The organism is Paraburkholderia sp. GAS32, from assembly GCF_050434225.1.
GTDB lineage: Bacteria > Pseudomonadota > Gammaproteobacteria > Burkholderiales > Burkholderiaceae > Paraburkholderia > Paraburkholderia madseniana.
Window position 1 is genome coordinate 57,227 of record NZ_JBNPVS010000036.1, and the last position, 51,587, is coordinate 108,813.

Here is a 51,587-nt window from a genome sequence, read left to right on the forward strand (position 1 = left end):
CGCGCAGTGCGGATGCTGCGGCAAATGTAAAACGGCCGCCCGTGGGCAGCCGTTTGCCTGATACTTCGTAATCAGCGGTTACAAGCGGACCATGACGAGCGCGCCGTTACAAGTACACGACGACACGCTCAGGTCAGTTCAATCTCCACTTCCCCAAGGCCGTCGATGTGGCCGCGCACGATGCCCGGTTTGTCCACATTGTGCGCACCGACGTATGAACCGGTGGTGAGCGTCCATTCCGGCTCGATTGTGATGCCCATGGCGGCGCAATGGTTGACGAACCACACCAGCAGTTCACGCGGGTCGCCGGCCGGATTACCCGTGGCTTCGGGCACCAGCGAGTTGCCGTCGAAACTCAGCTCGAGCTCGGGCGATACGAAATCGAAGCTGCGTGCAAGGCCCGCATAGGCAACCGGATGACCGGTGATCAACGCGCCGTTGTTCTGTGCGTCGGCCAGTTGCGCGAGCGGCGCGACATTGGGCCACTCGGCAAAGCGGCTATCGACGATCTCGATGGTCGGCAGCACGACGCCGACCTTCGACAGCACCTCGTCGCGCGCATAAGCCCGGCCGCGCGGCTCGATCGCCTCGGCGAAACGAAAGGCGACCTCCAGCTCCACCAACACCCGGAAAAAGCCGGTATGGGCCACCCGTCCGGGCGACGGCAGCACCAGCGAAGCCGGGATCGGTGCGCCCGCGGCGGCCCCGCCCGGCGCTCTGGCGCCGATCTTCCACGCGCCCGTCGAGTCGCCGAGGCCCACGATGACGGCCTGCTGGATCGCGTACGCGGTTGCCGCGTCAGGCGGCAGGCTGTCGGGTGGGGGCGCATCGATCGGGCGATGCTGCCGGCGGGCTTCGACGAGGCGGTGCGCGAGGTCGTATGGCGTCATGTCGGTCCTTTATGGCTGGCGCGTTGAGCGTTGGGTTGCCGCGCTGAGTTGCAGCAGTTGGGAAAAGCGGGCTCACGGTCTGCGCGCTGACTGCCTGTCGCGGCAAGGTTGCCGGTACAAGCGGTAGTCGCGCCCGTCAATGTACCGGATCACGACGCTTGCCAGGGTGTAGACAACGCTTGTGAACGTTACTTAGTCCGCAGACCATGAAAAAAGACCGCGGTTGCAGGCGCAATCGCGGTCTTTGTCGTCATGCGGCCGATCCGCACAAGCGTCGTTCCGTCTGATGCATCATCGGGAACGAATGTTGCAACGCTCAGAAGGTTTCCCAATCCTGATCGCTTCCGGTGCTCGCCGTTGCCCGGGCCGGTGTCTTCGTCGGCGCGGCGGCAGCCGGTGCCGGTGTCGCTGCGGGCGCAGCAGGTGTCCTGGCTACCGGGGTGGCTTGTGAGGCGGAATGTGACACCTTCCGTGCCGCCGTCGGGCGAACCGGCGCAGTCACGCGCTTCGGCGCCGCGCTCACCGGCGCCTTGAAACCGCTTTCTTCGAGCTGGAACACCGCGACCGCGGTACGCAGCTTGCCGGCCTGATCTTCGAGCGAAGACGCTGCTGCAGCGGCTTCCTCGACCAGCGCGGCGTTCTGCTGTGTCACCTCGTCCATCTGCGTGACGGCGCGCGCCACCTGATCGATGCCGCTGCTTTGCTCTTCCGAGGCCGCCGCGATCTCACCCATGATGTCGGTCACGCGCTGCACCGCACCGATGATCTCGGTCATGGTGCGGCCGGCTTCGTCGACCAGCGCCGAGCCGGACTGCACACGTTCCACCGAGGTGTCGATCAGTTCCTTGATTTCCTTGGCCGCCGCCGACGAGCGCTGCGCGAGGCTGCGCACTTCGCCTGCCACCACGGCGAATCCGCGCCCTTCTTCGCCGGCCCGCGCCGCTTCCACTGCCGCATTCAGGGCCAGGATGTTGGTCTGGAACGCAATCCCTTCGATGATCGCGATGATGTCGGCGATCTTCGCCGAACTCTGATTGATGTCGCCCATCGTGCCGACCACCTGGCCGACCACCGCGCTGCCCTTGTTGGCAATCTCGGACGCATTGGCCGCCAGCGAGCTCGCCTGGCGAGCGTTGTCGGCGTTCTGCTTGACCGTGCCGGTCAGCTCTTCCATGCTCGACGCGGTTTCCTGCAGCGCCGAAGCCTGCTCTTCCGTTCGCGAGGACAGGTCGATATTGCCGGCCGCGATCTGGCGCGTGGCCGTCGCAATCGATTCACTGCCGCTGCGCACCGTACGCACCGTTTCGGTGAGGCTGCGCTGCATTTTGGCGATACCTTCGAGCAACTGCCCCATTTCGTCGCGCGAGGTGACCACGACCGGGCGGCGCAGATCGCCAGCGGAGATCGCGTCGAAATGGCCGAGGGCTGCGTCGAGCGGGCGGCCAATCGCGCGGCTGAGCGTCAGGTAGGACAGCACGGCGGCAAGCACGCCGACCAGCAGCGCACCGGCGCTCACCATACGGAACACCTCGAAACTGCTTTGCGCGGAGTCGAAACCTTGCCTGGCCGAGACGAACTGGAACTTGCGCAGCGCGTCATCCGCGGTGGAGAGGTCGTTGTATGCCGCCTGCAAGCGCTTGGCGCCGTCGACGATCTTGCTCTGGTCGTTCGCCGTGACGATTGCCGCAAACGAGTCCAATTGCTGATGCAGCGCGTCGCGTTTGGAGACGACGTCCTGCGCAAGACGGTCTTCCTCGGTGTCGCGCGGCAGATCCATATACTTTTTCCACCACATGTCGGACTCCACGCGCATCGCACGCGCGCGCTCCATCGTCGCCGCCACCTCCGGCGTGCCGAGCATGAACGCGGCCCGGTCGAGCGCCAGCCGTTCGCGCGCCGCATAGAGTTCAGCGTTGCCGATATCGACCGCGCCCGGCATTGCGTTGGTGAACGTGTCCTTGTAAGCGTCATTCGAACGGCTCATGCCGAACAAACCGAAAACGCCGATGGCGACTAGCAGCGCGGCGAGAAAAGCCATCGTGAGGCCAATCCGCGCCTTGATCGTGATGCCTTTGTTCAACATGCTCGTTCCTGTACTTAACAAATGAGAAGCTGCGTGCGCAGCACGGGGTAGCGTGTGGCTCTGCGTACATGGGGCCGATTTGAGGCCGCGCTCTAATAGTCGTGTTTACGGCATCTAATCTGCATACTTGAAGGATTTATATGGCATGAAGAAAGATGTTGTAAGCAATTGGAAGAAATTACAAAGCGCTGACAGGCCGCGCTCATGCGGATGTCACGCAGCGCTTCTGACATTCAGGGAATTGAATTCAGGCGGCTCGGGAGACCGAACGCGGATAGGCGAGACGGATTCAGGCGGGGTTCAAACGGGGTTCAAAACGGAACCCTCCGCCAAGGGGAGCAACGGTGCGCTTGAAGGCGGGCACGAAGCACTCGCGCACGATCCATGCATGGCGTAAAAGCGGCATCAAAACCGAACGCGAGGCTTTTCGGCTCGCGCCCGGCAACGCAATCATCGATATCAGGCCGCCAGATCGCGCCTCGCCACGCCGGCCCATGTCGAGGTCGATTCGCGCACGATCAGGCGCGGCGACACGACGCGCCGGCGCCCCAGCGCGCGCGGACTGCCCGACGACGTCCCGGCAATGCGTTCGATCAGCGTCTGCGCGGCCATATCACCAAGCGCGCGGACCGACTGGCCAACCGTCGAGAGCGCCGGATAGGTGAATCGTCCCAGTTCGATATCGTCGAAACCGATGATCGAGCAATCGCGCGGCACGCTGATATTGCGCTCCGCCGCGGCGCGCAGCGCGCCGATGCCCATCATGTCGTTGCCGGCAAAAATCGCCGACGGCTTCACCGTGTCGAACAGTTGTCCCGCCGCGCGATGGCCGCCCATCCCCGAAAAATCGCTTTCGACAATCGCACCGGCCGGAATCTCGATACCGCGCTCGGTCATGGCGCGGATGAAGCCGTGTACCCGCATGGCGCTCACCGCCGTCTTCACCGGACCGGTGATGCAGCCGATCCGCACGTGCCCCAGCTCCAGCAGATGACGCGTCGCAAGATAGCCGCCCTTCTCGTGGTCGATCTGCACCAGATCCGCGTTCACACCCTCGATATTGCGGTCCACGACGACCAGCGGCTCGCGGGCGTCGGCAAGCGTCTGCGCCAGCACCGCGTCGTCGCCCGCGGAGGCGACGATCAGTCCGTCGATACGCTTTTCCTGCAGTACGCGCAGATAGTTACGCTGCTTGGCCGGATCGTCGTCGGAATTGCAGAAGAACAGGCAGTAGCCGTTGCGCGAGCAACCATCCTCGATACCACGCGCCATCTCCGCGAAATACGGGTTCGTACTGTTCGGCACCACCAGACCGATCGTCGCCGTCGCCCGCGCCTTGAGCGAGCGGGCCACCGCCGACGGTACATAGTGAAGCTGACGGATCGCGTGTTCGACCTTCGCGCGCACGTCGGCCGACACCGGCCGTGAGTTGTTCACCACGTGCGATACCGTCGTGAACGACACGCCTGCCACGGCCGCTACATCCTTGATCGTCGCCATAACCTGTTGCTCTCCTGCCTGTTGTTCCCGCCGGCCACGCCATCTGGCAACCCACCGGACGTCTTCCTCGAAGACAGACCACACCCATGAATACTTGCCTTACCGCACTGATTGGCGATCGCGCCGAACGTCTCGTACGTCAGAAAGGCGATCCGGCAGCGAGAACAGCACGATCATCGCCAGCAGTCCGCCGGCGAGGCTCAGGTAATTCGAAAAGCCGAGCCGCGTGCCGGTCGCCTTGTCGCTTACCTCTGGATTTAACGGCGGCTCAGCAGGTTTCTTGAGCGGTTATTGAATTGACGCGGATTCGCCTGTCTTGTGCCATGCATTCAGCAGGCAGCGGCGTGAGCGCGAGCCCGCGTGCCTCGGCGTGTTGCGGTGCTTCTTGCGAAGCGTATTTCGGTACTGACTGCCCGACGCTTACTTTGTCACGAGGTCGCACGGCGTTTCCACCACGCCGGACAACTGCGACTGCTTCTTGCGCTCGCTGATCGCCTTCAGTGCGGTGTCGATACCGAACACGGCCTGCTTGGCGGCGTACTGGTCCGCGGTGGCGAGCACGCGACCGTCCTTGAGCATCGGCTTGATCGCGTTGATGTTGTCGTAGCCGACCACCAGCACCTTGCCCTGCTTGCCGGCCGCGCGTACGGCCGAGACCGCGCCGATCGCCATGTTGTCGTTGCCGGCGAGGAGCGCCTTCAGGTTGGGATACTCATTGAGCATGGCCGACGCCACCGCGTTGCCCTTGTCGATTTCCCATTCGCCCGATTGCACCGACACGACCTTCGCGCCGACGGTCTGCATGGCGTCCTTGAAACCCGCGGTGCGTTGCTGCGCGTTGGTGGTGGTCGACACGCCTTCGATAATGCCGACTTCATCGCCCGCCTTCAGCTTTTTGGCCAGATAGTCGCCGACCTTCTGCGCGCCCTTGCGGTTATCCGGGCCGACGAACGGCACGTTCAGGTCTTTCGACTTGAGCACGTCCGGGTCGAGCCGGTTGTCGATATTCACGACGATGATGCCCGCGTCGATGGCCTTCTTGACGACCGGCACCAGCGCCTTCGAATCAGCCGGGGCCAGCACGATCGCATCGACCTTCGAGACGATCATCTGTTCGACGATGCGGATCTGGTTCGCCGTATCCGTCTCGTCCTTGATACCGTTGGTGATCAGGTCGAACTGCGAGGCATTGTGTTTCTGGTAGTCCTTCGCGCCGGTTTCCATGGTCAGGAAGAACTCGTTGGCGAGCGACTTCATCACCAGCGCGACCTTCGGCTTATGGGCCGGCGTGGTTTGCGCGTAAGCGGAGGAAAACGGCAAAGCGGCGGTGGCGGTGACGAGAACAGCGGCCGCCAGCATGCGGCGGCGAATGCGATGGCTCATGCTTATCTCCAGGGTTTGTCGGGCTCGCGGGCGAGCCGTATTTTTAGTGACGCGCAAACGTTTGCGAGGCCTATTCTCAGCGTGCCCTTCTCGGAATGTCAACGATTCGCAGTGTTGCGGGGCACCGGCCCGCAGAAAGTGCGTCGATGCGATGCGCTCGATGGCTTCGGCGTGGTGTCGCGAATAGGCGCACCGGCAGGCTGTGTTCTGGCAACGGTTCCTCGCTCAGTCTGTGCGTGGCAGATTTACCGCCGGCTGCAAGCTTAGCGGCCGGCGGGCCGCCTATGCTGGACTTTTATTGCGCACGGTGCAAGCGGGAATTAAGCGCAGCGATGGGCTAACGGTGTGTCAAAGCCAGCCGGACTTGCGAAAGCGCCAGTACAGGATCAGATCCACGGTCGCCATCACGGCAAGACAGACTGGATAGCCGAACTTGTAGTGCAACTCGGGGATCGTCTGGAAGTTCATCCCGTAGATACCGGCGATCATGGTCGGCACCGCGAACAATGCGGCAAACGAGCCGAGCCGCTTGGTCACCTCGTTTTCGACAAGCGAGATCATCCCCAGATTGACCTGCACCGCGGTCACAACCAGTTCGCGCCGGCCATCGATGATTCTGACGATCCGCTCGAGATGGTCGTAGACGTCGCGGAAATAGGCTTGCATGCCTTCGCAGACGCTCGGAATCCGGCCGCCCGTCAATTTGCCGATCGCTTCCTGAAGCGGCGCGATGTGGTGCTGCAGGATCACGAGACGACGTTTCAGCGAATACAGATCCTCGATGATTGCCCGCGACGCCACCGAATTGTTGCGCTCGAAGATGCGGTCTTCGAGCGCCTCGATCTCGGTGTTCATCGCCTCGACGATCGGAAAATAACGATCGACGATGTCGTCCGCCAGCGCGTACAGCACGAACGCCGAGCCCTCCTTGAGCAATTGCGGCTCGCGCTCGCAACGGGCGCGAACGTTCTGGAACCCGGCGCGCGTACCGCGGCGCACCGACAACACATAGTTGTGCCCCACGAACACGTCGACCTCGCCGATCAGCAGCTCGCCCTCTTCGTCCATTTCCACGGTATGCATGACGGCGAATAGCGACTCGCCGTACTCCTCGATTTTCGGACGCTGATGGCCGTTTTGCGCATCTTCGATCGCGAGTTCGTGCAGGCCGAACTCGTGCTGCATCACGGCCAGTTCTTCGGGCCCCGGGTCTTTCAGCGCAACCCAGACGAAGCACTCGGGCCGCGCCACGTAGTCGCTGATGCTATCGATATCGATATCGGCCAGCTTCCGGCCGTCCTGATAGGCGGCGCAATTGATTAGCATGTTGGATTACCTTGAAAACGGAACAGACCGGCCGGCTTCGCACTATGCGTAGGCCTCACACCGGGTCTGCATAGACGGATACACGATGCCCGCCATGTTAAGGGCTCTGAGTGACTGTCATGTATCCAATTGTTAAACGGTCAGACTGGAAACATAGCTAAAGCTTGCTTGCGGCAGCGGGCACAGTTCGACACTGTTCAACACGCCCCTGCCGCAATCCGGCGTTGTCAGACCCGGCCCTGCGCTATTGCGCAACCCTGCGCAAAGCGATGCTGTGATCGTCGCCGAAGGTGACCGACGCGCGGTTCGTATAGCGCGTATCCGCTGTGACCGTAAAGCGCATTTCCACGACCGGATCGAATTGCGTGGAGACACCGATGCGATGCACCCCCGGGCTCAGATAGAAGACCACATGTTCGCCGTTCATCAGATCGGTGACCTGCTCGCCGTCGATATACACCAGCGCATCGCGGAACCGGACGATAACGTCGCGGGAACGCTCGCGCCGCACGTCCACGGCGACCAGTCCGGTTCCCGGCTCCGTGTAACCGGGCTGGACGATGCGCGCTTGCGGCACCTCCTTGAACGGGACGGGCTCGGCAGGTGTCGAGGCGCAACCGGCGAGCGACGCGATGGCCAGCGCAAGCAGCGCGGCTTTGCAGCGGAAGTGCGGACGCATCGGCATGCTGGGTCTCCCGTGTTGTTGGTGGTGTTGCTCCTGTTATAGGCGCATTGCGAGATCCTGGCCGAACGGCCAACCGTCTTTGCGCCCTCTTGCGCACTGCCGCGTTCTTCTTCATGATCGCTGCAAAGCGTTGCGCTGTGGGCGCCGCGCGCTGCGGATTTACCCTCGGATCCGCCGCGTGCCATCTTTGTCCGCCTGCATGTTTGCTTCTCTGTACCGGCTATGCGTTATGCCTCACTGGCTACCTCGCCGGACATACGATCAAGGAGACCGCGATGTGGTATTTCACCTGGATTCTCGGCATCGGCGTGGCATTGGGCTTCGGCATCATCAATGTGATGTGGCTGGAGGCCAGCGGCAAATTCGCGCGTGACCCGCAGCACGCCGGCAGCCCGGCCGCCGCGCCCGAGGACACGTCTTCGTGACCCACCTGGTTTTCTTCTGCGGTCACGCCGGCACCGGCAAAACCACCCTGGCGAAGAAGCTGATCGGCCCGCTGATGCAGGCGAGCGCGACGCCCTTCTGCCTGCTCGACAAAGATACGCTGTTCGGCGGCTACAGCGCGGCCGCCATGGCCATGCTGACCGGCGATCCGAACGACCGCGACAGTCCGCTCTTTCTGCAACATCTGCGCGATCCCGAGTATCGCGGCCTGCTCGATACCGCCCGCGACAATCTCGAGCTCGGCGTCAGCGCGCTGGTGGTCGGGCCGCTCTCGCGCGAAGTGCGCGAGCGGCACCTCTTCGATCGCGCCTGGCTTGGTATCGGCGCGGACGTGACGCTGCGGGTCGTCTGGGTCTACACGTCCGAAGAGATGGCACATCAGCGCATCGTCGCGCGTGGCAATCCAAACGATGCCTACAAACTCGCGCATTGGGACGAGTATCGGCAGCGCCGCTTCGTGCCGAGCGGCGATATTTGCGAAGACTTGTTGATGTTCGACAACACCGCGCCAACCCGCGCGGATTACGAAGCGTTGCTCGCACGCCTCGTAGGCGAGCCGCCTGCATCGCCTGCGATGCTGCCGCCGCTGCCTGTGTAGCAGCCTATCTCACAGCCAGTGCCTCTGCCTGTATAACTCGGGCGCTGCAAACTAGCAGCGGCGTTTCAAACGCAAAACGCCCCGCATGGCGGGGCGTTCATCAAGCGGCCTTCTGCGAGGCCTGCTTCGTTGCTCGCGGCAATCACTACCGCGTCGTCGCACGGCCCTCGGTATTGAGCCTCATTTGCAACCTCAACGCGACCGTCTCGGCTTACACCGTTGCCATCGCATCCAGCGACTGCCCTTCGTACAACTGGCCAAAGCGGTTCGCGAGGAAGTCGCGCAGCGACACCTGTTCCTGACGCACGAAACCGCTTTGCGGCAGCTTCTGCTCACGGAACAGATCAAGCACCGCGCACATCGCGCCGGCCGTGGTGATCTGAATGGCGCTCATCGGCACGCCGCACACCGTCTTCGCGAAGATCTTGCGGGTGAAGACTTCCTGCACCAGTTGACCGTCACGCATACCGCTCACGGTGATGAACACCAGCACGACGTCTTGCGCGGTCGCAGGCACCGAGCGGCGCATGATGGTCTTGAGCGTATCGCGGTCGCTCGAAAGACGCAGGTCTTCCAGCAGGAACTGCATCAGGTTGCGGTGGCCCGGATAGCGCACCGACTTGTAGTCGAGCGATTCGACGCGGCCCGCCAACGTTTCGCACAGCGTACCCAGCCCGCCGGACGTATTGAAGGCTTCGTATTCCGTACCGTCGAGCGAGAAGTGTTCGAGGCCTTCCAGCGGCTGCACCCACTGCGTGCGGCTGTCGCGGATCGCTTCGCACGGCTGGCAGTACTCGTTGATCAGACCGTCGACGCTCCACGTCAGGTTGTACTTCAGCGCGTTGGTCGGGAACTCCGGCAGCGCGCCGACGCGCATTTTCACGTCGCGGATTTCGGTGAAGCGATTCGCCAGTTCATGCGCGGCGATGCCGATGAAGCCCGGTGCGAGACCGCACTGCGGCATGAAGGCGTGATCGGCGTCGTCGGCGATTGCACGAATCGCGCTGGTGGCGCGCACGTCTTCGGTCAGGTCGAAATAATGGACGCCCGCGCCCTTCGCGGCCGAGGCCACGTTCACCGCCAGGTAATACGGCAGCGCGTTAATGAGCGCGTCAAAGCCCTGAATGGCGGCACGCAGCGCGGCGGCATCGGCGGAATCGACACGGCGGGTCGGGATACCCTGGGCGGCGAGCTTATCGAGCGCGTTCTGGTCGCGGTCGAACGCGACGACGTCGTAGTCGCCAGTTTCGCGCAACATATGGGCGATGGTGTGCCCGATCAAACCTGCGCCAACGATGGCTACTTTCATACGCTTCTCCTTGTTCTGTGTATGCTGTCTCCAGCTTTGGAAGTGCGCTGCGCTTAGGCGCTGCGCCCGGCGGGCTGAACCCTTGAGACACAGTTTAGGGAGAAGCAAAAACAGTTCATACACGCAAAATGCTGCGCTATGACTATGAACTTCGACGTTATGACGACACAATTAGTCGATATGTCGAAAACATGTCAAAACGGCGTAAAAATTGGGCAGAGGGATCACACCATGCCGCGGTCGATCTTGCGCGCAAGAATGATCGACGTGGTGGTTCGCTCCACCCCTTCCAGGCCGCCGATCTCGTCGAGCAGATCGTTGAGGCGGTCGGGCGAATCGGCGCGCAGCCACGCGACATAGTCGAACTCGCCGCTGACCGCGCATAGCAGTTGCACCTCGGGCATCTTGCCGAGACGTTTCTGCACCGCCGGGCCGTACTTCGGCGCAATGATGATGCCGACGTACGCCTGGATGCTCGAGTCGAGCACATCCTGGCCAAGCCGCACGCTATAGCCGCCAATCACGTTGCTGCGCTCAAGCCGGGCGATCCGGGCGATCACGGTGGTACGCGCCACATCCAGTTGACGTGCGAGGTTGGCGACGCTCTCACGGGCGTTGGCTTGCAGCAGCGCAACGAGGTTGCGGTCGAGGTCGTCGAGTTGGTCGAGGCGCGGAGGTCTCATCGAGGGCGAAAGAAGTTGGTCGGTAGTGAAGGATTATCGCGCGTCCTGGGCATCGGGCGGCAGGCAGAGGAACCCCGAACCATGGCAACGCAATGACGAGCGGCTAACAGCGAGCGGGAAGCGGCACGCAGGAAGCAGGAAATGCAGCGTAACAAGGCAAGCGCCAAGATCACGCCCCGAACCGCTCGATCACGAAATCGATGAAGCTGGTGAGCTTGGGTGTGGCGCGGCGGTCGCGTGAGTAGAGCAGATGGACGGGCGCGCCTTCGGGCAGATAGTCCTCCAGCACCGACACCAGTTCGCCACTGGCGATCTCTCTCGCAAGCAGCGCCTCCGGCTGCAACACCAGCCCGAAGCCGCGCAATGCCGCAACCTTGAGCGCCTGGCCGTTGTTCGCCCGGAACCGTCCGGCGCGCAACTGGTTTTCGTCCGCGCCCTCGCCGCCTAGCCGCCACAAGCCCTCGCGGCCCCAATGCAGAAAGCCGAGGCATTCGTGCTGCATGAGATCGGCCGGCGTGTGCGGTATGCCGGCCCGCTCCAGATAGGCCGGCGACGCGCATGCGCGCATCCGGTAAGGCTTCAACGGCCGCGCGACGAAACTGGAATCCGGCAAACGGCCGATGCGCACCGACGCATCGAAGCCTTCTTCCACGAGGTCGATCACGCGATTCGACAGATCCAGTTCGAGGCTCACGTCCGGCCACGCACTCAGGTAGTCGGTCATCGCCGGGGCAAAAACTTCGACGCCGTAGGTCAGCGGCACCGTCACCTTCAGCACCCCGCGCGGCGCGGCCGCCATGGCCTCGGCGAGCGACTCCGCCGCCTTGACGTCGGCCAGAATGCGCCGGCACTGCTCGTAATATTGCCGGCCGATTTCAGTCAGGCTCTGACGCCGCGTGGTGCGTGTCAGAAGCCGCGTCGCGAGCCGCGTTTCGAGCGAGCGGATGTGCTTGCCCACCATCGCCGACGAAATGTCAAAGCGCTCGGCGGCCGCCGTGAGACTGCCCGCCTCGACCACCGCAACGAAAATTTCCATGCTGACGAATTTGTCCACCCGCTATTTCCTGTTCGTTTCGGTTGTAAGCGTTTGTCGCACAAGAGCCGCATTGTAGGGATATCGTGATACTAATAGCGGCGACGGCGAAGTGGGCAGCCGGCCGCCTTGCGTCGCTATGCGAACGCGCGTTTGGCCGCTCGCCATGCTCGCCTTGTCATAATTCGAACAGACATCAGGAGTTTCGATGAAAAAAGCACTCGTAATGCTGGCCACTGCAGTCGCCATGAGCGGCGCGTTCGCACAAACTTCCGCACCGGCCTCGGCACCGATGGCCACCCCGGCTTCGGCACCGGCCGCCAAAGCAGGCCACGAGCGCAATGTCGAAGACCGCATCGCTTATCTGCACACGCAGTTGAAGATCACGTCGGCGCAGGAATCGCAATGGAACACGTTCGCCGATGTCATGCGCAACAATGGCGAGACGATGGGGCAGTTGTTCCAGCAGCGCAAGGCCAACACGAATCTGTCGGCGCTCGACGACATGAAGCAATACGCCACGATCGCGCAAGCGCATGCGGACGGCATGAAGAAACTGGTCGATGCGTTCGACCCGCTGTACAGCGGCTTCTCGCCTGAGCAGAAGAAACTGGCCGACGTGACGTTCCATCAGGGCGGCCCTGAAGGCGGCCATCGTCACCATGGCAAGGGCGACGCCAAGAAGGCACCGGCCGCTGCCGAATGATGCGACGGTGAAACCGTAAGAGATTAGTGACACGGTTGATGGCGCGCAGCGCGGGTTTCTGGGCTGCGCGCGCGGTTCTTTTGCCTTTGCCAAAAGAAACCGATCTTCAAATGCATCTGGCATGATTGCGAGTACGCAGCGTCGGGCCGCAAGGTCCCGGCCAGGCTGTCCATATCTCCACTCCCACTCGCTTCATGACCGAACTCAAAAATCTCGATCTGAGTCACGATGCCGACGCCCAGCGCGTCGTCAAAAACGAAACCGTGCGCGTTGAATTCGCCGCTGCCGAAGGCGAACTGATGAGCCTGGAAGGCCCGAACCGCTATGCCCGCGGCGACGCGCTGATCACCGGCTCGACCGGCGACCGCTGGGTCGTCTCGCGCGAACGTTTCGATGCCAAATACCTGCCGGAAGACACCGCCCTCGCTCACGGCGAACCGGGCGCATACCGCAACCGTCCCGCCATAGTGCTGGCCAAACAGATGAATGAAGCGTTTTCACTGGCCCGCTCGGCGAGTGGCGGCGACGTGCTGCACGGCGCGGCCGGCGACTGGATCATGCAGTACGCCCCCGGCGACTACGGCGTGGTGCAGGCCGCCCGCTTCGCGAAGGTTTATCGGCTCGCGGACTGAGTCACGGCCTGGTGACTCACAGCCTGTGATTTACAGCCTGTGACCCACTGCCGGTGGGTCGTGGCCGGCTGGGCGCGCTAAGCCCAGCGGCACTCAAGTCCGCCTTCTACCCAGGGTCTTGAGTCAATCGCTTCAGGCAAACTCGTCGCCGAGATCCACCGTCACATCGCGTGGCACCGCCTCGCCGTTCGCATACTGTTCTTCAAGCGAGCCAATGCTCGCTTCGACATATGCACGCAGCACGGCGAAACTCCGACCTCGCAGCCGCGCCGGCAACGCGCGATAACGCGCCAACGCCGTCGGCGCAATCACCACGGTCATCACGATACGGCGCGCGGTTGCACCGAAACGCATGGCCACCCAGTGAATCGCCAGCGCAGGCGTGCTGTCTTCGCCCGCACGCTGGATGAACTGCGTCTGCTCGGGAAACAGATCGCTGATAACGCGCGCCAATTCCTCGAACTCGGGATTCGCGCAGTCGTATTGGTAAGCTTCTTCCATGAAATGTGCCGAAAGGATGAGCCTGAACGGCGTACCGCAAGGGTACGCCGAAAGTTAGAGAATCACGGATGGCCGGTGTAACAAGCGACCCACAAGCGGCTCACGCGGCAAGCGCCGGGCGACGGAACGCTCTGAACAACAGGCCCGCGACGATCACCGCCCCCAGCGCATACACGCCGTCCACGGCAGCGAGCGGCACGAGCTGCGCCTGGAACAACGCAGCCGGCACGTCGACCAGCGCATGCAACACAATCGCGAGCGGCAGGATTCCACGCCAGCCCGCCCGCAGCCCACGCCACATCAGCACCGACAAACCGATCTGGAACACCAGCGCGGCCACCCGTTCGAGCGCGAAAATGCCGGCCGTCTGCGGCGTCAAGCTGGCGAGGATCAGGTGGATGCGCATCACCGAGTCGGTCGGCAGATTGCTCAGATAGCCATCCAGCTCGCCGCGATTTTCGAAGATGGCGAACAGGATCCATTGAATCTGCACCAGCACGCCGACCAGCCAGGCTTCAGCGCCGCCGTGGCCGAGGCCATAGGTCAGCGCCGTGCCGTCACCCGTGCCCGCGGCGGACGCGGACTTCGCTGCCGCACGCTTGAGCAGCAGCCGCATTCCGATGAACCGCCCCACTTCCTCGCAGATCCCCGCCGCCAGCGCGCCATACACTACGAAGGCCAGCGGATTGGACAGGAAGGTCGCGGTCGCTTCGTTCCGATGCAGCACGTAGTCGTTCAGCGCGCGCTCGATCACCATCGCGAACAGCGCGAACACGGCGATGCCGGTGATCGCGTCGCGGGGGTTCAGCGCGAGCGGCCGGCGCAGACGGCGGTAGATCAGGAACGGTAAGGCGGCGATGAACAGCGTCGCGACGGCGAGGCTCGAGAGGGTAAGCGGTGCAACAACCATGGGTTTCCTTGCGAAGACCGGCGCGCACCCGCTGCGCGCCGCAGCCCGAATGATCGCAGATCAGCGCGAAGTTGACGCGCGGACGATCAATTCGCCTGGCAAGAGGCAGTCGCGCGCGGTGGTCTGGATCCCTTCGATGCGCTCATGGAGGAACTCGACCGCGCGGTAGCCGATCTCGTAGGTCGGCTGGCGGATCGCGGTGATGCCCGTCAATTCGGCCCATTCGGGATCGTCGATCGACAGCAGCGCGACGCGCGCCTGCCAATCCGCACCGTAGCGCGCTTTCAGATGCAGGGCGAGACACAGCGCGACGGGGGCGTTGGCCGCGAACAAGGCGATGCGCCTGCCTTTGCCGCCGGTGCGATCTATGGCGCTGCGTGTTGCGTTATCTGTCACGCTGGCCGCGGCGCCGCCAAGGTCGCCAGCCGCGTCAATTGCGCGGTCGAGTTCGGCGAGAGCGCGCTCGACGGCTGCCGGCTCCGCAAGATTCAGTACCAGCGTATGCCCGCGCGCGCCGCCCTTGCCGCCTTCGTCTTTGCCGCTAGGGCCGTGCGCGCCACTCGCGCCGCCCACGCCGCTCATCACCTCGCGAAACGCCGCCTCGCGCAGTTGCCGCGAACTGACTTGCTCGAAGGGCTGCACGACAAACCAGATATCGTCGAAACCGTTGTCGAGCAGATGCCGCGTGCCGAGTTCGGCAGCCGCCCGGTTGTCCAGCCCAACCATGTCGGCGACGAGCCCATCCACCAAACGGTCGACCAGCACCGCCGGAATCCCCCCACCGCCCACCGGCCGCAGCGTTTCCTCGCGCACGCCGAGCGCGTTGACGATCACGCCTTCCACGCGATACGTGGTCAGCAGTTGCAGATAGCGCCGCTCCATTTCGACTTCGTTGGCCGCGTGACAGATGAGCGGCATCAACCCGAGCGCATGGCAAGCGGCTTCCACGCCTTGCAGTACTTCGACGGAATACGGGTTGGTCAGATCGGCGAGCAACATGCCGATCAGGCGATTGCGGCCACGCTTGAGGCCGCGCGCCATCTGGTTCGGCTGATAGTTGAGGCGCTCGATGGCCGCCTCGATGCGCGCGCGCAATTCCGGCGACAGCACACTCATCTCGCCGTTCAGATAGCGCGAGATACTGGTCTTGCCCGTACCGGCTTCGCGCGCGACGTCGGTAATCGTCGCGCGGCGCGGGGCGGCAAGCGGCGTCGTGCTCATTTCTTCAACACTTCGCGGTTGACGATGTTGGTCGCGAGCGTTCCGTCGAGCGCGGCAGCGAGGTTTTCCGCCGCGTTGAGCGCCATCGCATGACGAGTCTCGTGCGTCGCTGAGCCGATATGCGGCAGCGCGACCACGTTGGCCATTTTCAGAAGCGGCGAATCGGTCGGCAGCGGCTCGGTCTCGAACACGTCCAGACCCGCACCGTGAATCGTGCCGTTTTGCAGGGCTTCGATCAGCGCCTGTTCATCGACCGTGGCGCCGCGCGACGCGTTAATCAGAATCGCGCTCTTCTTCATCGACTTGAATTCGGCCGCACCGATCATGTGCTTCGTCTCGGGCGTAAGCGGCACTTGCAGGCAGACGAAGTCAGCGGTGGCGAGCAACTCCGCCAACTCGACGCGGCGCGCGCCGTATGCCTGTTCCGCCTGCGCGTTCGCACTGCGGTTCGTGTAGAGCACCTTCATGTTGAAACCGAGCGCCGCACGCCGCGCGACCGCGCCGCCGATCCGTCCCAGCCCGACGATGCCGAGCGTCTTGCCCTGCACGTCGACGCCGAAATGCGCGGGTCCGATGCTTTGCTTCCACTCGCCCGCCTTCACCCAATCCGCGAGCTCGACCACGCGCCGCGCCGACGCGAGGATCAGCGAGAACACCGTATCCGCCGTGGACTCGGTCAGCACGTCCGGCGTGTGCGCGAGCACGATGCCGCGGCGCGTGAGGTCGGCAACATCGAACTGGTCGAAGCCCACCGAGATGGTCGACAAAGCCTTCAGCCGGCTTGCGCCTTCAAGCATCGCCGGCGTGATTTTCACGCTCGAACCGATGCCGCCATCCGCGTCCTTCAATGCGGCGACGAACGTGTCGTGCTGCGCGGGATCGACCTGCACGACTTCCGCATGCTGTTGCAGATACGCGAGCACATCCTCGGGCAGCGACTTCCAGGCGACGATCTTCTTCATCAGCTTATTTTCCTTGCAACGGTGTAGCGAGCGTGGCGCCCTTGCTCAGCGGCTGTGCTTGTGCCTGCGGTTTGACGATCAACGTCAGAATCACCGCGGCGATCAGGGCCACGCTCATGAACGCATAGGATGCCGCAGGCGTTCCGGTCGCGCCGTTCAAATAGCCGACTACGTACGAACCGACGAACGAACCGAGTGCGCCCATGCTATTGATCAGCGCCATCGCGCCGCCCGCGACGTTCTTCGGCAGCAACTCCGGCACGATCGCGAAGAACGGCCCATACGGCGCATACATTGCGCCGCCGGCAATCACCAGCAACGCGTACGACATCCAGAAGTGCGTGGAGCCGAGCGCGTACGACGCGGCGAACGCGATCGCGCCGACCAGCAGGAACGGCCACACGAACACTTTGCGGCGGTTGAGTTTATCCGATGCCCACGAAGCCGCAAGCATGGCGATCGTTGCCGCCAGATACGGCAGCGCCGAAAGCCAGCCGGTTTCGACCATGCCGAGCGTCGAACCGTTCTTCAGGATCGACGGCAGCCACAACACGAAACCATACACGCCGATGCTCCAGCAAAAATATTGCGCGCACAGTTTGATCACCGCGGGCGTGCGGAACGCTTCGCTGTAATTGCGCATCGGTTTGATGGCGGCCTGTTCGGCGCGCAAGGTTTCCGCGAGGTCGTCCTTCTGTTGCTGCGTGAGCCACGATACCTGTTGCGGCTTGTCCTGCACGATGAACCACCAGCACACCGCCCAGAGAATCGCGGGCGCGCCTTCGGCGATGAACATGTGCCGCCAGCCGAACGAGTGCACCAGATAGCCGGATACCACCGACATCCACAGCACCGTCACCGGATTGCCGAGAATCAGGAAGGTGTTGGCGCGGGAACGCTCGCTCTTCGTGAACCAGTTGCTGATGAAAATCAGCATCGCCGGCATCACCGCGGCCTCGACCACACCGAGCACGAAGCGGATCACCATCAGTGAGGGAATATTGCTGACCATACCGGTCAGCGCAGCGCAACCGCCCCACAGGATCAGGCTCCAGAACACGAGCTTTTTCACGCTGCGGCGTTCCGCGTATATCGCGCCGGGAATCTGGAAGAAGAAATACCCGAGGAAGAACAACGCGCCGATTAGCGACGACAAGCCCTTACTGATGCCGAGATCCTGGTTGATGCCGGCGGCCGATGCGAAACCGTAGTTCGCGCGGTCGAGATAAGCCAAGCTGTACGTGATGAATACGATCGGCATGATCGTCCACCAACGGCGAATCGCAAGCGATGAAGTCATGGGAGTCTCCTTTGTCGACCAGAGTTGGCGCTTTAGCGCTTACTCTGGTCCCATGCAGTTGCGGTCGACCAGAGTTGGCGCTTTAGCACTTACTCTGGTCCCATGCAGTTGCGGTCGACCAGAGTTGGTGCAAAGCACTTACTCTGGTCCCATACAAGAAAGTTGCTAACGGCTTCCCGAAGCAATGATGGGCGGTCATGGGGCGCTGTTCGAGCGCTCTTGCTGTTATCGAGCCAGCTAATACCGAATCCGGCTGAGTGCGCCGGGCGCGGCTCATCCGCAGTCAGGCCGCGGTGGCGACGCGCGGCACGTCGGCGCGTTCGAGCGCGTCGAGTTCGGCGCGGCTCGGCAGGCCTTCCGAATCACCGATCACCTGAATCGCCAGGGCGCCAATGCGGTTGCCGCGCGCGACTGCTTGCGGCAATGTCCTGCCTTCGAGCAACGCACTGACCACGCCGACGGCGAAACCATCGCCCGCGCCGACCGTGTCCACCACCTTCGCAACCGGCTGACCGGCGATCACGGCGGCATCGTCGGCGGTGCGGAAGTACGCGCCTTCTGCGCCGAGCTTGATGATCACGCCAAGCGCGCCCTGGTCGAGATAAAACCTGGCGATGTCATCCGGCTGTGTGTAACCGGTCAGAATCTCGCCTTCGCCGATGCCCGGCAGCACCCAGTCGGCCAGTGCGGCGAGCGCATTCAAACCTTCGACCATCGCGGCGCGCGAGGGCCACAGCGTCGGGCGCAGATTCGGGTCGAACGAGATCGTCTTGCCAGCGGCACGCATTTCACGCGCCAGATGGAACGCGAGTTCGCACGAACTGGCTGAGATGGCCGGCGCCACACCTGTCAGATGCAAGTGACGCGCGGACAGCACGTAATCAGCCACGTAGTCAGCCAAGGACAGATGGCTCGCCGCCGACCCTTTGCGGAAATACTCGATGGCCGGATCACTGCCGTCGTCGTTCTTCGACTTCAACTGGAAACCGGTCGGGTAGCGATCGTCGGTGGTCACGCAGCGCTGGTCGATGCCTTCTTTCGTCAGCGTGTCGCGCACGTACTGGCCGAACGAATCGTTGCCGACGCGGCTCATCCAGCCCACCTTGAAACCGAGGCGCGACAGGCCGATCGCCACGTTCAGATCGGCGCCCGCGACGCGCTTGGTAAATTGCCCGACACCGGCGAGCGCGCCTGTTTCGGCGGCCACGAACATGGCCATCGCTTCGCCGTAGGTGATGACGTCGAGTGCTGCGTTTGTGTTGCTCATCCTTCGCTCCTGCGTGTTTCTGCGTGTTCCTGTTTGCTGCCTGTTTTTTGCGTGTGCCGCCTTGCGTGTGCTGCTTTGCTTGCGCTTCTCTGCATGCTTCCACCCGTACCGCGTGCACTTCTCCACACGCGCTTTTTGCCGGACGTTTTTTGGGTACCGCTCTCTCAGGTCCTGCGCGCCGCTTACGCAGCGGCCAGCCATGCGACGTAGTGCGCTGCGTCCGCATCGATACGGTTCGCATCGAACGGAAATTCAATGCCGCGCGGCACGTGGCGCGGCAGCTTGTCGAGCACCGCGGCGAACTGCGTGTCGCCGGCGGCCGGCGCGGCGGGAAAGCGTCGCGCGCCCTCGCCCATCGTCGTCTTGCAATGGATGTATTCGACGTGCGCAGCCAGTGGCCCAGCGGCATCGAGCGGCGCGACATCGCGCCAAGCCCAGTTGCCGATGTCGAAGGTCATGCCAAGCAGACCGGCGTGGCCTTCACGCTCCAACGCATCGAACAGGCCGGTGAATTGCGCGAGCGAACCGCCTTCAGCCAGTTGACCGTTTTCGACGACGAGCCGCACGTCCGCGCAGCGCACGCAATCGGCGATCACTGCGGCGTTAGCCTCGGCGCCAAACCCGCCGAGTTGCAGCTTCACGAAGCGCGCGCCCAGCGCGATCGCTTCTTCAATCGAGACGCGCAGTGCGTCGGCGTCGAGCCTGCCATCCGGCGTGTACAGCGACGCGGGTGTCGAGTAGACGGACCACAGCCCGAGGGCCGCAATCTCCTTGCCGAGCGCGCGTAACGCCTGCGGCGCGGCGTCGGCTTCGTCCGCGAACAGTTCGCGACGCACTTCGAAGCCCGTGGCGCCGGCCTGTTTGCTCGCGTCGGCCCACTTCAGATGACCGTGCGTGCGAACCGCGTCCATCCCGAATGCGCTTGCGACGATCACCACGTCCACCGCGTCAGTCATGTCGAATTTACTCAAACCTGTCTCATGATCGGCATTTGGAACCGGTTCCAAATACGTTTCGAAAAAAAGCGCCGAGGCGCTTGCGATGCCCGAATAGTGCGCCGGACGAGGTGTCATGCACCATAGTGGAAATCCCCAGGAAACCTTGATCAGGGTCCGTCCGCAAGGCACAGCGCGAGGAACTGTTCGACCACCCGCGATGGCGCACTCGCATGCGGCACCAGAATCGACAGCCGCCGTGTCAGCGGCTCCGGGCTCAACGAGAACAGGCACAGCGCGCCGTCCTCATGCCGCATCGACATCGCCGAGACGAAACCGATGCCCATGCCTGCCCGCACCGCCTCCTTGACGCCTTCGACCCCGGCAATCTCCAGCGCCACGCGCATCGGCACGCCCGCCCGGGCAAAGGCTCGCTCGACGATCTGCCGCACGCCCGACCCGGCTTCGCGCAGCACCAGCGGATGCGGGCCGAACGCCGCCAGCTCCGCCCGGCCGCCGTTGATATCCGCTCGTTTTTCTACCGCCCCCGGCGCTGCGCCTTCTAGCGCTCCTGCCGTTCCGCTTTCTACCGCTCCTGACACTCCGACCCCGTCCGCCCCATCTGCCGCAACAGCCCTGCCCGCGCCACCCGCCAACGCCAACGCCACCGCCAGCGGATGCGTGCGCGGCATGATCGCGACGATCTCATCCTCACGCCACGCGTGCACCGCGGTATCCGGTGGCAGATCCGAGCCGACCGGACCTTCGATCATCGCGATATCCACCGAGCCCAGCGCACCGACGATCTCCGTGGTGTTGCCATCGGCGGTATGCAGCGTCACGTCGGGGTAGTGGCGATGAAAATCCGCGATCAGGTACGGCAGCAGATAGCTCGCCGGCGTGGTGCTTGCGCCGATGCGCAAGGTGCCCTGCTCGAGGCCGCGCAGCGCGTCGCGATACGCATGCGCCTGTCGCCACGTATCGCGCAGCCGGGTCGCATAGCTGGCGAGTTGCTCGCCGGCGGGCGTCAGGCGCACGCCGCGCCCATCGCGCAGGTAAAGCGGCTCGCCGAATTCGTCCTGCAACTGGCGCAATTGGCCGGATACCGCCGGCTGCGATAGATGCAACGCCACCGCCGCCCGGCTGATGTTGCGATGCTCTGCGACAGCGGCAAACGTTATAAGTTGGTCCGGGGTCATGGCGGGATAAATATCCGTTGAACTGATACTTCACATTCTAAATCACGATTTTTCATATCGATATATCTAATTTAGGATTGGGCCTATCGAATCAAGACAGTCATAGGAAGGCGCTACGCCATGTCCACCGCTCATCTCACCGCTTCCGCCGCACCCGCGGGGTCATCCACCCGCGGCCAACTCAACGGCATTCTGTTCGTTGCGCTGTTCGCCGCGGCCGTGACCCGCATCGCCTCGATCCCGGCCATCGCCGGCCTGGGCCTGAGCCCGCTGATCGTCGGCATCGTGGCCGGCGCCATTTACGGCAACGCGCTGCGTGACGGCATGCCCGAAAGCTGGGCGGCCGGAGTCAACTTCTCGGCGCGCAAACTCCTGCGCATCGCCGTGGCGTTTTTCGGGCTGCGTGTCAGCCTGCAGGAAATCGCCCAGGTCGGTTTGCCCGGTCTCGCTGAATCGGTGCTGATCGTCGTGAGCACGCTGGTGATCGGCACGTGGGCCGGGATGAAGATCATGAAGCTCGACCGCGACACGGCGCTGCTGACGGCTGCGGGCAGCGCGATCTGCGGCGCGGCTGCCGTGCTCGCGTTCGAGTCGACGCTGCAATCCAAGCCGCATAAGAGTGCGATGGCGGTAGGCAGCGTGGTGCTGTTCGGCACCCTCTCGATGTTCCTTTACCCGGTGCTGTTCAAGGCGGGCTGGCTGCATCTCGACACGGTTGGCGCGGGTCTGTTCTTCGGCGGCACGATTCACGAAGTGGCGCAGGTGGTCGGCGCAGCCAGCAACGTGAGCCCGGAAGCGACCCACATCGCGACCATCGTCAAGATGACCCGTGTGATGCTGCTGGTGCCGGTGCTGCTGGTCGTCGGCATGTGGGTGAACCGCTCGGCACGCAACGCAGCCGCCTCCGCAACGGCCGAAGACGGCAAGCAACACGCCCCGCGCAAGCTGGCGATTCCCTGGTTCGCGCTCGGATTCCTCGCCTTCGTCGTGATCAACTCGCTGCACGTTCTGCCGGAAAGCACGACCAGCACGCTGAACATGCTCGACACCTTCGCGCTCACCATGGCCATGACCGCGCTCGGTATCGAAACCCGCATCGCGCAGATCCGTCAGGCCGGCCCCCGCGCCTTGACCACCGGCTTCATCCTGTATGTGTGGTTGATTGCCGGCGGACTGGGTATCACATGGACTGTCCAGCACCTGTTCGGCTAAGCCGTCCCCGCCTCGTCGCCAACCCCGCCGCGTGCGGGGTTTTGTGCGTTCAGGAGAACCAGCCGTCACTCATGCGCGGCATACTGGTTGCTGACGCTATCCGTTCACGCAAACCCGTTCATGCAACTGGAATGAGGACTGATCGATGAGCCTGGAACTTTACTATTGGGACGGCCTGCAAGGCCGTGGCGAATTCGTGCGGCTGGCCCTGGAAGAAGCCGGCGCGGACTACGTGGAAGTGGCGCGCGGCGAACCATCCGATGGCCTCGGCACAAACGCGATGATGACGCTGATGAAGAGCAAGGACGCGCCCTATCCACCGTTCGCGCCGCCGTTTCTGAAGGACGGCGATCTGGTGATCGCGCAGACCGCCAACATCCTGTTCTACCTCGGCCCGAAGCTCAATCTCGCGCCATCGGTTGAAAGCCTGCGCTATGTCGCCAACGGACTGCAACTGACGATCGCCGACATGGTGACCGAAGCGCACGACACGCATCATCCGCTCGCCAGTGCGTTGTATTACGAAGACCAGAAAGACGCGGCCAAAGTGCGCGCGCACGACTTCATCGACCACCGGATTCCGAAGTTCATGAAGTACTTCGAGCGCGTGCTGAAACAGAACCCGGCCGGTGACACGTTCATGGTGGGCGACGCGCTCACTTACGTCGACCTGTCGATGTTCCAGTTGATCGACGGTCTGCTGTACGCGTTTCCGCGCGCGCTCAAGCGTTTCGGCGAACACTATCCGCGTCTTGCGGCCTTGCACGACGCGGTGATCGAGCGGCCGAACATCGCCGCTTATCTCCAGTCCGACCGGCGCATCGCGCACAACGAGGCCTGCATCTTCCGGCACTACCCGGAACTCGACAAGGCGGCGACTTGATCCGCGCCGCGCTCCTTCGCGACCCTTCCGCATCGCACCCGCTTCCGCCAGCGGGCGCGATGCTGTTACCGTACGCGCATTCCATCCACCCATCACGCCCTCTCCTGCCGACGTGCTTTCATTCCTGCTGAAGCTGCGCACCCGCGCCCAAACCCTGTTCCGTCTCTCCGACGCCCATACGATGCTGGTCTGGTCGGTGGTGGTCGGCGTCGCGGGCGCGTTCGCGACGATTGCCTTTCGCGAAGGCATCGCGTTGCTGCAACTGGCGACGGTCGGCAAGTCCGGCAGTTTCGTCGAAATGGCGCGCAGCTTGCCGTGGACGGTGCGCGTGTGGCTGCCCGCCGCGGGCGGCCTGATCGCCGGCTTCTTTCTGCTGATCGCGCAGCGTCACGTCGACAAGTGCAATCACATCGACTACATGGAAGCGGTCGCGATCGGCGACGGCGTGGTGCCGGTGAAGTTGAGCTTCTGGCGCAGCGTGTCCTCGCTGTTCACGATTTCGAGCGGCGGCTCGATCGGCCGCGAAGGTCCGATGGTGCAACTGGCGGCGCTGGCCGCGTCGTTGATCGGCCGCTGGGTGCATTTCGACCCGCCGCGTCTGCGCCTGCTCGTCGCCTGCGGCGCGGCGGCCGGGATTACCTCCGCGTACAGTGCGCCGATTGCCGGCGCGTTTTTCGTCACTGAAATCGTGCTCGGCTCGATCGTGATGGAAAGCTTCGGCCCCGTGGTCGTTTCAGCGGTGGTCGCCAACATCACCATGCGCGAGTTCACCAGCTACAAGCCGCCGTACGAAATGCCGGTGTTTCCGCCCGTGGCGGGCGCCGAAGTCCTGTTGTTCGTTGGGCTCGGGCTGCTGTGCGGTGCAGCCGCGCCGCAGTTTCTGCGGCTGATGGACTTCTCGAAAGCAAACTTTCGCAAACTGCCCGTGCCGTTGCCCATCCGGCTGGCGCTGGGCGGTCTGATCGTCGGCATTCTGTCGGTATGGACGCCCGAGGTGTGGGGCAACGGTTACAGCGTCGTCAATTCCATCCTGCATTCGCCGTGGACGTGGAGCGCGCTGGTCCTCGTGCTGGTGTTCAAGATCGTCGCGACCTCCGCGACTGTGGGTTCAGGCGCGATCGGCGGGGTGTTCACGCCGACGCTCTTCGTCGGCGCGGTGGTCGGCTCGCTGTTCGGCCTCGGCATGCACGCGTTGTGGCCGCACGGCACCTCGGCGCCGTTCGCCTATGCGATGGTCGGCATGGGCGCGTTTCTGGCCGGCGCCACGCAGGCGCCGCTGATGGCGATCCTGATGATCTTCGAAATGACGCTCAGCTATCAGGTGGTGCTGCCGCTGATGCTGTCGTGCGTGGTCGCGTATTTCGTGTCGCGCGCGATCGGCAAGACGTCGATGTACGAAATCACGCTACGCCGCAATCAGGAGGAACAGGAACGCACGCGTCTACGCGCGACGCAGATGCGCGAACTGATCCGTCCCGCCGAAACCGTCGTGCCCCCGAACGCGACCGTGCAGGATATGACGCGCGTGTTCCTCGAATATCCGGTGAAGTATCTGTACGTTGCCAACGAGTCCGGTGCGTTTCTCGGCGTGGTCGCGCTCAAGGACATCACCTCCGATCTGCTCGACAAGCGCGACACCTCAGCAAAAACCGCCGCGGATTACCTGCAGCCGCATTTCGATGTGCTCACGCCGGATATGCCGCTCGGCGTTGCGTTGCAGCACTTTATGGCGTTCCAGGGAGAGCGCTTGCCGGTCGTCGAAAGCACCGCGGACCCGAAGCTGGCCGGGGTGGTGTACAAGACTTCGCTGCTCGATGCGTACTTCCGAATGAATCCGACGCGCTGAGGCCGGGGGTCGGGCTTTCGGGCACTCCGGCTTTCGGGCTTTCGGGCACTCCGGCTTTCGGGCTTTCGGGCACTCCGGCTTTCGGGCACTCCGGCTTTCGGGCTATCGGGCTATCGGGTGCGAAGTCGCTCGGTCGATTGCCGAGTCATTGGCCGAACCCGCGCGGCAATGCGCGGCGCCTCACCCACGCCGCCTTCTCAGCCCGTGCAAAGCGCGGCAGATTCTCTACAATGAGGAAACCGCTGCAGCGCTTGCGAGCAGCGCGCGTTACGCCAAGACGGGCGCACCGAGACGCCCGCCCTTCGATCGGAGCGAAGATGAGCGAACCGTCCCTCGATGCCGTCCGCCGTGATCAGGCCGGCTGGATTTTTCTGCATATCGAAGGCGAGCCGTACGATCGCGGCGAGCAGCATGGCCAGTTGCTCGCCACCGAAATCCAGAACGCGATCCGCACCGCCCGCTACCTGGCGAAATGGGATACCGGTGAAGACTTCGACACCTTTGTCGACGCCGCAGTGTCCCAGTTCGCCAACAAACTCGACACCGAATTCGCCGACGAAATCCAGGGCATCGCCGACGGCGCGAAGCTGCCGTTCGCCGAAGTGCTAGCCTGGAACGGCTACATGGATCTGCTGCAAAGCTGGTGGCCGAGCCACGCGGCGGCCCAGAAACCGCAACTCGGCCTGAAACCCTGGCGCGGACGCCGCGGCCATCACTGCAGCGCGTTCATCGCCACCGGCAACGCCACCCGCGACGGCCGCATCGTCATGGCACATAACTCGTGGGACCGCTACGCCGCGGGCGACGCGTTCAACGTCGTGTTCGACATCGTGCCCGATCGCGGCAACCGCATCCTGATGCAAGGCCTGCCGGGCTGCATCTCCAGCCTCACCGATTTCTGGGTCACCGAAGCCGGCCTGATGGTCACCGAAACCACCATCTCCAACTTTATCGGCTACAACGCAGCGGGTGCGCCGGAGTTCTATCGCTCGCGGCGCGCGTCGCAGTACGCCAACAACATCGGCGAATGGTGCGAGATGTTCGCGGTCGCCAACAACGGCGGCTATGCGAACAGTTGGCTGCTCGGCGACACCAAGACCGGCGAGATCGCGCGCTACGAACTGGGGCTGCACTATTCCGGCTTCGAGAGTACGAAAGACGGCTTCTATAGCGGTTACAACACCGCGACCGATCTGAAGATCCGCAACCAGGAATGCATCGGCGAAGGCGAAGACTATACGGACGTGCGCAAGAACGGCGCGCGCCGCTTGCGCTTCATGCAGCTCGAAGAAATGCATCACGGCAAGATCGACGTCGAACTCGCCAAAGAGATGATCGCCGACCATCACGACGTCTATCTCGACCGCAACGACAATCCCTGCTCGCGCACCATCTGCGGGCATCTTGAACTGGACGACGCGCGCTTCGGCGGTTCCGATCAAGGGCCGTTCAATCCGTGGGGCGCCAACGACGGCAAGGTGGTCGACAGCGAGATGGCGCGCAAGATGGCGTTCACCGCACGCTGGGGGCACCCGTGCGGCAAGCCGTTCGACGCCCAGGCGTTCATGAAGCGCCACCCGCAGTGGAACTGGCTCAACGGCTATATGCGCGACCGGCCGTCGTGGCCGTGGACGCGGTTCGACGTGCTGCGTTAGAAGCTCGCTCTTAGCGGTCGCTGAACCGTTGTTCGCCCAGGCTGTTACCAGGCAGATTGAGGTTCGCACGCGATTCGGGCATCAGCCGCTTCCGCATCGCAACATAGACGCAGCACGACCGTTCGCGACTGCTCTGCCTTTTTCCTGCCATCATGTGAAATCTACAATTAGGTTTTGTCTCATTTGCGCGCGCGTCGCAGCCGTTTGCCATCTAAGATGGTAGATGCACGCCGCCCGCCTGTATCAACGCCGCGTGTAGGTTGCGCCGTCCTTACGACGCGGGGACAGCGTAACGCTTGCTCAACTGTCAGCGCCGCATGAGCTTAGGAGGTCGGGCGATGAAAACCTCGACACTGTTGACCATGGTGACGCTGTCAGCCTCGTGTTTTGCCGCGCCAGTTCATACCGCGCCGGACAGCACGGCCGCCAATAGTCTTGCCGAACGCGCCAACGCCGCACCGGTCGCTCCCGCGGCGCCGGACGTCGCTGCCACGGACGACACTCGTCCGCAACAATGGCAACACATCGCGCTGCCCAAGTCGCGGCATCTGGAGCGAAGCTTCACGGGCCAGAACGAGCACCTGCAGACCTGAAAACCTGAAAACCGCCCCCTTGGAGCGCTTGCATGACCGCATCGGCTATTCCCGGCGAATCGATTGATCTGCAGATCGCCGACGTTCTGCGCGAAGTCCGTTTCCCGACCTACCAGGACGCGCTAGTCGACGCCGCGCGCGAAGCCGGCGCGAGCAACGAAGTCGTGTCGATGCTCGACGGTTTGCCGGAGCAGGACTATGCCGACGTGGCGTCGGTCACGCGCCTCGTCGGCGGCAACTATGGGCCGGGTCTGGGGGCATGAGCGGAAAGCAGGTCTTGACGCCGAGTTCACTTTCGTCCGATCCGAAGCCCGCTGCCGACTGGATCCATCGCTCGCCGCATTCGGGCGGCACGAGCGGCATCGAGCGAATCGAAGCCTTCTTTCATCATGCCGGCTATGCGATGCACCGGCACGATACCTATGCGATCGGCCGCACGCTTGCTGGCGTGCAGAGCTTCCGCTATCGGGGCAGCACGCGTAACAGCTTGCCGGGCGGCACGATGGTGCTGCATCCCGATGAGCCGCACGACGGCCAGGCCGGCACCCGCGACGGCTTTCACTACCGGATGATCTATGTCGACCCGGCGCTGTTTCAACAGGCGCTCGGCGGCAAGCCGTTGCCGTTCATTGAAGGTGGACTCTCGAACGACCCGCGTCTGTTTGCTGCGACCGAGAGCCTGCTGCGCACGATGGATTGTGCGATCGATTCGCTCGAACAGGACGATGCGCTCTACGAACTGGCCATCGCGCTCGACGCCGTGGCAGGGGGCGCGGCGACGCGCCGTCCGGTGGATTACCTCGCGGCCGAACGGGCGCGCGAGTATATGCTTGGTTCGCTCGATAGCGCAGTGACACTCGACGAACTGGCGGCAGCCGCCGGCCGCGACCGTTGGAGTTTGTCGCGGGATTTTCGTGCGCTGTTCGGCACGAGTCCGCATCGCTATCTGACCATGCGCCGGCTCGATCTCGTGCGCCGCCTCGCGATTCAGGGCGTGTCGCTCGCCGACGCGTCGGCGGCGGCCGGCTTTACCGATCAGAGCCATATGACGCGGCACTTCAAGCGCGCCTGGGGCGTTGCGCCGGCGCATTGGCTCAAGATGCTGGGGCCTTCGACCCGCGGCGCGCGTTAACGGTAGCTCGACGGATATCCCACCGTCCATCGCCCGCCGCCCCCGCGCACAAACGTACAAGACCCGCTAGCGCCTCCCGCCCTACGCTCCTGCCTGACACACACCTACCCCTCAGGAGGGAGCACCGCGATGTCCACCCATCAAACGATTCAACGGCCCTACCGCGCCATCAATTTCGCTGAGAAGCTGGAGCTCTTCAGCGACCAGTGGCAAGCACGCGTGGTCGCGGAAATGAACGACTACCAGTTCAAGCTGGTGCGCATCGAAGGCGACTTTGTCTGGCACGAACATGCCGACACGGACGAAACGTTTATCGTGCTGGACGGACAGTTGCGCATCGACATGCGCGATGGCTCCGTGCTGCTCTCGGCCGGAGAAATGTTCGTGGTGCCCAAAGGCACGGAACACAAACCGTATGCCGAACGCGAGGTCAAGCTGCTGCTGATCGAGCCGCGCGGCGTGAAGAACACCGGCGAAGAAAGCAACGAACGCACCGCCGCGAACGACGTGTGGATCTAGGTTTACCGCGCGCTCGTCAAAGCGACGACGATGCTACGATCCGCGCGCGCGAAACCGGGAGCGTCGGCCGCGCCGCGTCGCCCTGCAAAGCGGACACCGGCAGATCGTCGGCATAAACCGGCGAGCCGGCCACGGCACGCCGCGGCATCCTGGCACGGGGATCGCGCGCGTGCTCGTCGGTGCGCTGGAAATGCGCGACAAGGTGATCGATAAAGGTGCGTACTTTCGCCGGCAAATGAAGGCGGCTTGGATACGCGATCGTGATTTCGATTTGCGGCAGGCGGTAATCGCCGAGCAACGGCACAAGCCGCCCGGACGCCAGATCGCGGCCGATCAGGTAGCTCGGCAAAATCGCCACGCCCATGCCCAGCAAAGCGAACTGCCTCAGCATCTCAGTGTTGTTAGCCGCGATCGCGTTGGTGGGTCTCACACGGACCTCACCCAGCGGTCCGGTAAAGACCTTTTCGTCGCCGCCCTGCTCCGCAGGCCGGCTCAGACACGGATGCTTCAACAGATCCTCGGGACGGGTCGGCGTACCGTGCTGCTGCAGATAGGCGGGCGTCGCGCAAACCGTCATATAGCCGGTGGTCAATCGCCGCGTGACAATGCTCGCGCTGCGCATGTGCCGTGCGACCATAATGCCAACGTCGAACCCCTCTTCCACCAGATCGACGTGGCGATCCGCCAGCGTGACGTCAGGCATGACCTCCGGATAACGCTCGGCGTAAGACTGCACCACCGGCGCGAGGCTATGCAGCCCGAACACCACTGGCGCGACGATGCGCAGCGTCCCGACCGGTTCGTGATTACGCGCCACCACCATCTGCTCGACGCCTTCCAGGTCGTCGAGAATATGGCGCACGCGTTCCAGATAAGTCGTGCCGGATTCGGTCAGCGAGAGGCGCCGCGTCGTGCGATTGAGCAGCCGGGTACCAAGGCGCGCTTCCAGATCCGCGACGTGGCGCGTGACAACGGCAGTGGAAAGATCCAGCGCGCCGGCCGCGCGGACGAAACTGCCAAGGTCGGCCACCTTGACGAATACGCGCATCGACTGCAATTGATTCATGGGACGACTCCTGCCTCGATAAAGCCGGGCCGGCGCAACGCTGCCGCCTGTGTCGACCCGCGCGACAAGGCGCGCGCGGATTTGCCCAACGATTCGATTGTATCGACCCGATCATGTCCCAACCCTGACCTGAACATGACAATCCGGTCAGGTTTCTGAGGCGCTCGCGACGCTATTGCGAGGTTTATTGCGGATATTTGGTAGGTATAAACCCTTAGATGCTGGTAACATAGCGCCCGAAAGGAACACATCGCTATGCCACATCGTTTTCAGCTTTTCGAAAAAATCGCGTTTTCACTGGTTTGCTGGTCCGCGGCGGCCTGTTCGGCCTTCATCGCTTACGAGCGGTGCCCGGAAATCAAGGTTGTCCTGCACGTCGGTGAAGAAGTCCTGCGCTACAGCGGGCAGTATTCGTTCGTCTGCGCCACGCCGGTTGCTAACGCCTGCGCGCAGTTGCCGGCGAGCTGATCCGCCGGCACTCGTATTACGCGTCGCGCCCGAACACCACGCGCGCGAAAAATCCCGCCAGCACCGTTTCAGCCATCTCCGACGAGACGTTCTGCGGGTCGACCGCATAAAAGAACTGCACGCCGTCGCACAAGCCCATCAAGCCCATCGCTAGTGTCTCCGCCGGTAACGGCAGAGGCGTGCCGACCCGCGTCGAAAACTCGCGGATGTACGCACTCAACTGTTCGAGCTTTTCGTGCAGGAACGCGTTAAAGCGTATGCGGAAGCGGCCGTCGCGCACGGCCAGCAGCTTCGCCTCTACCCACAGCAGGAAACATTTGTTCTCGCGATGCAGGTTGCTGTAGTAGCGCAGCACGCGCTCTTCCATTTCCTCGCGCGAAGTCGCGTCTTCGAAAATGGCATGCAACCCCATCTGCATGGTCTCGTGGTCGCGCCGCAGTAGTTCGAGGAACAACTCGTTCTTGCTGCGGAAGTTCGAATAGAACGCGCCGCGTGTATAACCCGCCGCCCCGGCGATGTCTTCGACACTCGCCGCGACAAAGCCTTTCTTCATAAAAATTGCTTGCGCAGCGTCGAGCAGGCGCTGGCGCGTCTGGTCTTTGCTCTGCTCGCGTGTAAGTCGTTGCCGTTTCATGGGCGCAAGTCTAGCACCGAAAAGAATTCCAATTCACAACAACATTCAAATACAGGTGTGTATTAGAATGCACCCATCCATTCGAAGTCAGACCCGTATGTCAATCGCATGTTTTGGCCCACGTGTCTTCGCTGGCGAGCCGCTGCGGCTTGCCGTGTTCGTTCGCTGTCTCCAGTTGGGGTAATTGTGAAGCGTCCCGGTCCTCCCGCATCGTCTGCGATGCGCCAGCAGTCCCATCGGTATGCCCGTTCTGCGCGTCTGCGCCGCGCAGCATTTGCCCTCGCGCTCGCCGGTATGGTCACGCTCGCCGCGTGCTCGAAGAAGGAAGCGGTTGCGCCCGCGCCGCGTCCGGTGGTCGCCGTCGCCGTGCATGCGGACGGCAGCGCGACAGCCGCGGCCTCGTTGCCCGGCGAAGTGCAGGCGCGCTATTCCACCCCGCTGTCGTTTCGCGTCGGCGGCAAAATCATCGAGCGGCGCGTACGCTTGGGCGACGTCGTGAAGAACGGGCAGATCGTCGCCCGGCTCGATCCGGCAGATGCGCAAAAGAATGCCGCCAGCGCGCAGGCTCAACTCGAAGCCGCGCAACACAGTCTCGTGTATGCGAAGCAGCAACTCGATCGCGACCAGGCACAGGCGAAAGAAAACCTGATCGCGCCCGCTCAGCTCGAACAGACCACCAACGCGTACGCCTCAGCCGCCGCGCAGCGCGACCAGGCCGCGCAGCAGGCGGCGCTGTCGAAAGACCAGTTGCAGTACACCACGCTCAGTGCCGATCACGCCGGCGTGATCACGGCCGAACAGGCCGACACCGGCCAGAATGTGTCCGCGGGGCAAGCCGTCTATAACCTCGCATGGAGCGGCGATATCGACGTCGTCTGCGACGTGCCGGAAAGTGCGCTCGCCGCGCTCTCGGTCGGGCAGACCGCGCAGGTCACGCTGGCCGCGCTGCCGGGCCGCAGCTTCAAGGCGCGCGTGCGCGAACTGTCGCCCGCCGCCGATCCGCAAAGCCGCACTTACCGCGCCAAGCTCACGCTCGACAATCCCGGTCCGGACGTACGCCTCGGCATGACCGCCGACATCGCGCTCGCCGCGCCGTCGCCCTCGGACTCATCTGCCGACGCAACTGGCAACTCAGCTGCCAACGCCTCGGCGAGCCAGAACGGTTCCTTTACTGTGCCCGCCACCGCCCTGTTCCACGACGGCGCGCGGCCGGCCGTGTGGGTCGTGCGCGCCGCGGACAACGCGCTGGAACTGCGCCGCGTGACGGTCACGCGCTATAACGAGCGCACGATTGTGATCGGCCAGGGGCTCAAGGATGGTGAGCGCGTCGTACTGCAAGGCGTGCATACCGTGACCGCCGGCGAAAAAGTCCACGTGATCCCGCCGCTGCATCCCGAGGACTTCGCTTCATGAGCACCACGCCTGAAGAAGGACACTTCAACCTGTCCGCATGGGCGCTGCGCCATCAGGCGCTGGTCGTTTTCCTGATCGCGCTCGCTACCGCATTCGGCGTTCTCGCCTATACACGTCTTGCCCAATCCGAAGATCCGCCCTTCACGTTCCGCGTGATGGTGATCCGCACCTTCTGGCCCGGCGCGACCGCGCGCCAGGTGCAGGAACAGGTCACCGACCGCATCGGCCGCAAATTGCAGGAAACACCCGCCATCGATTTCGTGCGCAGCTACTCGCGCCCCGGCGAATCGTTGATGTTCTTCTCGATGAAAGACTCGGCGCCGGTCAAGGACGTGCCCGAAACCTGGTATCAGGTGCGCAAGAAAGTCGGCGATATCGCCACGACCTTGCCGCCAGGCATTCAGGGCCCGTTCTTCAACGACGAATTCGGCGACGTCTACACCAACATCTGGACGCTCGAAGGCGACGGCTTTTCCGCCGCACAACTGCACGATTACGCGGACCAGTTGCGCACGGTGCTGCTGCGTGTTCCGGGCGTCGGCAAGGTCGATTATTTCGGCGATCCGGACCAGCACATCTACATCGAGATCGCCAACACGCAACTCACGCGCCTTGGCATCTCGCCGCAGCAACTCGGCCAGGCGATCAATTCGCAGAACAGCGTCTCGCCGGCAGGCACGCTGACCACCACCGACGACCGCGTGTTCGTGCGCCCCACCGGCCAGTTCAAAGACGTCAATGCGCTCGCCGACACGCTGATCCGCATCAACAACCGCTCGTTCCGTCTCGGCGACATCGCCACCATCAAGCGCGGTTACGACGATCCAGTCGCCACGCAGATGCGCTCCGGCGTCAAGGCGGTGCTCGGCATCGGCGTGACGATGCAGGCGGGCGGCGATGTGATCCGTCTGGGCAAGGCGCTCGATCAGCAGATGGTCACGCTGCGGGCCTACCTGCCCGCCGGTTTGCACCTGGTCGAAGTGTCGAGCATGCCGAACGCGGTGGCGCGTTCGGTCGACGATTTTCTCGAAGCCGTCGCCGAGGCGATTGCGATCGTGCTGGTGGTCAGCCTGCTGTCGTTGGGCGTGCGCACCGGCATGGTGGTCGTGATCTCGATACCTGTCGTGCTCGCCGTCACGGCGCTGTGCATGTATCTGTTTGACATCGGACTGCACAAGGTGTCGTTGGGCACGCTGGTGCTCGCTTTGGGGCTATTGGTCGACGACGCGATCATCGCAGTCGAGATGATGTCGGTGAAGCTGGAGCAAGGCTGGACCCGCACGCGCGCCGCTGCCTATGCATACACGAGCACCGCTTTCCCGATGCTGACCGGGACGCTCGTGACCGTCTCCGGCTTCCTGCCGATCGCGCTCGCCAAGTCGAGCACCGGTGAATACACGCGTTCGATTTTCGAGGTGTCGGCAATCGCGCTGATTGCGTCGTGGCTGGCCGCCGTTGTGCTGATTCCGTTGCTCGGCTATCACATGCTACCGGAGCGCAAACGCCAGGCACACGAAGCGGAAGATCACGAGCACGACATCTACGACACGCGGTTTTACAAGCGCCTGCGTGGCTGGATCAGCTGGTGCATCGAACGGCGTTTCGTCGTGCTGGCGATCACCGTCGTGCTGTTCATTCTGGCCATGGCAGGCTTCACGCTGGTGCCGCAACAGTTCTTCCCGAGCTCCGACCGGCCCGAGTTGCTGGTGGACGTGCGCCTGCCCGAAGGCGCGTCGTTCGAAGCGACATTGCGCCAGGCAGAGCGGCTCGAAAAGGCGCTGGTGGGCCGTCCGGAAATCGATCATACGGTGAACTTTGTCGGCACCGGTGCGCCGCGTTTCTATTTGCCGCTCGATCAGCAATTGCCGCAGCCGAATTTCGCGCAGTTCGTGATCACCGCGAAATCCGTGAAAGATCGCGAGAAGCTCGCGCAATGGCTCGAATCGGAATTGCGCAACAACTTTCCGGCGATCCGCACACGCCTGTCGCGCCTCGAGAATGGTCCGCCGGTCGGCTACCCTGTGCAGTTCCGCGTGAGCGGCGACGATATCGCCACCGTGCGCTCGATCGCCGAGCGCGTCGCCGCGACCATGCGCGCCGACCGCCGCACCAGCAACGTCCAGTTCGACTGGGACGAACCCGCCGAGCGCTCGGTGCGCTTCGAAGTCGATCAGAAGAAGGCCCGCGAACTCGGCGTGACCTCCGAAGACATCTCGAGCTTCCTCGCGATGACACTCTCCGGCTACACCGTCACGCAGTATCGCGAGCGCGACAAGCTGATCAGCGTCGATCTGCGCGCCCCGAAAGCGGAACGCGTCGACCCCGCGAAGCTCGTCACGCTGGCGATGCCCACACCGAACGGCCCGGTGCCGCTCGGCACGCTCGGCCATCTGCGCAACGACCTCGAATACGGTGTGATCTGGGAACGCGACCGGCAACCTACCATCACCGTGCAGTCCGACGTCGCGCCTGGCGCGCAAGGGATCGACGTCACGCATGCCGTCGATAAAGCCCTCAGCCAGATTCGCAGCACGCTGCCGGTCGGCTACCGGATCGAGATCGGCGGCTCGGTCGAAGAAAGCGGCAAGGGGCAGACGTCGATCAACGCCCAGATGCCGATCATGATCATCGCCGTACTGGTGCTCCTGATGGTCCAGTTGCAGAGTTTCGCGCGCGTGCTGATGGTGGTGCTGACCGCGCCGCTCGGCCTGATCGGCGTGGTGTTGACGCTGCTGCTGTTCGGCCAGCCGTTCGGTTTCGTCGCAATGCTTGGGGTGATCGCCATGTTCGGCATCATCATGCGCAACTCGGTGATTCTCGTCGATCAGATCGAGCAGGACATTGCAGCGGGACACAAACGTTTCGACGCGATCGTCGGCGCGACGGTGCGGCGTTTCCGGCCGATCACGCTGACCGCGGCCGCGGCCGTCCTCGCGCTGATTCCGCTGTTGCGCTCGAACTTCTTCGGCCCGATGGCGACCGCGCTGATGGGCGGCATTACGAGCGCGACCATCCTCACGCTGTTCTATCTGCCGGCCCTGTACGCCATGTCGTTCAGAGTGCGCACCGACGAGCGCGAGCCGCCGGCGCCGTCCGCCACGACGCATTCGGGGAACTGAGATCATGGCTATCCTTGCATTCCCTCGACACGTGCGCCTCACGCTTCTCGCAGGCGCTGCGCTGACGCTGGCCGCCTGCTCGTTCGGCCCGAACGGCGAGCCGCCCGCCATGCCGCAACCGGCTCACTACGGCGCCGAAGCGCAACCGACGCAAACCGTACCCGCACAAGGCATCACCCAGCAATTCGTGGTCGGCGCGAAGCCCGTGCCTGAATGGTGGAAGCTGTATCAATCGGAGGCGCTGAACGCGCTGGTCGCCGAAGGCTTGCGCAACAGCCCAACGCTCGCCGCCACCGACAAGAGCCTGGCTGCCGCGCGCGAGCAACTGCGCGCGCAAATCGGCAGTTCGATGCTGCCAACCATCGACGCGGGCGGCCAGGTCACCCGCAATCGTGCGCTGGCGATCCCTGAGGCAGGTCCGAATACGTTCCTGTACAACATCTTCGTCGGTCAATTGCAGGCGCACTACACGTTCGACCTGTTTGGCGCCGCGCGACTCGCCGACGCCGCCCTCGCCGCCCGCGTGAACGTGCAGGCCTATCAGTTCGACGCCGCGCGCCGCGCGCTGGCCGCCAACATCGTGACAGCGGCGATCACGAGCGCCGCATTGCGCGCGCAGATCGACACAACCGAGCGGCTCGTGACGCTTGCCAACGATCAGGCACGTGACACGCAACGGCGCTACGTACTGGGCGCGGTCTCGCACGCCGATCAGTTGAGCGCGCAACAAAGTGCGGCGAGTCTGTCGGCGAGTTTGCCGGGCTTGAAGCAGCAATGGCTGACGACGCGTCATGCGTTGGCCGTACTACTCGGCCGCACACCGGACGCGGCCCCGGACGACCTCGATCTTGCGCAACTGCACGTGCCTGGACAGGTGCCGGTTGTGGTGCCCTCCGAACTGCTGCGCACCCGCCCCGACATTCAGGCCGCGGACGCCGCCTTGAAGGCCGCGGCGGCCGATGTCGGCGTGGCGACGGCGCAGATGTTCCCGAGTCTCTCGCTGAGTGCCTCGATGGGACAAGGCGGCTTTAGCTGGCCGGTGGCGCTATCCGGCGCGGGAGCGATATGGAGTATAGGCGCCTCCTTGTCACAACCGCTGTTTCACGGCGGCGCCCTGTTTGCGCAGCGCCGCGCGGCCGTCGACACCTATGACGCCACGGTTTCGCAATACAAGCAAACCGTACTGACCGCATTCCAGAACGTCGCCGACACGCTCGCAGCACTCCAGCACGACGCACAAGCGCTCGACGCCGCGAACATTGCAGCGCGCTCGGCGCAAGGAATTTCCGACGAAACGTCGGGACGCTACCGACTGGGCGCGTTGCCGATCGCATCGACGCGCTCGAGCGAACAGCAGTTCCGCAACGCGCAGCTCGATGAGATCCGCTATACCAGTGCACGGCTGACGGACACCGCGGCCCTGTTCCAGGCGATGGGGAATCCGCCATTGGGGGCGGGGCAGGCTACATCTGCGTCTGCGCCTGCGCCTGCTACGGCCGCGGCGACCGTGGACGTGTCGAACTAAACCTGGGATTCCGTAGTTATGGCTGCGGACTTATCCCCAGTTTATGTTGATGAGGCTGTTGAAAACTATCTGACAAGCGGGCTAACACGTTGAACGCGCTGTGATATTTGGGCACGGTGCGGAATGAACCAGGGGGTGCTGAATGTGCCTCTTGATTCTGGCCGCAGCCATTGGGATGCCTCACCATGCCACAACGTTATCCCGAGTTTATGTTGACAGGGCTGTTGATAACTACGGGGCTACGCGCTTAAGTGCTTGATGCAGATCGGTTTGTTGCTTGGGGTGCAGGCTGATGCAGGGGGTGATCGACTACGCGCTACGCGCCTCGCGACGGCGGGCGTATTGCGGAGGGACGCCTTATCCACAGATTTTGTTGAAAGGCATGTTGATAACACCTGGACATCCGGAGTAAGTGCTTGAGCGCGCAACGAAATCGGACGTAGATCTTTCAGGCGCCGCCCAAACAGCGAGTGGATTTAAGAACTACTCTTCGGCGCGCGCAGCGCCGCCGGAAGTATGACGCCCTTGTCACAAGCGCAAGCAGGTGCACGAACCCAGATTCCAGATGCACCACTACCCGTAGCAGACCACGGTGCCCACTTAGCAGGAGTGGTTTGAGCCGCTTTCTTTTGCCTACTTTTCTTTGCGGCATGCAAAGAAAAGTAGGTGCCGCCCCGCACAGGGGCAACGCTAATAGACCACTAGCAAATCAAGGAAAGGCCAACACCGTGCGCGTACAGATATAAGCGCCGCACAGGCAAAAAAATCAATAAACCCCAGCCTCCCCAGCAGGCCGATGCTTAAACCTCTTATGCACCCAATAATACTGATCAGGAATCCGACGCACCTGCGTCTCAAGAAATTCGGTAATCCGCCGAGCATCGACAGCAACATCCTCCGAAGGAAAATCCTTTAACGCTTCGAAGATAGTCAATTTATAGCCCCGATAATCCGGCAAAACCTCAGTCACAAAAGGCACAACCCGAGCATTCCCAGCCTTGGCCATCCGCGAAACGGAAGTAAGCGTACACGCAGGCACACCAAAAAACGGCACAAACACCGAATCCCGCAACCCAAAATCCATATCAGCAGCCAGCATGACAGGCTTGCCATCCCGCAGCACACGCAAAGCCCGCCGCACACTATCGCTACGCGGAATCATCTCCGTACCAAAGCGCCCACGCTGCCGCTTAGCCATCGCATCAAGCAACAAATTCGACATCGGCGTATACAAAGACGCAACCGGATGCCGCGTCGAATACATCATGCAACCCGCCTCGATACCGACAAAATGGAAGCCGACAAAAATCGTCGGCTGCCCCTCCATGTCGGTCAGATCGATCGCGCTCTCCACTTCGACCAGGCGCGCCAACGCCTGCGCATTGCCGAACCATTGGGGACCGCGCTCGACATAACTGCGGATCACATGACAGAAATGCGCGCGCGCGAGACGCTCGCGCGCGTCGTCGCTCATGTCGGGAAAGCACAGTTTCAGATTGGTATGCACGACGCGCCGGCGCGCGCTGGGAATCCGGTACAGCAACGCACCGATGCCGGTGCCGATGCGCGCGACAACGCCATATGGCAGGAAAGCAAACGCGCGCAGCAGACCTGTCATCAGACAGACGAGTATTCGACTTTTCACGAGGCAACGACCCGGTGGATGCTGTGTAACAAACACGCCGGCCGCGGCAACCTGACGGTTGCCCACGGACGAAGTGGCAGGCGCGCGCGTCAAACGGGTCTTGCGCGGCGGGACTTTCGAAGATGGGTGTCTCGCTCGCGGCGAGACACAGCAGTGCTGGAGGCCGAAACCGCTTAGGAATCGGGCGTCCGTATAGGACCCAATATAAAAAGCATCGCAGGCGTGATTAAAACACACTGCACAGCGCAGGCACAAAATCTGCGGGCGGAGCTTACCCGAATACCGCCACTCAATCCGCGGCAGGCAACGGTTTCCCCGCCCTTTCAAAAACTTGCGTGTGCGGCCCCGGACAGGCCGCACACACTCGCTACGCCCCTAAGCGAGCCTCTAAGAAAGTCCCCTTGGGGGGACTGGCGAACATCAAGGCTTGTTCGTCTCGAACAGATCCATGATCTGCTTCTTCTCATTCGACGAGACATTCGGCGGCGGCACCGCCGGCGGCGTCATACCCGCCGGCCCCACGCCACCCACCGCGTCGCTCACACCGGCGGTCGGATTCGCGGAATCCAGACCGATGCTGGCCACGAAACCATTGCCCGGCGTCATGTCCGTATAGAACAGCTCGCCGTCGACCGCGGTCACGCCGTCCGGTTGCGCCGGCTCGCTTTGCGGTATGCCGCGCAGCGCACGCTGCATGTACTCGACCCAGATCGGCAACGCGAGCTGTGCACCGAACTCGCGGCTGCCGAGACTCTTCGGCTGGTCGTAACCCATCCACGCCACCGCCACCAGCGATTGCTGATAACCGGCGAACCAGCCGTCCTTGGCGTCGTTGGTCGTACCCGTCTTACCCTGCAGGTCCGAACGATGCAGCACGTTGGAGCCCGCACCCGTGCCGGCCGTGGCCACCGAGTGCAGCAGGCTGTTCATGATGTAAGCGTTACGCGGTTCGAGCGTACGCGGCGCATCCTGGCCAGCGGTCAACGGCTGTGCCTTCGAGAGCGGTACGCCACGTGCATCCGTCACTTCGTTGATCAGATACGGATTGATGCGGTAGCCACCGTTCGCGAACACCGAGTATGCGCCCGCCGATTGCAGCGGCGTGACGAGGCCGGCGCCGAGCGCCATCGGCAGATACGGCGGGGTCTTGTCGGCGTCGAAACCAAAACGCTGCGTGACAAAATCTTGCGCGTACTTGGTGCCGATGAACGACAGGATACGGATCGACACCAGGTTCTTCGATTTCTGCAGCGCGAGGCGCAGCGGCATCGGACCGTCCGGCTGGTCGTCGTCCTTCGGCTCCCACGCGTCACCACCCGGCGTGCTCGGCGGGAAGTACAGCGGCGCGTCGTTAATGATCGTGGCCGGTCCGAGACCCTTGTCGAGCGCTGCCGAATAGATGAACGGCTTGAAGCTCGAACCCGGCTGACGCCACGCCTGCGTGACGTGGTTGAACTTGTTCTTGTTGAAGTCGAAGCCGCCCACCAGCGCGCGAATCGCACCGTCCTGCGGCGTGAGCGAAACTAGCGCGCCTTCCACTTGCGGCAGTTGCGTGATCTGCCAGTTGCCCTTGTCGTCGGCGACGAGGCGCACGATCGAACCCGGCTTGATCTTCGTGGCGGCCGCCGCGCGCGCGGAGAGCGCACCGGCTGCAAAGCGCAGACCGTCGCCGCTGATGGTCACTTCCGTGCCGTCGACCAGCTGCGCCTTCACCTGCTTCGGATTCGCGTCCGTCACCACGGCGGCGATGATTTCGCCGTTGTCGGGGTGATCGGTGAGCGCGTCGTCGATGGTCTGATCGCGGTCGTCGCCCGGTGCGGGCAGTTGCACGAAGCCTTCCGGCCCGCGGTAGCCGTGGCGCCGCTCGTAGTCCATCACGCCCTTGCGCACTGCGCGATAGGCGGCGTCCTGGTCGGCGGAATCGATCGTGGTGGTGACGTTCAGGCCGCGCGTATAGGTTTCGTCCTTGTACTGCGCGTACATCATCTGGCGAACCATTTCCGCGATGTACTCAGCATGCACACTGTATTCGTTGCCCGGATTCTTGGTGTGAATCTCTTCCTTGACCGCCTGGTCGTACTGATCCTGACTGATGTATTTCAGCTCGAGCATGCGCTTCAGAATGTATTCCTGACGGATCTTCGCGCGCTTCGGATTGACCACTGGGTTATACGCGGAAGGCGCCTTCGGCAAGCCGGCCAGCATCGCGGCTTCAGCCAGCGTGATGTCTTTCAGATCCTTGCCGAAGTACACGCGCGCGGCCGCGGCAAAACCGTACGAGCGCTCGCCCAGATAAATCTGGTTCATGTAGACCTCGAGGATCTGATCCTTGGTCAGCGCGCGTTCGATCTTGTACGCCAGCATCATTTCGTAAATCTTGCGCGTGTAGGTCTTCTCGCTCGAGAGGAAGAAGTTGCGCGCCACCTGCATCGTGATCGTGCTCGCACCCTGCGAGGCGCCGCCATGCGTGATGTCGGAAATGCCCGCGCGCAGAATGCCCACGAAATCGACGCCGCCGTGCTCGTAGAAGCGATAGTCTTCGATCGCGAGCACCGCCTTCTTCATCTGGTCCGGAATGTCCTGGAAGCGCACGATGCTGCGCCGTTCTTCACCGAACTCGCCGATCAGCACGTGATCCGCGGTGTACACCCGCAACGGCACTTTCGGGCGATAGTCGGTCAGCGCATCGAGCGACGGCAGTTGCGGCCCCATCACCACGAGCGCATAACCGACGATCAGTGCACCCACCACGGCAATGGTCGCCAGCAGACTGACAAACCAGATGGTGATGCTCGCACCGATCGAACGGCGGCCGGGCTCAGCGTCGCGCGAAGCAGCGTTGCGTCCTGGAGTGCGGTGGTAGGCGTCCCGGTCGTCACCAGCCGGAGAATTTGAAGAATGCGGTCGTTTGATGATTGGCATGACTGGAATAGTGGGCGCGTAACTGAACGCGTGAGGCGCAAAACACCGCGCGGCCCTATGCCCCCGGGCGACCGCACGGCACGCCCGTGACATCGTCCGGCGCAACGCAACAGCGCATTTTAAAGAAATCAGGCGCCGTCCAAGACAGTTTTTTTGTAAGAATTCCCTTCGCGCGGCGCCATGCCGGTAGATCGCGGCAATTGCACGCGCTCCCGGCGCCACTTGCCCAGGTTATCAACAGAAATTGTTGAAAGGCCTGTGGACAAGCCCGCCGCAAACGCTACAACCCGTTGATGTCACGGGATTTTCATGTCGCGCCCGTTCCGCATCGGTGCAACTCGTCATATGATGGACACGGCGCGGGGGTCGACACCGACACGCGCGACGGCGTACGCCAGATTCACGCCTTGATTCGCCAATGCCAACAAGTATGCGAGCCGACCATGAACAAGCCCAGCGAACGCATCGTCGTATTCGTCACGACCGCACAGAAACGCGCGATCGCCGCCACCGCCGAAAACCTGGGCATTAGCGTCAGCGAACTGATGCGGCGCGCGGTGTTGAGCTTCGGCGCGACCAGCGAACAGGTGAAAGCGGCCAGCATTGTCGACCGGCTGCGTGCGCCGCGCGCGCCGGACGCGCTCGACGCGGCGCTGCAACGGGTCGCGCGCGGTACGCGCCACGCACGGGCAGCGCTTCCGGAGGCCTTTCAGACTCACGGTGACAACGAAACCGCTGTGCCGGCGGAAAGCGCGGCGGCATCGCACGCGGATGAATTGTTGGGCACGGCCGCAGGCGCGGGCCCAGCGCCGTTGCTGCCGGCCGGTGTATTGGCCGCCCTCACCGCCACCGCCGAGGAAATAGAAGCCGCCGCGGCAGCCGAAGCCGTGGCGCGCGTCGCCGCGGCCGAAGCGGCGTCCATTGCCGGTTCGGCGCAAAAACCGGGCGACGTGGACACGCCTTTGCGCCACGTGCTTAAACGCCCTCGCCTCGACGCCACGCGCGACGAAGACGATCCACAAAGCGATCCGAGCACGGAAGGCGGCCGCTTCGCCTGAATCGGAAGTGCCACCACGGTCAAGCGCCCCAACCCACCGCGCATTGATGCGCTGTTGAAGCGCAAGCACGCCGTCGATACACCACGCCTGTTCACATCCGCGACACTCGCCGCGCCGACACTCGCCGTGCCGATGCACGTCGCGGATGCCCGCCGCACGGTGCCCGCCGCGCACAAAGTTGGCGATTGTGTCATCGCGCCCTTTAAGGCGGTTTTAAGAGAATGCGTGGTGTAATATCCGCCGACGGCTGAATAAGCCACCGCGCGTTTTAACCACTGAGGCTGTTGGCCATTCGGTTTCAAAACGTAAATTTGTGGCACCACTATTGCAATTGGCGAGTGTGCCCCGAACTCCGGTCCGAACGCTGCGCAGCTTCTCGCGCAGCGGCGTAAAGTAGCATTTGAAAGCAGTTAAAGCGCGTGGGAATTATTCAGCGCCGATTTCATTCTTTGGAGGTTTTCATGTCGCTTTTTGACAGCATTTCGCGCACGCTTAAAGGTCTCCTGAACGACGCAGCCGATTCCGTGCAGGATCCGTCGCGCGATTCGCGCCAGATCGTGCGCGAACTCGACGAGAGCATCGCTAAAGCCGAGAACTCGCTGATCGAGATTCAGGCACAGGTCGCCACGCAGCAAAGCAAGCGCGATGTCGCCGCCGACAAGGCAAAGAAGTACGAAGACGGCGCGAAGCGCGCGCTGCAATCCGGCGACGAAGCGCTCGCACGCGAAGCCCTCGGCGCGCAAGCCACGGCCGAAGCTGAACGCGATGCGCTGGCGAGAGAACTGACCACGCTGGAGCCGTCCGTTGCCCAGTTGAAGAGTCAGATCGACGACATGCGTGGCCGTCGTAACGACCTGAACGCGCGCTCGAACATTCTGCAAGCCAAGCAGCAGATCGCTCAGGCCAAAGATGTTGCCGCTACTGCGTTGGGCGGTATCGGCGGCAAGAATCTCTCCGAGGATTTCCAGAAGCTGGAAGACAAGGTTGCGTTATCGAACGCCCGTTCCGACGCACGCCTGAATTCGGCCGACGTTAAGACCGGCAAGGCGCTCGACGACAAGCTCGCGGATCTGAACCGCGGCCCGTCAGTCGAAGATCGTCTCGAAGCGTTGAAGAAGCAGATCAACACGCCGGCTCAGTAATTGCGTCAGCAGTGCATACCGGTGGCCGTTACGAGCGCCATCGGAATCGACTGAAGGAGACGGGTGCATCGCACCCGGTCCGTAAATGAAAAAATTTCTCGCAAGCGCATTCGCCTCACTGCTGTTCGTGTCGGCCGCGGCGTTCGCTGTGCCGACGGTCCAGCAGATCGAATCCGCCATGTCGCAAGGCAACTGGCAGCAGGCCGATGCCGGTTTGAGCGAAGTACTGCAGGCGCATCCGAACAATGCGCGCGCGCACTACCTGTACAGCCAGGTGCTCGATCGCGAAGGCCGTTATGCCGACGCCCTCGCCCAGATCCAACAGGCCAAGACGCTCGATCCGCAAATCCGCTTCACCGACCCGACCCGTTTCGCGCAAACCGAAGCGCGCATCCGTAAGGACGCGGAACGTGCTGGCGGCGCCGGCGGCAACACCACGAGCCGCGCGGCCAACCCGTTCGTACAGCAGAATTCGCCGGCGGTGCAGCAGCAGTCGGCGATAGCGCCGCAAGCGCCGCAACGGCATGGTCCCGGCATCGGCATGTGGGTCGGCATCATTCTCCTGATCGGCGTGATCGCGCTGGTGTTGCGCTGGACCTTGCGCCGTGCCCGCACGCAAGACGATTCGCGCGCCGACGACGATCGTCGCGTGCAGCTCAAGCGCGCAACCGAAATGCTCAACGCCGTGCGCTCGTTGAAGCTCGACGTGAAGCTCTCCACCGTGCAAGGTCATGAGGCGCTGGAGAAGGAAGTCGAATCGACCGAAGACCAGTTGCGCGGTCTCGTCGAAACGCTGTCGAACAGCAAGAATCCGGTGCCGCCGTATCAGCTCGACGAACTGGAACAGCGCATCGGCAGCCTGCGCGCCCGCGCCGAAGGGCGGCCCGATCCGTATGCCGCGCCGGCCGCCGGCACGCAGCAGTCGCCGTATGCGCAGGAAGCAGAGCGTTTCGGCAACCCGCCGCAGCCGTATCCGCAACAAGGACCGTATCAGCAGCAGCCGCAGGTCATCGTGCAACAAGGTGGTGGCGGTTTCGGCGGCGGCATGGGCGGTCTGCTGACCGGCGTGTTGCTCGGCGAGGCGCTGAATTCCGGGCGTGAACGCGTCGTGGAGCGCGACGTGATTGTCGATGACGAAACGCGTCGCCGCGGCAGCGACGGCGGCAATGGCGGCGGCCTCGACTTCGGCCAGGGCTCGAACGACTGGAACGACAACAGCGGCGGCGGCGTCGACATGGGCAGCAACGACGATTCCGGCGGCTGGAGCGATACCTGAGAAACACCGCGCTGGATGAGATGCAGTCAATCAAACGCTAATCGATCAAGCTGCAATGAAAACAGGCTCCTGCACGGAGCCTGTTTTTTTATGTCGATTCCCTTCATTCATGCGGGCGCCCTGACCGGCTCATGCTGCGCTAGCAGCACCGAACCAGCAAACAGCCGGACGATGAAACGCTCCGCATACGCGACCAGCGCGTCCCGGCGCGCGGCATTCCCGTCGATGTACTCCGCCGAAAGATGAAACAGCAGCAGCACGATCTGCGTGCAGACTTCGTCGACGGTTGCGCGGGCGAGCGTCGGCATCAGTTGCAGTTGCACGACGTCGTCCGCCATTTCCGCCGACACCTCGTGGAGGTTTGCCCGCACCGCTTCGCGCAGCGCCGGCGACGTGCCGTGATACTCGGCCAGCGCGCTCAGAAATGCCTCGCGATTCTCCAACGCAAACGCGAAGAACGCCATGCACGCGCGACGCGGCACGCTCTGCGGCTCGTCGTGCGCGGCCAGCCAGCGCTCGCGCCGCAGCATCGGCCGCAAGCGGCGGCTCACCGATTCGACCGCTTCGCGCGCCAGCGCGTCGAGCGTGTCGAAATGGCGGTAGAACGTGTTGGGATTCAACCCTGCCTCGCGCGCCAACTCGCGCAGACCCAGACTTGCAAAGCTGCGCCCGCCCGCGGTCAAACGCAACGCGGCTTCGATCAGTTTGCGCTTGCCGGGCGGAAGGTCCAGCCCGGCAACAGCGCCATGGTCGGCGGCGAGCGCCGCTTCGGGTGAGGGTTTCATGAGCTTTCAGTCGGAGTGCGGCTTGCGCGTTTAATAGTCGTACTCTAAACGATCTTGACGCGAGGTGTACAGTTGTCTACCCTGCGCGTTATACGTCTGTAGACATATGTAGACACCTGAACTTTGCCGACTTCGGAGAGCCGCCGTGACGCCTGCTTCAACTGCCCAACCCGCCGCGCCGCGCATTGTCATTGTGGGCAGCGGGTTTGCGGGCATCGGCATGGCGATCCGCCTTCAGCAGATGGGCATCACGTCGTTCACGATTTATGAGGCGGCCGGCGATGTTGGCGGCACGTGGCGCGACAACACCTATCCCGGCGCAGCCTGCGATGTGCCGTCCCATCTGTATTCGTTTTCGTTCGAGCCGAATCCGGCGTGGTCGCGCGCGTTCGGCAGCCAGGCGGAGATCTTCGCTTACCTCAAGCATTGCGCGCGCAAATACGGCGTCGATCGTTACGTGCGTTGCAATGCGCGCGTGGCCTCGGCGCGTTTCGACGAAGCGCGGCAGATATGGCAGGTCGAGATCGATTCGAACGGTACGCGCGAAAGCATCGAGGCCGATGTCGTGATCGCCGCGAGCGGTCCGCTATCGCGGCCGGCCATGCCGCAGATCGCCGGGCTCGAGCGCTTCGAAGGCAAGCTGTTTCATTCCGCGTGCTGGGATCACGACTATCCGCTCGAAGGCAAGCGCGTAGCGGTAATTGGCACCGGTGCCAGCGCAATCCAGTTCGTGCCGCAGATCCAGCCACATGTCGCGCAACTCGAACTGTTCCAGCGCACCGCACCGTGGATCATGCCCAAGCCCAACAAGCCGATCGGCCCGCGCGCACATTGGCTGTTCCGGCATCTGCCGTTCACGCAGCGCTTCGTGCGCAATGCGATCTACTGGCAGCTCGAATCGCGTGCGATTGCGTTCGTCGTCAATCCGAAACTGATGAAGTTGCCGATGAAATTCGGCTTGAGCTACCTCGAACGGCGCGTCAAGGACCCGGCGCTGCGCGCCAAGCTGACGCCGAACTACCGGCTCGGCTGCAAGCGCGTGCTGCTGTCGAGCGATTACTATCCGGCGCTCAGCCAGCCCAACGTCGACGTGGTGACGACCGGTATCCGCGAAATCACCACCGACGGCATCGTCACTAACGACGGCGCGCATCACCAGGCCGATGCGATCATCTGCGGCACGGGCTTCCAGGTCAACGACGTGGGTGCACCGTTCAACGTGACCGGTCTCGACGGCGCCGACCTCGGCGCGATGTGGCTGCGCGATGGACCGGAGGCCTACCTCGGCACCAGCATCGCCAACTTCCCGAACTTCTTCATGATCGTCGGCCCGAACACCGGGCTCGGCCACAACTCGATGATCTACATGATCGAGTCGCAAGTGCAGTACATCGCCGATTGCCTGCGCGTATTGCGCCGACGCAAGGCACGCACGATGAACCTGCGGCCCGACGTTCAGCACGATTTCAATGCGCGTCTGCAGAATGAGATGCAGCACTCCGTGTGGGTCAGCGGCTGCCATAGCTATTATCAGACGAAGAGCGGCAAAGTCACAACGCAGTGGCCGGGCTTCACGTTCAGCTTTCGCAAACGCACGCGGCGTGTGCGGCCGCACGATTATCGCTTCGTGCCATAGAAGCATGCGGCGGCTGAGGGGCTGCTCGCGATGCGGAGGTGGGGGCCGATACCGGCTCAGATGCTGAGTCTGTGGCAGACGCAGAAACAATCTAATTCAAACTAAAGGGAGACAACAACCATGGCAAGCATCGAATCCGCAACGCCCGCATCCACAGCGCCGCTGCGCCCCCGCTCGCTCGCCGCGCGCCTCGGCATCACCAGCGTGCCGCGCACCGAATTGCAGCGGCGCTACACGCAAAGCGGTTCCAAGTTCGTCAAGATCATGGGTGCCGACGTGCATTACGTCGACGAAGGCAGCGGCGATACGATCGTGATGATTCACGGTTTCGCATCTTCGTTGCATACGTGGAATCGTATGGCCGACGAACTCAAGCGCGGGCATCGCGTGATCCGCCTCGATCTGCCGCCGTTCGGCGTGACCGGACCGCTACGCTCGCACTCCGGCAAAATCGAAACGATGAACCTGCCAACCTACCGGCGATTTATCGACACGTTCATGCAGGCACTCGGCATCTCGCGCGCGACGCTGATCGGCAACTCGCTCGGTGGCCTGATTTCGTGGGATTACGCAGTACGTCATCGCGAGGCCGTCGAAAAGCTCGTACTGATCGACTCAGCCGGTTTTCCGATGAAGCTGCCGATTTACATCGGCCTCTTCAATAGCGCGCTGGTGCGGGTCAGTTCGCCGTGGTGGCTGCCGGAAGTCATTATCAAGAGCGCGGTGCGCAACGTGTATGGCGATCCGCACAAGATCGATGCGGTGACGCTGCGGCGTTACGTCGAGTTCTTCCACGGCGAAGGCACGCGCACGGCGATCGGCAAGATGGTGCCGACGCTCGACTTCAAGGACGTCGATACCGAAGTGCTGAAGACGCTGAAGGTGCCGTCGCTTGTGCTGTGGGGGGCGAAGGATCGCTGGATTCCACCTGCGCATGCGGCCGAATTTGCGAGCCGTATTCCGGGCGCGAAATCGGTGATGTACCCGGGACTCGGCCATATTCCGATGGAAGAAGCCCCTGAGCGCGTAATGACCGATCTGCGCGCGTTTCTCGGCACGAACGATGCTGCTGCGCCGGCTGCTGAAAGCGTGCGCCGCGCGCCGGTCTGACCCTTTCCTGGACGATGCGACGGCCGTATCGTCGCATCGTCTGGCGATCCCGCCGATTCACCGATTCAAGCATTCTCCGATCCGCACCCATGCGCGCATGGCCGCGCTGTTGACGCACCGCCGGCACACGACGATGGGCTCTCAACCGCCTCCGAGCAAGCGCAACAGTCCCCAGAGAAACTTGCAGAGCATCACGATCAGCTCCCACAGGTGGTAAAGCTGCTGCCATCCTGAGACGCGTGCGAAGGAGTCGATCATGGTCCGCTAATGAGTGGGAAGGCTGCGAGAAATGGCAGGCACAGCCACTTGCGGGGCCGGGCCTCTCTCAGGCCGGGCCGTCGCACGCGCGCTGTGTGCCGGGCTGTGGCAGCGCTCTCGCCCTGCCGGACCCCACATCATAACGACCGCGGGATACCCCGTATCAAGTTGTTTGCAAGTTTGCCGTCAATACTTCGGGAAGACGCGGCATCCGTGCTGGATGAGCGCACGAATTGACTCAGCAAACCGCGCCATCAAGGAGACACGACCATGACGCGCTTCAGCTTCCGCCGGGCTGCCCGTTCGCAGACTGTGGTCGGCGATATTGCCGCCCACGCCGGCAAACTGGGTATTGAAATCTGCGACGTATCTGGCCACGTCGAAGAAGTGGCTGCGCGCGTGCAGCGCCAGGCACAGGTATGCCGCGCGCTGCGCGAATCCGCTGCCGTCACGCTGGCGGGCAACCACCGCATCGCCGCTGCCGCGCGTGAAATGCGCAGCGTGTCGGCTGAAGCCGCAACCGGCGTGCAGGCGTCGCAACAGACACTCGAAGCGTCGCTTGCCGATATCCATGGGCTGGTGGAAGGTGTGACGGTGATCGAGAGCCAGATTGGCGCGTTGCGCAGCGCGTTGGCCCATGTGAGCCGCGTCTCCGAGGAGATTTCGCTGATCGCCCGCCAGACGCATTTGCTGGCGCTGAACGCCGCGATCGAAGCCGCGCGCGCCGGCGACTCCGGCAAAAGTTTCGCGGTAGTAGCCGCCGAGGTGAAGAACCTGTCGGCGAAGACCGCGCAGGCGACCGGCCAGATCGAGACGACGCTCGCGCAACTCACCCAGCAGACCGAGCAGCTGATCAGCGAGGGTTCGGTGAACACGGCGCGCGCCCATCGGGTCCGCGAAGGCACTCGCAAGATTGGCGACGTCGTGCATGCGACGGGCGATGCGATTACGCAGCTCAACGACGAGGCTGGACAGATCGCCACGTTGACCGGCGAGATCGAGACGCAATGCAATGGGCTCGAGGCTCAGGTGCTGGAGATGGCGAGCGGCGTCGAAGATTCGAGTGAAAACTTCGTGCAGGCGAAGGACCGGCTGGGGAATCTGCTCAGCGTGTCCGAGACGCTGATCGAGCTGACCGCGGCCACGGGGGTCGAGACGACGGATACGCGGTTTATCGAAGCCGTGCAGCGGGCTGCGGCCGAGGTGAGCAAGGTATTCGAAGCGGCTGTCGCTCGGGGCGAAGTGTCGATTGAGGATCTGTTCGATCAGCACTACGTGCCTGTTGCCGGGAGCAATCCGGCTCAGTTCATTACGCGGTTCACTGCGTTTACCGATCGGGTTTTGCCGGCTATTCAGGAGCCGTTACTCGGGCTGGATCCACGCGTGGCGTTTTGCGCTGCTGTGGATGTGCGTGGGTATCTGCCTACGCATAATCTGAAGTTTTCTTTGCCGCAGCGCGAGGATGTGGTGTGGAATATGGCGAATTGCCGGAATCGGCGGATGTTCGATGATCGCACTGGGATTGCGGCTGCTTCGCATGTTAAGAAATTTTTGCTGCAGACGTATCGACGCGATATGGGTGGGGGGCAGTTTGTTTTGATGAAAGATGCGTCGGCGCCCGTGTTTGTGGGCGGGCGGCATTGGGGTGGGGTTCGGGTTGGGTATAAGGTTTGATGGTTTTCTTCTTGCGTGGCGCTTTTTGGCCGTGTTCTTGGGGCTTTGGCCTTTCCTTGTTCTGGCTTTCGTGCCTTTCCTTGCATTGTTAGTGGTCTATTAGCGTTGCCCCTGTGCGGGGCGGCACTGTAGTGGTCAAGTAATCTTGGACACCGACAAAGGAAATTGTTAAAAAAATGAAGCCTCGTGCCGCACCGGCGGCACTCCGTTCGTTGCCGAATGGATCCGCCGGCAGTTATAAAAGTCGTCGATATAGGCCTTGATGTCGCGTTCGGCTTCTGCGTGATCGAGGTACCCCTTTGGGTTCAGCCATTCACTTTTCAGGCTTCTAAAGAAGCGCTCCACGACCGCGTTGTCCCAGCAGTTCCCCTTTCTGCTCATGCTCTGAACCATGTCGTTGGCCTTCAGTTCGCCCACAAAGTACGCGCTGGTGTACTGACAACCCTGAT

The 51,587-nt window shown here is 63.0% G+C and carries 44 protein-coding genes and 1 pseudogene; 22 read left to right on the top strand and 23 right to left on the bottom strand.

The window, feature by feature from the left end:
* Positions 1-128: 128 nt before the first annotated feature.
* From P3T25_RS33640 to P3T25_RS33665, 6 genes are all read right to left on the bottom strand, one after another.
* A complete protein-coding gene (locus P3T25_RS33640; protein ID WP_171927570.1) occupies positions 129-890 on the bottom strand; it encodes a hydratase in 762 nt (253 codons plus the stop codon).
* 316 nt (positions 891-1,206) lie between these two features.
* A complete protein-coding gene (locus tag P3T25_RS33645) occupies positions 1,207-2,973 on the bottom strand; it encodes a methyl-accepting chemotaxis protein (protein ID WP_429361317.1) in 1,767 nt (588 codons plus the stop codon).
* Positions 2,974-3,432: 459 nt separating this feature from the next.
* Positions 3,433-4,473 carry a LacI family DNA-binding transcriptional regulator gene (locus P3T25_RS33650; protein ID WP_154563791.1) on the bottom strand — a complete coding sequence of 347 codons (1,041 nt, stop codon included), beginning with the start codon at positions 4,471-4,473 and terminating at the stop codon, positions 3,433-3,435.
* Between the two features lie 420 nt (positions 4,474-4,893).
* Positions 4,894-5,856 carry a sugar ABC transporter substrate-binding protein gene (locus P3T25_RS33655; protein WP_154563789.1) on the bottom strand — a complete coding sequence of 321 codons (963 nt, stop codon included), beginning with the start codon at positions 5,854-5,856 and terminating at the stop codon, positions 4,894-4,896.
* Positions 5,857-6,204: 348 nt separating this feature from the next.
* Positions 6,205-7,182, bottom strand: a complete 978-nt coding sequence (gene corA / locus P3T25_RS33660) for a magnesium/cobalt transporter CorA (protein WP_154563787.1) — start codon at positions 7,180-7,182, stop codon at positions 6,205-6,207.
* 244 nt (positions 7,183-7,426) lie between these two features.
* Positions 7,427-7,867: a hypothetical protein gene (locus P3T25_RS33665; RefSeq protein WP_171927572.1), complete on the bottom strand. Its 441-nt coding sequence runs from the start codon at positions 7,865-7,867 to the stop codon at positions 7,427-7,429.
* A 275-nt stretch (positions 7,868-8,142) separates the two neighbouring features.
* On the opposite strand from P3T25_RS33665, the gene cydX reads away from it, so the two are divergent.
* Positions 8,143-8,292, top strand: a complete 150-nt coding sequence (gene cydX, locus P3T25_RS33670; protein WP_154563835.1) for a cytochrome bd-I oxidase subunit CydX — start codon at positions 8,143-8,145, stop codon at positions 8,290-8,292.
* A complete protein-coding gene (locus P3T25_RS33675; protein WP_429361321.1) occupies positions 8,289-8,909 on the top strand; it encodes an AAA family ATPase in 621 nt (206 codons plus the stop codon). Before cydX ends, P3T25_RS33675 begins: the two co-directional genes overlap by 4 nt.
* A gap of 211 nt (positions 8,910-9,120) precedes the next feature.
* Here P3T25_RS33675 and P3T25_RS33680 read toward each other — a convergent pair whose 3' ends face one another.
* The 3 genes from P3T25_RS33680 to P3T25_RS33690 form a co-directional block, all read right to left on the bottom strand.
* A complete protein-coding gene (locus tag P3T25_RS33680) occupies positions 9,121-10,218 on the bottom strand; it encodes a saccharopine dehydrogenase family protein (RefSeq protein ID WP_154563783.1) in 1,098 nt (365 codons plus the stop codon).
* Positions 10,219-10,442: 224 nt separating this feature from the next.
* Positions 10,443-10,901: an Lrp/AsnC family transcriptional regulator gene (locus P3T25_RS33685; RefSeq protein ID WP_054039581.1), complete on the bottom strand. Its 459-nt coding sequence runs from the start codon at positions 10,899-10,901 to the stop codon at positions 10,443-10,445.
* A 169-nt stretch (positions 10,902-11,070) separates the two neighbouring features.
* Positions 11,071-11,955: a LysR substrate-binding domain-containing protein gene (locus P3T25_RS33690; protein ID WP_171927574.1), complete on the bottom strand. Its 885-nt coding sequence runs from the start codon at positions 11,953-11,955 to the stop codon at positions 11,071-11,073.
* 187 nt (positions 11,956-12,142) lie between these two features.
* On the opposite strand from P3T25_RS33690, the pseudogene P3T25_RS33695 reads away from it, so the two are divergent.
* Both P3T25_RS33695 and P3T25_RS33700 read left to right on the top strand, forming a co-directional pair.
* Positions 12,143-12,659, top strand: a pseudogene (locus P3T25_RS33695) (Spy/CpxP family protein refolding chaperone).
* A gap of 175 nt (positions 12,660-12,834) precedes the next feature.
* On the top strand, positions 12,835-13,272 hold the full coding sequence (locus tag P3T25_RS33700) for a PGDYG domain-containing protein (RefSeq protein WP_171927575.1): 438 nt from the start codon (positions 12,835-12,837) through the stop codon (positions 13,270-13,272).
* A 132-nt stretch (positions 13,273-13,404) separates the two neighbouring features.
* Here the strand turns inward: P3T25_RS33700 and P3T25_RS33705 are convergent, their stop codons facing one another.
* The 8 genes from P3T25_RS33705 to P3T25_RS33740 all read right to left on the bottom strand — a co-directional run bounded on the left by P3T25_RS33705 (position 13,405) and on the right by P3T25_RS33740 (position 21,567).
* On the bottom strand, positions 13,405-13,773 hold the full coding sequence (locus P3T25_RS33705) for a DUF3022 domain-containing protein (RefSeq protein WP_154563779.1): 369 nt from the start codon (positions 13,771-13,773) through the stop codon (positions 13,405-13,407).
* Between the two features lie 100 nt (positions 13,774-13,873).
* Positions 13,874-14,683: a YhfC family intramembrane metalloprotease gene (locus tag P3T25_RS33710; RefSeq protein WP_154563777.1), complete on the bottom strand. Its 810-nt coding sequence runs from the start codon at positions 14,681-14,683 to the stop codon at positions 13,874-13,876.
* A 60-nt stretch (positions 14,684-14,743) separates the two neighbouring features.
* Positions 14,744-15,904, bottom strand: a complete 1,161-nt coding sequence (locus P3T25_RS33715) for a LacI family DNA-binding transcriptional regulator (protein ID WP_154563775.1) — start codon at positions 15,902-15,904, stop codon at positions 14,744-14,746.
* The gene (locus P3T25_RS33720; RefSeq protein ID WP_154563773.1) at positions 15,901-16,866 is read right to left on the bottom strand and encodes a 2-hydroxyacid dehydrogenase; all 966 of its coding nucleotides are present in this window, start codon (positions 16,864-16,866) and stop codon (positions 15,901-15,903) included. The genes P3T25_RS33715 and P3T25_RS33720 overlap by 4 nt, the downstream gene beginning before the upstream one ends.
* A 4-nt stretch (positions 16,867-16,870) precedes the next feature.
* The gene (locus tag P3T25_RS33725) at positions 16,871-18,166 is read right to left on the bottom strand and encodes an MFS transporter (RefSeq protein ID WP_154563771.1); all 1,296 of its coding nucleotides are present in this window, start codon (positions 18,164-18,166) and stop codon (positions 16,871-16,873) included.
* A 283-nt stretch (positions 18,167-18,449) separates the two neighbouring features.
* Positions 18,450-19,433, bottom strand: a complete 984-nt coding sequence (locus P3T25_RS33730; RefSeq protein ID WP_154563769.1) for a sugar kinase — start codon at positions 19,431-19,433, stop codon at positions 18,450-18,452.
* 182 nt (positions 19,434-19,615) lie between these two features.
* Positions 19,616-20,389, bottom strand: coding sequence for a sugar phosphate isomerase/epimerase family protein (locus tag P3T25_RS33735; RefSeq protein ID WP_429361349.1), 774 nt, complete (start codon positions 20,387-20,389; stop codon positions 19,616-19,618).
* A 149-nt stretch (positions 20,390-20,538) separates the two neighbouring features.
* Positions 20,539-21,567, bottom strand: a complete 1,029-nt coding sequence (locus P3T25_RS33740) for a LysR family transcriptional regulator (RefSeq protein WP_266240619.1) — start codon at positions 21,565-21,567, stop codon at positions 20,539-20,541.
* Between the two features lie 120 nt (positions 21,568-21,687).
* On the opposite strand from P3T25_RS33740, the gene P3T25_RS33745 reads away from it, so the two are divergent.
* The 8 genes from P3T25_RS33745 to P3T25_RS33780 all read left to right on the top strand — a co-directional run bounded on the left by P3T25_RS33745 (position 21,688) and on the right by P3T25_RS33780 (position 29,407).
* Positions 21,688-22,779, top strand: coding sequence for a YeiH family protein (locus P3T25_RS33745; protein WP_093644989.1), 1,092 nt, complete (start codon positions 21,688-21,690; stop codon positions 22,777-22,779).
* Between the two features lie 145 nt (positions 22,780-22,924).
* Complete coding sequence (locus P3T25_RS33750; RefSeq protein WP_429361327.1) at positions 22,925-23,662, top strand: glutathione S-transferase; 738 nt, start codon at positions 22,925-22,927, stop codon at positions 23,660-23,662.
* Positions 23,663-23,774: 112 nt separating this feature from the next.
* Positions 23,775-25,508, top strand: a complete 1,734-nt coding sequence (locus P3T25_RS33755) for a ClcB-like voltage-gated chloride channel protein (protein ID WP_168435842.1) — start codon at positions 23,775-23,777, stop codon at positions 25,506-25,508.
* A 317-nt stretch (positions 25,509-25,825) separates the two neighbouring features.
* Complete coding sequence (locus P3T25_RS33760; protein ID WP_154563763.1) at positions 25,826-27,163, top strand: C45 family autoproteolytic acyltransferase/hydolase; 1,338 nt, start codon at positions 25,826-25,828, stop codon at positions 27,161-27,163.
* 338 nt (positions 27,164-27,501) lie between these two features.
* Positions 27,502-27,756, top strand: a complete 255-nt coding sequence (locus P3T25_RS33765; RefSeq protein ID WP_115780011.1) for a hypothetical protein — start codon at positions 27,502-27,504, stop codon at positions 27,754-27,756.
* A 32-nt stretch (positions 27,757-27,788) separates the two neighbouring features.
* On the top strand, positions 27,789-28,019 hold the full coding sequence (locus tag P3T25_RS33770; RefSeq protein ID WP_429361330.1) for a DUF2795 domain-containing protein: 231 nt from the start codon (positions 27,789-27,791) through the stop codon (positions 28,017-28,019).
* Entirely contained in the window at positions 28,016-28,888 is an 873-nt protein-coding gene (locus P3T25_RS33775; RefSeq protein ID WP_154563761.1) for an AraC family transcriptional regulator, read from the top strand. Before P3T25_RS33770 ends, P3T25_RS33775 begins: the two co-directional genes overlap by 4 nt.
* Positions 28,889-29,017: 129 nt before the next feature.
* Positions 29,018-29,407 carry a cupin domain-containing protein gene (locus P3T25_RS33780; protein WP_154563759.1) on the top strand — a complete coding sequence of 130 codons (390 nt, stop codon included), beginning with the start codon at positions 29,018-29,020 and terminating at the stop codon, positions 29,405-29,407.
* A gap of 16 nt (positions 29,408-29,423) precedes the next feature.
* On the opposite strand, the gene P3T25_RS33785 is transcribed toward P3T25_RS33780, so the two are convergent.
* Positions 29,424-30,473, bottom strand: a complete 1,050-nt coding sequence (locus P3T25_RS33785) for a LysR family transcriptional regulator (RefSeq protein ID WP_154563757.1) — start codon at positions 30,471-30,473, stop codon at positions 29,424-29,426.
* 255 nt (positions 30,474-30,728) lie between these two features.
* On the opposite strand from P3T25_RS33785, the gene P3T25_RS33790 reads away from it, so the two are divergent.
* Positions 30,729-30,941, top strand: a complete 213-nt coding sequence (locus P3T25_RS33790) for a hypothetical protein (RefSeq protein WP_154563755.1) — start codon at positions 30,729-30,731, stop codon at positions 30,939-30,941.
* A gap of 16 nt (positions 30,942-30,957) precedes the next feature.
* On the opposite strand, the gene P3T25_RS33795 is transcribed toward P3T25_RS33790, so the two are convergent.
* Positions 30,958-31,575, bottom strand: a complete 618-nt coding sequence (locus tag P3T25_RS33795; protein ID WP_154563753.1) for a TetR/AcrR family transcriptional regulator — start codon at positions 31,573-31,575, stop codon at positions 30,958-30,960.
* A 219-nt stretch (positions 31,576-31,794) separates the two neighbouring features.
* On the opposite strand from P3T25_RS33795, the gene P3T25_RS33800 reads away from it, so the two are divergent.
* From P3T25_RS33800 to P3T25_RS33810, 3 genes are read left to right on the top strand one after another with little or no spacing between them, the layout of a single operon-like run.
* The gene (locus P3T25_RS33800; RefSeq protein ID WP_154563751.1) at positions 31,795-32,988 is read left to right on the top strand and encodes an efflux RND transporter periplasmic adaptor subunit; all 1,194 of its coding nucleotides are present in this window, start codon (positions 31,795-31,797) and stop codon (positions 32,986-32,988) included.
* Positions 32,985-36,107: an efflux RND transporter permease subunit gene (locus P3T25_RS33805; protein ID WP_429361334.1), complete on the top strand. Its 3,123-nt coding sequence runs from the start codon at positions 32,985-32,987 to the stop codon at positions 36,105-36,107. The genes P3T25_RS33800 and P3T25_RS33805 overlap by 4 nt, the downstream gene beginning before the upstream one ends.
* A gap of 4 nt (positions 36,108-36,111) precedes the next feature.
* A complete protein-coding gene (locus P3T25_RS33810; protein WP_429361336.1) occupies positions 36,112-37,632 on the top strand; it encodes an efflux transporter outer membrane subunit in 1,521 nt (506 codons plus the stop codon).
* Positions 37,633-38,398: 766 nt separating this feature from the next.
* Here P3T25_RS33810 and P3T25_RS33815 read toward each other — a convergent pair.
* Both P3T25_RS33815 and P3T25_RS33820 read right to left on the bottom strand, forming a co-directional pair.
* Complete coding sequence (locus P3T25_RS33815) at positions 38,399-39,250, bottom strand: lipid A biosynthesis lauroyl acyltransferase (RefSeq protein ID WP_234475406.1); 852 nt, start codon at positions 39,248-39,250, stop codon at positions 38,399-38,401.
* 447 nt (positions 39,251-39,697) lie between these two features.
* Positions 39,698-42,199, bottom strand: a complete 2,502-nt coding sequence (locus P3T25_RS33820) for a penicillin-binding protein 1A (protein WP_154563743.1) — start codon at positions 42,197-42,199, stop codon at positions 39,698-39,700.
* Positions 42,200-42,642: 443 nt separating this feature from the next.
* Between P3T25_RS33820 and P3T25_RS33825 the strand changes: the two genes are divergently transcribed.
* The 3 genes from P3T25_RS33825 to P3T25_RS33835 all read left to right on the top strand — a co-directional run bounded on the left by P3T25_RS33825 (position 42,643) and on the right by P3T25_RS33835 (position 45,675).
* A complete protein-coding gene (locus P3T25_RS33825) occupies positions 42,643-43,257 on the top strand; it encodes a hypothetical protein (protein ID WP_154563741.1) in 615 nt (204 codons plus the stop codon).
* Positions 43,258-43,718: 461 nt separating this feature from the next.
* On the top strand, positions 43,719-44,399 hold the full coding sequence (locus tag P3T25_RS33830) for a PspA/IM30 family protein (RefSeq protein ID WP_097392886.1): 681 nt from the start codon (positions 43,719-43,721) through the stop codon (positions 44,397-44,399).
* An 85-nt stretch (positions 44,400-44,484) separates the two neighbouring features.
* A complete protein-coding gene (locus P3T25_RS33835; RefSeq protein WP_171927589.1) occupies positions 44,485-45,675 on the top strand; it encodes a tetratricopeptide repeat protein in 1,191 nt (396 codons plus the stop codon).
* A 107-nt stretch (positions 45,676-45,782) separates the two neighbouring features.
* Here the strand turns inward: P3T25_RS33835 and P3T25_RS33840 are convergent, their stop codons facing one another.
* Positions 45,783-46,460 carry a TetR family transcriptional regulator gene (locus P3T25_RS33840; protein ID WP_171927590.1) on the bottom strand — a complete coding sequence of 226 codons (678 nt, stop codon included), beginning with the start codon at positions 46,458-46,460 and terminating at the stop codon, positions 45,783-45,785.
* 145 nt (positions 46,461-46,605) lie between these two features.
* Here P3T25_RS33840 and P3T25_RS33845 point away from each other — a divergent pair, with 145 nt between their 5' ends.
* The 3 genes from P3T25_RS33845 to P3T25_RS33855 all read left to right on the top strand — a co-directional run bounded on the left by P3T25_RS33845 (position 46,606) and on the right by P3T25_RS33855 (position 51,138).
* A complete protein-coding gene (locus P3T25_RS33845; protein WP_429361340.1) occupies positions 46,606-48,096 on the top strand; it encodes a flavin-containing monooxygenase in 1,491 nt (496 codons plus the stop codon).
* A 120-nt stretch (positions 48,097-48,216) separates the two neighbouring features.
* Positions 48,217-49,206: an alpha/beta fold hydrolase gene (locus P3T25_RS33850; protein WP_429361342.1), complete on the top strand. Its 990-nt coding sequence runs from the start codon at positions 48,217-48,219 to the stop codon at positions 49,204-49,206.
* 528 nt (positions 49,207-49,734) lie between these two features.
* Entirely contained in the window at positions 49,735-51,138 is a 1,404-nt protein-coding gene (locus tag P3T25_RS33855; RefSeq protein WP_429361344.1) for a methyl-accepting chemotaxis protein, read from the top strand.
* A 168-nt stretch (positions 51,139-51,306) separates the two neighbouring features.
* Here the strand turns inward: P3T25_RS33855 and P3T25_RS33860 are convergent.
* Positions 51,307-51,587, bottom strand: a 281-nt coding sequence (locus tag P3T25_RS33860; protein ID WP_429361346.1) for an integrase core domain-containing protein, incomplete at its 5' end; no start/stop codon positions are given.

Bases quoted from the DNA above. Each gene is read 5' to 3' on its own strand.
- P3T25_RS33650 (WP_154563791.1), bottom strand. From the start codon at position 4,473: ATGGCGACGATCAAGGATGTAGCGGCCGTGGCAGGCGTGTCGTTCACG.
- P3T25_RS33645 (WP_429361317.1), bottom strand. From the start codon at position 2,973: ATGTTGAACAAAGGCATCACGATCAAGGCGCGGATTGGCCTCACGATG.
- P3T25_RS33785 (WP_154563757.1), bottom strand. From the start codon at position 30,473: ATGAATCAATTGCAGTCGATGCGCGTATTCGTCAAGGTGGCCGACCTT.
- P3T25_RS33655 (WP_154563789.1), bottom strand. From the start codon at position 5,856: ATGAGCCATCGCATTCGCCGCCGCATGCTGGCGGCCGCTGTTCTCGTC.
- P3T25_RS33740 (WP_266240619.1), bottom strand. From the start codon at position 21,567: ATGACCCCGGACCAACTTATAACGTTTGCCGCTGTCGCAGAGCATCGC.
- P3T25_RS33730 (WP_154563769.1), bottom strand. From the start codon at position 19,433: ATGAGCAACACAAACGCAGCACTCGACGTCATCACCTACGGCGAAGCG.
- P3T25_RS33750 (WP_429361327.1), top strand. From the start codon at position 22,925: ATGAGCCTGGAACTTTACTATTGGGACGGCCTGCAAGGCCGTGGCGAA.
- P3T25_RS33780 (WP_154563759.1), top strand. From the start codon at position 29,018: ATGTCCACCCATCAAACGATTCAACGGCCCTACCGCGCCATCAATTTC.
- P3T25_RS33770 (WP_429361330.1), top strand. From the start codon at position 27,789: ATGACCGCATCGGCTATTCCCGGCGAATCGATTGATCTGCAGATCGCC.
- P3T25_RS33745 (WP_093644989.1), top strand. From the start codon at position 21,688: ATGTCCACCGCTCATCTCACCGCTTCCGCCGCACCCGCGGGGTCATCC.
- P3T25_RS33775 (WP_154563761.1), top strand. From the start codon at position 28,016: ATGAGCGGAAAGCAGGTCTTGACGCCGAGTTCACTTTCGTCCGATCCG.
- P3T25_RS33710 (WP_154563777.1), bottom strand. From the start codon at position 14,683: ATGGTTGTTGCACCGCTTACCCTCTCGAGCCTCGCCGTCGCGACGCTG.
- P3T25_RS33840 (WP_171927590.1), bottom strand. From the start codon at position 46,460: ATGAAACCCTCACCCGAAGCGGCGCTCGCCGCCGACCATGGCGCTGTT.
- cydX (WP_154563835.1), top strand. From the start codon at position 8,143: ATGTGGTATTTCACCTGGATTCTCGGCATCGGCGTGGCATTGGGCTTC.
- P3T25_RS33720 (WP_154563773.1), bottom strand. From the start codon at position 16,866: ATGAAGAAGATCGTCGCCTGGAAGTCGCTGCCCGAGGATGTGCTCGCG.
- P3T25_RS33850 (WP_429361342.1), top strand. From the start codon at position 48,217: ATGGCAAGCATCGAATCCGCAACGCCCGCATCCACAGCGCCGCTGCGC.
- P3T25_RS33640 (WP_171927570.1), bottom strand. From the start codon at position 890: ATGACGCCATACGACCTCGCGCACCGCCTCGTCGAAGCCCGCCGGCAG.
- P3T25_RS33680 (WP_154563783.1), bottom strand. From the start codon at position 10,218: ATGAAAGTAGCCATCGTTGGCGCAGGTTTGATCGGGCACACCATCGCC.
- P3T25_RS33685 (WP_054039581.1), bottom strand. From the start codon at position 10,901: ATGAGACCTCCGCGCCTCGACCAACTCGACGACCTCGACCGCAACCTC.
- P3T25_RS33765 (WP_115780011.1), top strand. From the start codon at position 27,502: ATGAAAACCTCGACACTGTTGACCATGGTGACGCTGTCAGCCTCGTGT.
- P3T25_RS33835 (WP_171927589.1), top strand. From the start codon at position 44,485: ATGAAAAAATTTCTCGCAAGCGCATTCGCCTCACTGCTGTTCGTGTCG.
- P3T25_RS33735 (WP_429361349.1), bottom strand. From the start codon at position 20,389: ATGACTGACGCGGTGGACGTGGTGATCGTCGCAAGCGCATTCGGGATG.
- P3T25_RS33665 (WP_171927572.1), bottom strand. From the start codon at position 7,867: ATGCCGATGCGTCCGCACTTCCGCTGCAAAGCCGCGCTGCTTGCGCTG.
- P3T25_RS33810 (WP_429361336.1), top strand. From the start codon at position 36,112: ATGGCTATCCTTGCATTCCCTCGACACGTGCGCCTCACGCTTCTCGCA.
- P3T25_RS33800 (WP_154563751.1), top strand. From the start codon at position 31,795: ATGCGCCAGCAGTCCCATCGGTATGCCCGTTCTGCGCGTCTGCGCCGC.
- P3T25_RS33805 (WP_429361334.1), top strand. From the start codon at position 32,985: ATGAGCACCACGCCTGAAGAAGGACACTTCAACCTGTCCGCATGGGCG.
- P3T25_RS33825 (WP_154563741.1), top strand. From the start codon at position 42,643: ATGAACAAGCCCAGCGAACGCATCGTCGTATTCGTCACGACCGCACAG.
- P3T25_RS33820 (WP_154563743.1), bottom strand. From the start codon at position 42,199: ATGCCAATCATCAAACGACCGCATTCTTCAAATTCTCCGGCTGGTGAC.
- corA (WP_154563787.1), bottom strand. From the start codon at position 7,182: ATGCTAATCAATTGCGCCGCCTATCAGGACGGCCGGAAGCTGGCCGAT.
- P3T25_RS33705 (WP_154563779.1), bottom strand. From the start codon at position 13,773: ATGGAAGAAGCTTACCAATACGACTGCGCGAATCCCGAGTTCGAGGAA.
- P3T25_RS33855 (WP_429361344.1), top strand. From the start codon at position 49,735: ATGACGCGCTTCAGCTTCCGCCGGGCTGCCCGTTCGCAGACTGTGGTC.
- P3T25_RS33715 (WP_154563775.1), bottom strand. From the start codon at position 15,904: ATGAGCACGACGCCGCTTGCCGCCCCGCGCCGCGCGACGATTACCGAC.
- P3T25_RS33760 (WP_154563763.1), top strand. From the start codon at position 25,826: ATGAGCGAACCGTCCCTCGATGCCGTCCGCCGTGATCAGGCCGGCTGG.
- P3T25_RS33830 (WP_097392886.1), top strand. From the start codon at position 43,719: ATGTCGCTTTTTGACAGCATTTCGCGCACGCTTAAAGGTCTCCTGAAC.
- P3T25_RS33700 (WP_171927575.1), top strand. From the start codon at position 12,835: ATGACCGAACTCAAAAATCTCGATCTGAGTCACGATGCCGACGCCCAG.
- P3T25_RS33790 (WP_154563755.1), top strand. From the start codon at position 30,729: ATGCCACATCGTTTTCAGCTTTTCGAAAAAATCGCGTTTTCACTGGTT.
- P3T25_RS33795 (WP_154563753.1), bottom strand. From the start codon at position 31,575: ATGAAACGGCAACGACTTACACGCGAGCAGAGCAAAGACCAGACGCGC.
- P3T25_RS33725 (WP_154563771.1), bottom strand. From the start codon at position 18,166: ATGACTTCATCGCTTGCGATTCGCCGTTGGTGGACGATCATGCCGATC.
- P3T25_RS33815 (WP_234475406.1), bottom strand. From the start codon at position 39,250: ATGACAGGTCTGCTGCGCGCGTTTGCTTTCCTGCCATATGGCGTTGTC.